The organism is Streptomyces sp. NPDC021212, assembly GCF_044332925.1.
GTDB lineage: Bacteria > Actinomycetota > Actinomycetes > Streptomycetales > Streptomycetaceae > Streptomyces.
Genome location: NZ_JBIRPZ010000003.1, coordinates 633,874 through 691,544, shown reverse-complemented (window position 1 = coordinate 691,544; position 57,671 = coordinate 633,874). Strand labels below are relative to the sequence as shown.

Here is a 57,671-nt window from a genome sequence, read left to right as displayed (position 1 = left end):
GGGAGCCCGACGAGCTGGACATCAGCGACAGCACCCGGTACTTCACGGTCCTGGCCTTCCTCTCCCAGCTGCCGGACACCGCCGACCAGCACGCGGTGCTGCGCCGACGGCTGGAGTTCCTGGAACGGCCCGCGAGCTTCTTCCACGACGGCGACCGCCCGCTGCGCGCCGAGGACACCGACGACCCCTACCGCCGCGGCATGCTCCTCATCGCCCGCGCCACCAGCCAGGCCGAGCGGTCCTGGCTGCGGGAGCAGTTGGGATGACGTGCTGATGAGGTGAGAGGCCCCGTTCCGGGGGAACCCATGCCGGATGGACGGCCGGACGAGCACAGGTGGTGGGCATGACGAGGAACAGACGGAGCGGGGACGGGCCGGGCGGCTGTGGGCATGGGCGCGGCGGGCGGTGGAGGCGCACGAGCCGGAGCGGCACACGCTGCTGCTGATCGGCAAGAGCACGCTCGCGGCCGCCCTCGCCTGGTTCACGGCGGAGGATCTGCTGCGCGCCCAGTCCCCCGCGTTCGCGCCCTTCTCCGCCGTCCTCATCATGAACGTGACGGTGTACCAGTCGATCGCGCAGTCCCTGCGGTACGTCGCCGCGGTGGTGACGGGGGTGGCGGTCCAGGCGGCGCTGGGGTTTCTGGCCGGGCCGGATCTGGTGACGTTCGTGCTGGTCGCGGCGATCGCGTTGGCCATAGGGCAGTGGAAGGCGCTGGGGGCGCAGCGGTCGCAGGTCGCGACGGCGGCGTTCTTCGCGTTCTCCACGTACGCTTCCGCGACGGGCAACGCGGAGCGGGCCACCCAGCTGGGCCAGATCGTTCTGCTCGTCCTCATCGGCTGCTCGATCGGGCTGCTGGTGAACGTCGTACTCGTACCGCCGCTGAGGTACCGCAGCGCGGAGCACGGCATCCGGGCGCTGGCCGGGGCGCTGGAGAGGCTGCTCGCCGACATGGGACCGGCGATGCGCGACGGGGAGTTCGCGGAGGAGCATGCGAAGGGCTGGCGTTCACGGTCCCACCGCGCCCAGGCGCTGGTCACCCAGGCGAGGTCGGGGCTGCAGACCGCGGAGGAGAGCGTTCCGTTCAATCCGCGGCGGTGGCTGCCCCGGCATCGGGAGCGTACGTCGTTCACGAACTACCGCGCCGTCCTGGACGCGCTGGAGCGGGCGGCGTATCAGCTGGCGTCGCTCACCAGGAGCCTGGAGCGGTGGCGCGATGAGGAGCGGGACTACTCCTACCGGCGGTTTCTGCGGTGCTACGGCACGTTTCTCGGCTCGCTGGAGGAGATCGTGCGGGTGCTGGCCCACCTGGACGAGACGCAACTGGCGGACCAGGCCGCGCAGCTGTGCGAGCTGGCCGAGGACATGCAGCAGGAGCGCCGGACCGTCACCGAGCAGGCGGAGAGCGACGGCCTGCCGCTGGGCGACCCCTCGCGGCCGTACGGGGTGCTGGTGGTCGAGGCCACCCGGTTGACGGAGGAGTTCCAGCACACCTGCGACGTCCTGCAGACTCATGTCCAGGGTGAACCGGGGCCGGGGGCATAGCACGGAGGCGCCGGAGAATCACGAATTTCCCTACCAAATCAGTCGCTTGTGCAAATACCGAGCGTGACCCCCACAGCGTTGCGTATGGTCCTGGACCGGGCATGACAAGGGAGACGCCCGTCCCTCTTTCAACCTCTCCCCCTGAGGCAGGAACCATGCTGCACGGCATCGACGTGAGTTCGCACAACTCCAGCTTCGACACGGACGGACTGGCGTTCGTCTTCATCAAGGCCACCGAGGGCCGGTCGTACATCAACCCGAAGCAGTCCTCGCAGGCGGCCCGGGCGCGGAAGGCAGGGTGCGTCGTCGGCTTCTACCACTTCCTGTGGCCGGGGAACATCGCCGCGCAGGCCCGGTACTTCGTCGAGAAGTGCGCCTCGCACAAACACGATCTGCTCGCCGTGGACTGGGAGACCACCGGCTCGGGGACGCACGCCAGCAACGCGGAGAAGGACCGGTTCATCCGGGAGGTCAAGAAGCTGCGGCCCACGCACCGCGTGATGCTGTACTGCAACCGGAACTTCTGGCTCAACCACGACACCACCTCCTACGCCGGGGACGGGCTGTGGATCGCCGACTACGTCTCGGCGGGCAAGCCCCGGATCAAGGCGAAGTGGAAGATCCACCAGTACGCCGAGCGTCCGGTGGACAAGAACGTGGCGGACTTCTCCAGCAAGACCTCGCTGAAGACGTGGGCCACGGTCACCCGGGTGGCGAACGCGATCGAGGACCTGGTGGACGGCGACGAGGAAGAGCCCCAGGAGGGCGAGGCCCAGGAGCAGGAGCAGCCGCAGGAGCAGGCGAAGGGGGCGGCCGAGACGGAAGGGCAGAGCCAGGCGTAAGGGCGGCGGCCGCGCAAAGGGCGGGGCAGGGCGTTGTCGGTGGCGGCGCCTACGCTTCCGGTATGAGCTACGCAGACCTGCGCGAACTCCGCAGCGCGCTCACCACCGCGTCCGACATCGCCTTCTCCCTCGAGGCCGCTCCCTCGGGCCAGGAGACCGAGCAGCTGACCGACGCCCTGCGCCGGGCGCTCGCCGCGGCGGGCGCGCTGACCGCCGAGCACGGGACGACCGGCTGCGCCCAGCATCCGCGCGGGGCCGTCGACCCGCTGTACGGGGACCCGGAGGATCCGCTGCCGCCCGGTTACGGCCGCTGCCTGCTGTGCAACGACCGCCGACGCCGGGCAAGCGCACAGCGGCGCGGCTGGCGCTGACGCGCCGGCGGCGCCGCCGTGCGGGCCGGGTCGGGCCGGGCAGGGCCGGACCCGATGGGTCAGTCCTTGTTCTGGGCGGCCCAGAACTCGTCGAAGTTGAGCTGACCGTCACCGTTGCCGTCATGGGCGTTGATCACGGCCTGGGCGACGGGCTCCGTGACGTACGGGTCCCCCAGCTGCGCCATCACGCTCTTGTACTCGGCCGCCGTGATCAGCCCGTCCCCGTTGAGGTCGTACCGCTGGAACGCCTTGCGCGCCGCCTCGATGTCCGCCACCTGTTCCGCCCCTTTCGTGCGTGAGTCTGACCCGCACAGATTAGCGGCCCCTGGCCGGCGGTCCGGCGGGCATCCGCTCAGCTCTGGTCGACCAGCTCCAGATAGCGGTCCCAGTCCCACAGGGGGCCGGGGTCGGTGTGGTCGGTACCGGGGACCTCGCTGTGGCCGATGACGTGGTTGCGGTCCTTGGGGATGCCGAAGCGGTCGCAGACGGCGGCGGTGAGGGCGGCGGACGAGGCGTACATCTCGTCGGTGAACCAGGCGGGGTCGTCCACCCACCCCTCGTGTTCGATGCCGATGCTGCGGTTGTTGTAGTCCCTGTTGCCCGCGTGCCAGGCGACGTCCTTCTCGCGGACGAACTGCCCGATATAGCCGTCGGCCGAGGCGACCATGTAGTGGACGGAGACCTGCCGGGCCGGGTCCTGGAAGATCTTCATCGCGTCCGGGAAGGTCTCCTGCGTGACGTGGATGACGACGAAGTCGATCGGGTACGTCGTGGGGCGGTTGGAGACGCGGTAGTTGGAGGTCGAGGCCGGGATCCAGTGGGTGGGGGGATAGGCGGCGACGCGGCGCGGGCGTCTGCCACCGGCCGGGGCGGCGGCGGCAGTGGCGGCGGTGGCGGCGAGTCCGAGGGCGGCGGCGCCGAGACCGGCGCCGGAGCGGAGAAGGGTGCGTCGGGTCGGGGCAGGGCCGTGCGCTTCCATGGGGGGCTCCCGAATGCAGTGCCGATACAAGGGATCTGACGGGATGTGACGCGCGTAGCGCGGCTTCCATGGTGAGGCGTCGGCAGGGCCATGCCAAGAACCGACAGGCAAAGAAAGAAGGCGCGTCCCGGTCTGAACCTCTGGCAATTCCTCGCCACTCGGACCGAGAGATGAACAACAAAGGAATGTCACACCTTTACCCGCGATTAACAAGGCAAGTGTCACACCTCACCTTGGATTGGGTTGGTGGTGTTCTATCGGTTCTGCAATAGTCGGGCCTGCGACCCCCATTGACCCGGGCCAGGTCGTTCCCCCGAATGCCGCGGAGCCACACCCCTTCCGCTCCGCGGCGGGGCGGACAGAGGTCCCCGGACCGTCACACGAGGACGGTCGGGGCCTCTGCCCTCGGTCACCTCACGCGCTCTCCGTCACCCGCATTTCGAACCACGTCGTCTTGCCGCACGGCAGCAGGTCCACGCCCCACCGCTGGGAGAGCTGATCCACCAGCATGAGGCCGCGTCCGCTGGTGTCGAGCGCCCCCACCGGCAGCAGACACGGCAGCCCGCGCGACGGATCGCGCACCTCGACCCGGATCCAGCCGCGGCGGCGCAGCATCCGCAGCCCGAAGGTACGGGCGCCGGTATGGCGTACGGCGTTGCCCACCAGCTCCGAGACGAGCAGCACCGCGAATTCGGCGAGCTGACAGGCGAGCCCCCAGTCGCGCAGCACCACGAATTCGGTCAACCGCCGGGCGGTGGCCGCGGATTCGGGCCGGGACGGCAGCCGCACCTCTTCGGCCGCAGGATTCCCGAACAGTTCGAGTGCCCTGAGAGCCGGATCCTCCTCGGCGGACGGCAGCCGCCGGACCGCAGCCGTACCAGTGCGCTGCTGCGGCTGCTCCATTCCCTCCAAGCCCGCCATGCCCCCCATGATGGCCGCCCGAAAGACCCTCCGGGGCGGAACCAGGGGATTCCGAACACCGGAGCCCCAGGCTCCACAAACCGATCCCAGCTGTGCCATTGTCAGCGCAGGGAGTCAAAACACCCCACCTGACCAGCGATGTCACCACGCGTATAGGTGGTCACCCAGCGTACCGGAACCGGCCATCGGGCGGCTGCCCGGCGAGCGAAGAAATTCGCTCGCACGGGGCATACCCGACCGGAGGGGAGAAGCCCCGTCAGGAGAAGCGGGCCTTGCCCGGACCGTCCTCGACGAAGCTCCGCATCCCGATCTCCCGGTCCTCCGTGGCGAACAGCCCCGCGAACCAGTTGCGTTCGATGGCGAGCCCGGTGTCGAGGTCCGTCTCAAGACCCGCGTCCACCGCCTCCTTGGCGGCGCGCAGCGCCATCGCCGGGCCCTTGGCCAGCTTCGCCGCCCAGGCGTGGGCCTGCTCGTACACCTCCTCGGCCGGTACGACCCGGTCGACGAGCCCGATGGCGACCGCCTCGTCGGCCTTCACCTGACGGCCCGTGAAGATGAGGTCCTTGGCCCGGGACGGGCCCACCAGCCGCGCCAGGCGCTGGGTGCCGCCCGCGCCCGGGATCAGCCCGAGCAGGATCTCGGGCTGGCCGAACTTGGCGTTGTCGGCGGCGATCCGGAAGTCGGCGCACAGGGCCAGCTCGCAGCCGCCACCGAGGGCGTAGCCGGTGACGGCCGCGACCACGGGCTTGGGGATGCGGGCGACGGCGGTGAAGGCGTCCTGGAGGTCGCGGGAGCGGGCCACCATCGCGGCGTGGTCCATGTTCCGCATCTCCTTGATGTCCGCGCCCGCCGCGAACACCTTCTCGCCGCCCCAGACGACCACGGCCCGTACGTCGTCACGGCGGGTCACCTCACCGGCGAGTTCCCGCAGCCGGTCCTGGGTGGCGACGTCGAGCGCGTTCATCGGGGGGCGGTCGAGGCGGAAGGTGGCCACGCCGTCGGCGACCTCGAGGTTCACAGTCATAGGCCGCAGATTAGTGCGCACCAGGGCGGGGCGCCCCGGTGCGCTTGATCACAGCGGTCGCCCGGTGGCCCTTAAGCCTTCCACTTCTCCCAGGACATGTTCCAGTCGCTGAGCCCGTTGCCCGGCTGGATCGTTTCGTCGTCCGAGTTCTTCACGATGACCACGTCCCCGATGAGCGACTGGCCGAAGAACCAGGCCGCCGGGGTGGACGGGTCGCCTCCGCCACGCTGGTCGAAGAGGCCGACGCAGCCGTGGCTGACATTGGCCGAACCGAAGGTGGGCCGGCCCGCCCAGTAGTTGCCGTGGAGGAAGGTGCCCGAGTCCGACAGCCGCATCGCGTGCGGCACGTCCTTGATGTCGTACTCGCCCTTGAAGCCGACCGTCGCGCCGTCCATCCGGGTCACGCGGAGCTTCTCGCTGATGACCATGGTGCCGTTGTACGTCTCGTGGCCGGGCGCGCCTGCGGTGATCGGGAGCGTCTTGAGGGTTTTGCCGTCCCGCTTGATCTTCATCGTGTGCGCCTTGGCGTCCACGACGGATATCTGGCTGCGGCCGATCGTGAACTTCACGGTCTTGTGCTGCTCCCCGTAGACCCCCGGCCGGCCCTCGACGCCGTCGAGGTCCATCTTCAGCGTCACCTTGGTGCCGGGCTTCCAGTATGTCGCGGGCCGGAAGTCCAGCCGGTCGTTGCCGAACCAGTGGCTCGCGATCGGCACCGACGGGGAGGCGCTGACCTTGATGCTCTTCTCGACCGCGCCCGGGTGGGTGATGCCCCGGGTGAAGCGGAGCGAGACCGGCATGCCGACGCCGACCGTGGAGCCGTCCTCCGGGCTGTAGACGCCGACGAAGGTCTCCTCGGGTCGCAGCGTGTGGAAGGTGGTGTGCTTGCGCGCCGCGCGGCCGTCCGCGTCCTTGGCGGAGGCGTCCACCGTGTACGTCGTGTCGGCGCGCAGGCTCTCGTCCGGCTTCCAGCTCGCGCCACCCCCGGCCGTCTTACCGGCGACCGCGCGGCCCTTCTCGTCCTCGACCTTGACGGACGTCAGCTTGCCCCTGGCGGAGGTGATCTTGAGCGCGCCGCTGGTCTCCACGCCCTTCGCCCCGTCCCCCGGCTCGACGGTCACCCGGGCCCGGGACGGCCTCGGCTTGGCGGCCTCGGTGTCCTTGCCCTTGTCGCCGGCGGAGCCGCCGCTTCCGCCGCACGCGGCCACCAGCGCCAACAGCGCCCCGAGCACCAGCGCGAGGAGTCCCCTGCGGCCCCGCACGCCCGCCACCCCCGATATCGACTGCACCCTCACAACGGTCTCCCTCCACAGAGCCGCGCCCCCGCGGCAGCTCCCCCGCGCACAGGCGCGTCTGCCGATAGGTAATCACATCGCACCGACAGCGGGATCATGTGCGATGGTCACGGTTCTGTCCCAGGTGGGAGCGGTTCCCGTCACCGATGGCAAGCACGCCCTGCGCGGTGACGTGAGGGCTGCCAGGATTGCGGGCACAACAGGGCTACGGGGCACAGCCGGACGCGGTCGGGACGCCGCGGGGCGGTGCCGCCCGGTCCGTCGGGCTCCGGACGGGAGGTGCGGAGTCCGGTCCCGTGCGAGCCGCCGGAGGCGCATGTGTCGAAAGCAGCCGAGCAGCACACCCTGGAGCCCTGCGACGGCTTACCCGCCCCGCCCGCCGCCGGGCCGGCCGTCCGCCGCGCCGCCGTGCCCGCGCCGCTGCCCACGCCGCGCGGCGGCTCCCCCGCGGCCGGACCCGCCACATGGCCGGGCGGCCCGCAGCCGCTCGGCGCGCGCGTGCACCGGGGGCCCGACGGGGTGCCCGGCACCAACTTCGCCCTGTGGGCGGGCGGCGCGGAGGCCGTCGAGCTGTGCCTGTTCGACGACGACGGCACGGAGACCCGCCACCCGCTGACCGAGCAGACCCACGAGGTCTGGCACGGCTTCGTGCCCGGGGTGCTGCCCGGCCGCCGGTACGGCTACCGCGTGCACGGCCGCTGGGACCCGTGGACCGGCGCCCGCTGGAACCCGGCCAAGCTGCTGCTGGACCCGTACGCGCGCGCGGTGGACGGCGACTTCGGCCCGCCCGGTGGTCCGCTGCCCGCCGAGGTCTACGGCCATGTACGGGACTGGCCGCAGCAGCATGTCGCCGACACCGTACGGGACGAGCGCGACTCGGCCCCGTACGTGCCCAAGGGCGTGGTCGTGGGCGACGACGCCCGGGGCGGGCCGCCTGACGAGTGGACCGAGGACCGCCGTCCCAAGACCCCGTGGGCCGAGTCGGTGATCTACGAACTCCATGTGCGCGGCTTCACCATGCGCCACCCCGGCGTCCCGCCCGAGCTGCGCGGCACGTACGCCGGACTGGCCCACCCCGCCGCGGTCGAGCACCTCACCCGGCTCGGGGTGACGGCCGTGGAGCTGCTGCCGGTGCACCAGTTCGCGCACGAGGACCATCTGCTGCGGCGGAATCTGCGCAACTACTGGGGCTACAACTCCATCGGCTACTTCGCGCCGCACTCCGGCTACGCGGCCACCGGCACCCGGGGCCAGCAGGTCGGCGAGTTCCGGCGGATGGTGCGCGACCTGCACGCCGCCGGGATCGAGGTGATCCTCGACGTCGTCTACAACCACACCGCCGAGGCGGGTGAGCTGGGCCCGACCCTCTCGCTGCGGGGCATCGACAACCGCGGCTACTACCGGCTCCAGCAGGACCCGCGCCGCTACGCCGACTTCACCGGCTGCGGCAACACGCTCCAGACCGTCCGGCCGCATGTGCTCCGGCTGATCACCGACTCGCTGCGCTACTGGGTCACCGAGATGGGCGTGGACGGCTTCCGCTTCGACCTGGCGAGCGCGCTGGCCCGCTCCGCACACGGCGCCGACACGGGCGTCGACATGCTGTCCCCCTTCCTCGCCGTGATCGCCCAGGATCCGGTGCTGCGCCGCGTCAAGCTGATCGCCGAGCCCTGGGACGTGGGCTCCGGCGGCTACCAAGTGGGTGCGTTCCCGCCGCTGTGGGCCGAGTGGAACGACCGCTACCGCGATGCCGTACGGGACTTCTGGCGCGGCGCCCTCCCCGATGCGCGCGACCTCGGCTACCGGCTCTCCGGCTCCAGCGACCTGTACGGACACGGCGGCCGCGGCCCGTGCGCCTCGGTCAACTTCATCACCGCCCACGACGGCTTCACCCTGCGCGACCTGGTGAGTTACGAGCGCAAGCACAACGAGGACAACGGCGAGGGCAACCGCGACGGCACGAACGACAACCGCTCCTGGAACAGCGGCGCCGAGGGCGAGACCGACGACCCCGACGTCCGCGCCCTGCGCCGCCGCAGCCTGCGCGGCCTGCTCGCCACCCTGCTGCTGTCCACCGGCGTCCCGATGCTCGTCGCGGGTGACGAGATGGGCCGCACCCAGGGCGGCAACAACAACGCGTACTGCCAGGACAACGCCACCGGCTGGGTCGACTGGTCGCTGTCGGCCGACCCCGGCTGGCAGGCGCTCACCGATCTCACCGCCCGGCTGATCCGGCTGCGCCGCGCCCACCCGGTGCTGCGGGCACCCGCCTTCTTCTCCGGCCGCGCCCGGCCCCCGGACGGGGTGCGCGACCTCGCCTGGTTCACGCCGCGCGGCGAGGAGATGACCGAATCCGACTGGTACGCGCCCACGACCGCCCTCGGCGTCTACCTCTCCGGCCGCGACCTGCCGCAGCGGGATCCGCGCGGCGCGCCGGTCACCGACGACACCTTCCTGGCGCTGCTCCACGCGGGCCCCGCGCCGCTGCCCTTCACGCTGCCCGGGCCGCCGTGGGCCGCGGGCTACGAACTGCTCCTGGACACCTCGCGCGAGGACCAGGAGGCCCCGCCGGGCGCACGGTACCCGGCGGGCGCGCCGATCGAGCTTCCGGAACGCTCGGTTCTGCTGCTGCGCGCTCTTACCGCCGCGGACCTACGCCAAAAAACCGAGTGAGCACTGTCAGTGGCGGACCGTAGTCTCGCCACTGATGGCTTCGACGACGACACCACCCGGCGCCCAGGAGGGCGGAGCCGCCCCGCGGCACCGCTCCACCACGCGCTCCCTGCTGCGTCTGTGGCCCTACGTGCGCCCGGTGCGGGCCCGGCTGTTCACGGCGGCCGCGGTGGCGGTCGTCGCCTCCTGCCTGGGCCTGGTCATCCCGCTCGTCCTCAAGTGGATGGTGGACGGTCCGGTCGCCGGCCGCGACCCGGGCGGGGTGTGGCTGGGCGGTGCGCTGCTGTTCGCCCTCGGGGTGGCCGAGGCCGGGCTGTTCGGGCTGCGGCGCTGGCTGGTGGCGCGGCCGCTGGCGTCCGTCGAGGCGTCGATGCGGGCCTCTCTCTATCGCCATCTCCAGCGGCTGCCGGTGTCCTTCCACGACCGCTGGGCCTCGGGCCAGTTGCTGTCGCGCGCGACGACCGATCTGATGCTGCTGCGCATGTTCCTGGCCTTCCCGCTGACGTTCCTGGTGGTCAACGGGGTCACGATCCTGGTCGGCTTCGCGATCCTGCTGGCGCAGGCGTGGACGCTGGGGCTGGTGCTCCTGGTGCCGGCCGTGCCGTTGATGATCTTCTGCTCGCTGTTCGAGACGCGTTACTCGTCCGTGGCCCGCACCGTCCAGGACCAGACCGGCGATCTGACGACGGTCGTCGAGGAGGGCGTGCTGGGCATCCGTATCGTCAAGGGCTTCGGCCGCCACCGCAGCCAGGCCCGCGCGTTCCGGGCCCTGTCGGAGCGGGTGCGGGCCACGGAGCTGCGCAAGGCGCGGCTGCTGGCCACCATCTGGGCGCTGATCATGACGCTGCCGGAGCTGGCGATCGGCGCGGCCCTAGTCCTCGGCGCCATCCAGGTCGCCGACGGCGATCTCTCGGCGGGCACGCTCGTCGCCTTCCTGTCCACGGCCCTGGCCCTGCGCTGGCCGGTGGAGTCGCTGGGCTTCCTGCTGGCGATGAGCCAGGATTCGGCGACGGCCACCGACCGGTTCTTCGAGGTCATGGACGCCATCCCGGCGGACGCGACCGACCGGGGACCGGCGGCGGTGCTGCCCCGGCAGCGGGGCGAGGGCGGGATGCGGTTCGAGGGCGTGGAGTTCCGGTACGACGACGCTCCCGCGGACGTGCCGCCCGTGCTGCGCGGGGTGGACCTGCACGTCCGGCCCGGCGAGACCATGGCGCTCGTCGGGGCGACGGGCTCGGGGAAGACCACGCTGACCGCCCTCGTGCCTCGGCTGCACGAGGTGACGGGTGGGCGGATCACCCTCGACGGGCGGGACATCACCGCACTCCCCCGCGACGAGTTGCGCGCCCTGGTCGCCGTCGCCTTCGAGGAGCCCACACTGTTCTCGGCGACGGCCGGTGAGAACGTGCTGATGGGCGCGGACGGCGCGGACCGGGCCGCGCTGGCGCGCGCCCTGAGGGTGGCCCAGGCCGAGTTCGTGCACACCCTGCCGCAGGGCACCGACACCGAGGTGGGCGAGCAGGGGCTGAGCCTGTCCGGCGGGCAGCGGCAGCGGCTCGCGCTGGCCCGCGCCGTCGTCGGCGCACCGCGCTTCCTGGTGCTGGACGACCCGCTGTCCGCGCTGGACGTGCACACCGAGGCGCGGGTGGAGGCCGCGCTGCGGCAGGTCCTCGCGACCACGACCGCGCTGGTCGTGGCGCACCGGCCGTCGACGGTGCTGCTCGCCGACCGGGTGGCGCTGCTGGAGGAGGGCCGTATCACCGCCGTCGGCACCCACCACCAGCTGCTGCGGGACAGCGCCGCGTACCGGGTGCTGATGTCGGGACAGGACGGCGGGGACGACCACCGGGGCGGAAACGGGGAGGACGGTCCATGACGACGGCCGAGGACGCCAGGGAGAGCGAGGACGCCGAGAAGAGCGCCGCCGCGGAAGAGCGCCCGGCCGCGGACGACCCCTTCGACCACGATGTACTGCCCGCCCCCAAGGGCGCCTCCTTCTCCCTGCTGCGCTCGCTGCTCGCCCCGCGCCGCGCCCGCGTCCGGGTCGCGGCCGTCCTGCTGCTGCTGCAACAGGCCGCGGTGCAGGCGGGCCCGCTGTTCGTCGCGTTCGCCATCGACCGCGCCGTGCCCGCCTTCCGGGACGGCGACCACGGCCCGCTCCTCGCCGTCGGCGCCGCCTACCTGGGCTGCGCGCTCGCCTCCGGGGCCCTCCAGTTCGCGTTCATCCGCGCCTCCGCCCGCATCAGCCAGGACGTGCTGCTGGACCTGCGGGGCCGGATCTATCGCCACGCCCAGGCCCTCAGCGTGGACTTTCACGAGCGGTACACCTCGGGGCGGCTGATCTCCCGCGCCACGACGGACGTCGAATCGCTGCGGGAGCTGCTGAACGAGGGGCTGGAGGAGCTGCTCGGCATCGCGCTGTCCGTCGTCTACATCGCCGCGACCCTGCTGTATCTGGACTGGGGGCTCGGCGGCGCGGCCGTGCTCTCCTTCTGGCCGCTGTATCTGCTCATCCGCTCCTTCCGCCGCCGGTCGATGCGCGTCTACCGCAAGCGGTCCACGGCCACCGCCGCGGTCATCGTCGCCTTCACCGAGACCATGAACGGCATCCGCCCGGTGCAGGCCTTCCGCCGCGAGCGCGCCAACGACACCCGGTTCGACGAGCTGAACGGCCGCCATCAGCGGATCAACGGGACCGCGATCCTGGAGATGGCCCGCTATGTCGTCGGCTCCCGGCTGACTGCCAACACGGCGGTCGCCGTCATCGTGCTGTGGGGTGCCTACCGGGTCGCCGCGGGCGATCTGAAGCTGGGTGTGCTGGCCGCGGCCGCGCTCTATCTTCGCAGGCTGTACGACCCGATCGACCGCCTGGGCATGTTCCTCAACTCCTACCAGTCCGCCGCCGCCTCCCTGGAGAAGATCGCGGGACTGCTGGCCCAGCGGCCCTCCGTCCCCGAACCGGCCGACCCGCGGCCCCTGCCGCCGCGCTCCTCCCACATCCCGGGCCGCGAGGTCGTCTTCGACGGGGTGCGCTTCGCCTACCGCACCGGCGGCGAGGTGCTGCCCCGCTTCGACCTCACCCTGCCCGCCGGGCAGACGGTCGCCGTGGTCGGCGCGACCGGCGCGGGCAAGTCCACCCTCGCCAAGCTGCTCGCCCGCTTCTACGACCCCACCGACGGCCGGGTCCTGCTCGACGGCGTCGACCTGCGCGACCTGACCACGCCCGAGCTGCGCCGCGGGGTGGTCATGGTGACCCAGGAGGCGTTCCTGTTCTCCGGCACGGTCGCCGACAACATCTCCATCGGCCGCCCCGACGCCACCCGCGCCGAGGTCGAGCAGGCCGCCAAGGCGATCGGCGCGCACGACTTCATCGCCGCCCTGCCCGACGGCTACGACACCGACGTCCGCAAGCGCGGCGGCCGGATCTCCGCGGGCCAGCGCCAACTGGTCGCCTTCGCCCGCGCCCTGCTCGCCGACCCCGCCGTCCTCATCCTCGACGAGGCCACCTCCTCCCTCGACATCCCGGGCGAACGCGCCGTCCAGCGCGCCATGGACACGGTGCTGCGCGGCCGCACCGCCGTCGTCATCGCCCACCGCCTCTCCACGGTGGAGATCGCCGACCGCGTCCTGGTCATGGCCGACGGCCGCATCGTCGAGGACGGCTCCCCCGCCGCCCTCATAGCGGGCGAGGGCCGCTTCGCCGCACTGCACCGGGCGTGGCGGGACAGCCTCGTATGACGCGGCGCCGGTGTAGGTTCCGCCGAGCAGGGAAGCCTGCTCTACCGCATCACCGACCACGGCCGCCACTTGAGCTCACAGCTCACCACGACCTACGCGACCTCTTTCTCCACCGCGGCCGACATCGTGGTGGGCAAGCTCAGGCGCATGAGCGACGCCCGCCTACGCAAGGAGTCGGCGACGTGGCTCCGCCTGGACAGCACCAGGAACCCTGGCGCGGCGCTGGCACAGATCGTCGGCTCCGCCAGCCAGCCCCTTCACCCCATGACGCCCCTCTGGCTGGAGGTCCAGTGAACGCCACCACCGGAATCCGCATCAGGCGTCTGCGGCTGATCGGGATCGACCGCAACTACGACGTCGACTTCACCAGTGAGGGCGATGTCCGGAGCCTGTCGATCGTCTCCGGCGCCTTCAGCTCTGGCAAGACCGCCGTGCTGGAGTTCATCTCCTACGGCCTCGGGGCCAGGCGGCACCCACGCCACCCGGGAGATCATGCGCAAGGTGAGGGCATCCCTGCTCGAAGTCGAGCTCTCCGGTGCTCCATACGTGATCGAGCGCGCGGTGGGGGAGCCGTCGACGAGTGCCTTCGTACGCCGTGGCCGCCTCGACGAAGCGGTAGTCTCCGCCGCAGAGCGCAGGTCAAGGCGTGCAGCTCAGGGAGGCCCCCACCAGCTCGGAATCGCGAACCGACCCGCTCAGTTTCCGCGACCTGATGTGGCTGACGTTCCTCACCAACGAACGGGTGGCGGACAAGAACTTGAAGGCCGCCGAGCTCGGCGTCGGGGTCAGCACCCTGCGCGGGTGGGCGGCGGCGCTGAAGAAGTCGGGCCCGGCCGGTCTCGTCGTGGACCGGCCCGTGCGCACGGCGGTGGAGCGGGCGGATCCCTGCTGGGTGGACATGGCCGAGTCGGTGCTGCAAGCACACGTCAAGGCGAGCCGCCCGGTGCGGGGGCTGATCCTGACCGAGATCGAGGAGCGGCTGGTCAAGGAGCACGGAGAGGGCACGGTTCCGCTGCCGGCGCGCACGACGGGCTACGAGCTGCTGCGGCAGCTGTCCAAGGGGACCAACGCGTTCGAGGGCAGTACGAAGGGGAAGCGGTCGATCGCGGATGCTCCGCAGGGCACGTACGGAAGGCTGCGTGCCACCCGGCCGGGCGAGTACGTGGTCCTGGACACCAACCGTCTGGACGTCTTCGCGATGGAGCCGGTGACCTGCCGGTGGGTGCAGTGCGAGCTCACCGTCGCCATGGATCTGTACAGCAGGTGCATCGTGGGGCTGCGGCCTACCCCGGTCTCGACGAAGTCGGTTGATGTCGCGGGGGTGCTGTACGAGGCGGTGCGTCCGCGCGAAGTACGTACGGACGGCGGGGAGTCGTTGCCGTACCGCGGGGTGCCGTCGGCCGTGGTGGTCGACGCGGAGAAGCTCGTCGACCGGAACGGGCAGCCGCTGCTGCCGACGGCCGACACCGAGACGATCATCTTCGACCACGGCAAGGTCTATCTGTCGAACCACGTCCGGAGCGTCTGGCGAAGTTGCGGATCTCGCTGCAGCCGGCGCGGCCCAAGACTCCGACGGACAAGCCGGTGGAGCGTTGGTTCGGCACCCTGAACAAGGGCGTGCTGGCCGCGCTGCCTGGGTACAAGGGCGCGGACGTGCACAGCCGGGGCGAGAAGGTCGCGGATCCAGCCCACAGCCGGGTTTTTCTGCGCGTTGACCAGTCGCCCTGTGACGGGCCGATATGCAGTTCGGGAGTCGGTCAGCTCGCATCGACTCCGAGTTCGATCACCGGTCCCACCAGGGCAAGGGCCTGATCGACGACCTCGTCCAGGCTTACGCTGCCGTCGCTGTCCACCCAGCGGCGCAGGGCGGCTTGGAAGGCCGTCAGGGCTACGCCAGCAGCGACGGCAGGACGCAGGTCGACGTCCGGGTCCAGTCCGGCACGCAGGGCGAGGATGCCGGTCATCTCGGCCTGCCACTGGGACTGCCGCTCCAGGAAGCGGGCCAGAAGGGCCGGGGTGTCGAGGATCAGCCTGCTCACACGCAGCATCTTGGCCGGATTGCCGACGCTCATCGAGGTGAACACCGACAGGGCACGACGCAACGCCACCGCGGGCGGCTCGTCGGCGGGCCGGGCGTTCAGCTCCGCGCACAACTTCACGCCGGCTTCCGCCAGCATGTGCACGATCACGTCTTCCTTGGAATCGAAGTAGCGCGAGAACGTACGGCGGGACATTCCCACGGCGGCCACGATCTGGTCGACCGTCGTCTCTTCGAATCCCTGGTCGGCCAGCAGCTTGACCGCGGCCTCCGCCAGTTCGTTGCGCACGAGCAGGCGCTTGCGCTCCGCCATGTCGGCCGCCGGGGCCGTCTTCGCATCTCCCACGACACCGATGCTAGTCCGAGCCAGGTGAGTCCCGCCAGGTCCTGATTGACTCACTGTGTCATTAACGGCAGTCTGGGTCTCATGCCAGACAGCAAATGGACCGCATCCCGCATCCCCGACCTGACGGGCCGGACCTTCGTCGTCACCGGAGCCAACAGCGGCCTCGGCCTGGTCACCACCCGCCACCTGGCGCGGCACGGTGCGCACGTCGTCATGGCCGTACGCAACGAGGCCAAGGGCCGCCGGGCCGTCGCCGACATCCGCGCCGCCGATCCCGACGCAAGCCTTGAGATGCGCCATCTCGACCTCGCCGATCTGGACTCGGTCAAGGCGTTCGCCGCCCGCGCGCACGTCGACGCCCTGCAGGTCGACGTCCTGATCAACAACGCGGGTGTCATGACGCCACCCCGAACACTGAGCCCCCAGGGCCACGAGTCACAGTTCGCCGGTAACCACCTCGGCCACTTCGCCCTCACCGGCCTGCTCATGGACCTGCTGCGGCAGGGTCGTGACCCGCGTGTGGTGACCGTCAGCTCGATCGGGCATCACGGCGGGCAGATCCACTTCGACGACCTCTCCGGCGCCCGGAAGTACCAGCGCGTGAAGTACTACAACCAGTCGAAGTTCGCCAACGTCCTCTTCGGCCTGGAACTCGACCGCAGGCTCCGCGCGGCCGACAGCCCAGTACGCAGCCTGCTCGCCCACCCCGGGATCACAGCCACCAACCTCCAGCACACCGGCCCGACCGGCCTGTTCCGGGTGGGAGGCGCCCTCGTCAACCGGCTGTTCGCCCAGGACGTCGAGATCGGCACGCTTCCGCAACTGCACGCCGCGACGGCACCGGACGTCGAAGGCGGGCAGTTCTTCGGCCCCGACGGATGGAAGGAGTTGCGCGGACATCCCACGGTCGTCCGCCCCGACCCTGCGGCGGAGGACCCTGACACCGCACGCCGCCTGTGGGTGCTGTCCGAGGAGCTGACCGGTGTGACCTACGCACCCGCCCCTTCGGCATGACCCAAGGCCATCTTCGGCCCGCGTACAGCTGCAGCGGTGAGCGAGTGCCCGGAGGAGCGCGTGCTGCCGCGCATCGGCCTCACGGCTCCGAACGGCCCACTACGGGAAGAAGGCGATCCAGGAGGGACTGCTCCAGCTCGACCAGGACGGCTTCGCTGCCGGCCACAGGGCTCGGAAGAGTACGCCACAGGACCAGCTGGCCATGCACGGCGGTCCACACATGCATGGCCAGGATCTCGGCCTCCGCACGCCGGGCAGCGTCCGCCTCGGCCAGATAGCTGTCCACAGCGCGGATCCAGGCGCGGCGCACCGTGCCGAGGGGATGGTCTGCGACGGTACGCCTCTCGGGCTCGTACTCCAGATTGAACATCAGCTCGTAGCGGCGGGGTTTGTCGATGGCGAACCGCCGATACGCGGTGACGGTCGCCCGCATCCGTTCCAGGGGTCCACCGCCGACTTCAGCCGCGGCGTCCGCCCCCTCGTCCATCGCCGCAGCCAGCGCGCGATACGCCTCCGCAAGCACGGCCCAGACCAGCGCGGTCTTGTCCTTGAAGTGCAGATAGATGCTGGGTGCGGCGATCCCGACCTCACGCGCGACCCCCCGCAGGGACAGCGCGTTCTCGCGGCCGGTCTCCTCAAGGATGCGGGTGGCCGCATCGAGGATCTCCTGCCGCAGCCGCTCCCCCTCGCCCCAGGCGTTGTTGACCCGCCGAACCTGTTCCTGTCTCACCACGACCTCTCCCTCGCCTCCGCGCACGGCCATCCACCGCAGGGCGGCCCACCTCACACCATTGTCGGTCGGTGACGCCGAGGCCGAGCCCCGCACTTCTCACATTCACCTAACAGTGTTAGTCTCCACGAGGCAATCACCTAACGGTGTTAGGTGAGTTGAAAGGAGCCCCCATGCCCGCCAAGTCCTCCTCTCTGTCCGTGCCGCCGTATGTACTGGACCGCCCCAACGGCGCGCCCCTCGATCCCCCGCCCGTGTTCTCCCGCCTGCGCATGGAGAGCCCCGTCACCCGGGTCTCCCTGTGGGAGGGGCGCCTCACTCCCTGGCTGGTCACCCGCTGGGAAGATGCTCGCGCCGTCCTGGGCAGCCCCGCGTTCAGCACCGATCCGACCCTCGTGGGGGCGCCCACCTTCAAGGAGGACACGCGGCAGGGTCCGCGCGGCTTCTTCCAGAACTACGACGACCCGATCCACGCGACCATGCGGCGCACCCTGACCCGCGAGTTCATGGTGAAGCGCGTCAACGCCCTGCGGCCCGCCATCTCAAGCCTGACCGACGAACTCCTCACCGACATGGGCAAGTTGAGCGGCCCTGTCGACTTCGTCCAGCACTTCTCGCTGCCGCTGCCGTCGCTGGTGATCTGCGAGCTGCTGGGGGTTCCGTACGAGGACCACACGTTCTTCCAGGCGCAGTCGAACGTCCTCGTCGACTTCACCGCCACCGGAGAGCAGACCGCCGAGGCGTTCGGGAACCTCGCCGAGTACCTGCTGGGCCTCGTGCAAAAGAAGCGCATCTCCCCCGGGGACGACCTGGTCACCCGGCTCGCCGAGCAGGTCGACGCCGGTGACATCACCGATCAGGACGCCGCCGACCTGAGCGCCTTCCTGCTGTTCGCCGGGCACGAGACCACCGCGAACATGATCGCCCTGAGCACCATCACCCTGCTCAACCACCCCGACCAGATCCCGTACCTTCTCGGCGAACAGGACCAGGTCGCGGGCGCCGTGGAGGAACTCCTGCGGTACCTCTCGATCGTGCACGGCGGGCTGCGGCGCACGGCCATCGAGGACTTCATCATCGGCGACGTCACGATCCGCGCGGGCGAAGGCGTCATCATTCCCGTCCACGTCGCCAACCGCGATCCCGAGTACTTCACCGCCCCCGACGACCTGGACCTGGAGCGCACCGAAGCGCGTCGGCACCTGGCCTTCGGCTACGGCATCCACCAGTGCCTGGGCCAGCCGCTGGCCCGCGCCGAACTCCAGATCGTCCTGCCCGAGATCTTCCGTCGGCTTCCCGACCTCAAGATCAACATTCCGATGGAAGAGATCGCTTTCAAGCAGAACACAGCGGTCTACGGGGTCCGCGAGCTGCCCGTCACCTGGTGACCCACACCGCCCGACCCCGCCCCGCTCAACGAAAAGAGGGAAGCGCCATGCGTGTAGAAGTAGACGTCCCCAAGTGTGTCGCCGCAGGCCAGTGTGTGCTGTTGGCTCCTGACGTATTCGACCAGCGAGACGAGGACGGCCTGGTCGTCCTCCTCGACGAGACGCCGCCGGCCGAACTCCTCGACTCCGTCCGCGAATCCGCCACGGTGTGCCCGGCGGCCGCGATCCGCCTGGTCGAGCAGTGAGCACAGCGGCACCCGACCGCGTCGTCATCGTCGGCGCCTCCGCGGCCGGACTCGCCGCCGCGGAGACCCTGCGCCGGTCCGGTCACACCGGCACCATCACCCTGATCGGTGACGAGTCCGCAGCTCCCTACGACCGTCCGCCCCTGTCGAAGGAGATCCTCTCCGGCGCCTGGCCGTCCGACCGGCTGCCGCTGCGCTCCGACGCCGACCTCGACGCTCTCGATCTGGACGCCCGCTACGGCTACGCGGCCACACGGCTGGACGTCGCCACCCGCACGGTGCTCCTGTCAAACGGCACGAAGGTCACGTACGACGGGTTGATCATCGCGACGGGAGTCCGCCCCAAAAACCTTCCCGGTGCACCCGCCCACGTTCTGCGCACCGCGAGTGACGCGCTGGCCCTCAAGGAACGCCTCGGGCCGGGCCGCAGGCTCGTCGTGGTCGGTGCCGGTTTCCTCGGAGCCGAGGCAGCGTCCGTCGCGGCCGGTCTGGGCACACAGGTGACGCTGCTCGAACCGGCTCGGGTCCCCCTGGCCCACGCGGTCGGCGACGAAGTCGGCAGCATCCTCGCGCAGGCTCACCATGATCACGGCGTGGAGCTGCGGACCGGGACCTCGGTGTCCGAAGTGGTCCCTGAAGGAGTGCGCTTGGAGAACGACAGCGTGGTGGAGGCGGATACCGTTCTGGTGGCCATCGGGTCCCGGCCCAACACCGAGTGGCTGGAAGGCAGTGGGCTCTCGGTCGACGACGGTCTCGTGTGCGACGAGTTCTCCGCGGCCGCCTCCGGAATCTATGGAGCGGGCGACGTCGCCCGCTGGCACAACCCGCTCTTCGGCACCTCCATGCGCGTCGAGCACCGCACCAACGCGGCCGAGCAGGGCATGGCCGCGGCCCGGAACGTGCTCGGTGCGCGTCGGCCATTCGCCCCCGTGCCCTACTTCTGGTCCGACCAGTACGACATGAAGGTACGCGCCTACGGTTACCTCCGTGGCCACGACGAGCTGCGCATCGTCGAAGGGTCCCTTCAGGAGCGAACCTTCATCGCCGCCTACCGCACCGACGACCGCCTCACCGGCGTGCTGTCCATGAACATGCCGCCACGGAGACTGCGCCCCTGGCAGCAGGCCGTCTCCACCCGTACCGCATGGGACAGTCTTCCCGCCCCGTCGAGACCGATCGGGTGACCTCGGCGACCGCACCCAGGGAAAGTCGTTGTCCGGACTGCCAGCCGTCTACCAACGCAGGGGAAGGCTCGCCAGATGATCGCCCAGGAGGCGGGCGATGATCTGGTGATCGCGAGAGGAAGGGGACCAGTCGCACCCCAGACGATCGAGACTCGGGTCGTCGCAGTGCCAGTAGCCGATCCGGTTGTCGCCGCGCGCGTTGCGGTCCATGACGATCCGCTGGGCGGTGTCGGCGGAGGCCGTGGTGTTCGACAGGCGGGCGGCGGTGACGACGATGTACGGCGCCCGCCCGTACTGGACGCGCAGCTGGCCGAGGTAGCTGTGGTAGGCGGCCGAGGAGGCGGAGACCGGTTCGGCCTCGGTGGTCCAGCCTCGCCGGGGTTCAAAGGGGTGGAGAAGTCGTTCTGTCCGACGAAAGCAACCACCAATTGCGGATGCCACGTTCCGGGGCGCCGCCACACGTCGCCGCCGCGTTGCTGTTCCGCGCCACTCCCCCATGGTCGAGCAGTCGCGGGTTGTGGAGAGGTTGCCGTAACCGGCCGCCCAAGAAGCGCCGTTGAAATCGACCTGCCGGCGGCGAGGCCGGGAAGCGGCCAGAAGTTCCCCGCCTGCGGCGGCGATGAACGATCGACCTCAACGACACCCTGTTCGACACCACCGGCACCCTCACCACCACCATCGACGGCCACGTCTACCGCCAGCCCGCCAACGGAATGTGACCATCGGCGCAACCGACCCCCCGGACGGGCCGTGAACCGCACCTGCGGCCACGGCCCGTCCGTACACCGTTACGACCCGGAGCACACACCCCCCGTCCCGAGCCGGTCCATCGCGCGCGCCAACTGGCCGGAAGAGAGCGGAGGTTCGGGCAACGGATGCGCCCGCTCGGCGCGGAAGGCGTCGAGCATCAGATACAGGTGCCGACGCCACGCACGAGGAGCGATGCCCTGGGTTGCCTCCGTGATGCGGGCGTGGGACCAGATGACGAAGGCCAGGTCCTCGGGTTCGAGGTCGGCACGCATAGCGCCCTGCTCCTGAGCTCGACGGACGAGGAGGACGCCAAGTTCGTGGATGCGGTTCTGGGTGCCGGCGAGGCAGGCGGCCGCGGGCAGCTGCATCGAGGCCAGATCGTTGAATCCCTGGTCGGCCGCTTGCAGCTCACACATGGTCTCGAGAAAGAGGCGCAGGCCGCCCCAGGCGTCATCCATGGCGGCCGCCTCCTCGGCCGCACTCAGCCAGGCGGCGAGCTTCTCGGCGAACACCGCCTGCACAAGGTCCAGGCGAGTGGGGAAGTGCCGGTACAACGTACCGATTGCGAGTCCGGCCTGCTTCGCCACCTGCTCAAGGGGCGCCTCCAGACCTCGTTCCGCGAAGCACTCGCGGGCAGCGCCGAGCAGCGCGTCGCGATTCCGTCGGGCATCGCGCCGCATGGGGCGCGCGGGGGTGGACTCGGCGGCGGTCGGCTGGTCGGCAGGCATAGAAAACAGGCTATCAACATGAGGGACCCCTCATGTTTGCTGCTACGCTCGAAGGAAAGTGAGGCGCCCCTCCGTTTGGATGGGACCGGCCGTCGAAACGGAGTTCACATGAACGTCTTCCTCTGGGCATTGCAGGGACTACTGGCCGTCGCGTTCGGCGCGGCCGGGGTGATGAAGTCGACCCAGCCCATCGAGAAACTGGCGGGCAGCCTGCCGTACGCGAAGGATCTGCCGGTGAGGGTGGTGCGCCTCATCGGCGTCGTCGAACTGGCGGCCGCGCTGGGGCTGATCCTGCCCGCGGCCACCGGGATCGCGGTGGCGCTGACGCCGCTGGCTGCCGTCGGCCTGGCAGTGGTGATGGTGCTGGCCGGCGCCTTTCACGTGCGCCGCGGTGAGTACAGCGCGATCGGCCTGAACGTGGTGCTGCTGGCACTCGCCGTCGTAGTGGCCTGGGGCCGGTTCGGGCCTTACTCCTTCTGATCGCAGATTGCGAGGGGTGCTCACGCACCCGACCCGCATGAACGTGTGAGGGGTCCAGGATCGGTATCCCGGACCCCTCACGCAGCGGCACCTGCGACCTCGCCCGCCCCCCTTCACCCTCGGGCCGCCTCCGCCTCTGCGCGCTCGCGGTTGGCGCGGATCTCATCATGGTTGTCGGCAGCCCAGGCGATCAGGGACGTGACAATGTCGTAGAGGCCACGACCCAGCGGGGTGAGGGTGTACTCGACGCGCGGAGGCACCTCCGGGTACGCCTTGCGGTCGACGAGGCCGTCCTGCTGGAGCTGGCGCAGGGTGCGGCTGAGCATGCGCTGGGAGATGCCGGGGATCTGCCGCTGCAGATCGGTGTAGCGCAGCGGGCCGGATTCCAGGACCGCGATCAGCAGCAGGCTCCACTTGTCGCCCACCCGGTCCAGGGTCTGCCGGATGAACGCCATGTGCTCGACCGGAATGGCCGCGCAGGGCCCGATCCCCACCATCTCTGTCGCATCCACTGCTCGCATCACTCACACCCATCTCCGGAACGCACACCGATGTGCCTTTTGTATCGCTCTCCATACTGGTCCATCATGGCGTTACGAACAAGTCGTAAGAAATGGAGGTGCGTGAATGAAGGTGGACATTTGGTCCGAGGTGACCTGCCCCTGGTGCAGCCTGGGGAACCACCGGGTGGCCAAGGCCATCGAGCGGTTCGAGCACGCGGACGAGGTGGAACTGGTCCACCACTCGTTCCCGCTCAGCAGCAGCTTCCCCGAGGGGGACACCTTCTCCGTCCGCGAGGCCCTGCTCCGCCAGCACGGTATGGGCGGCACCCAGGCCGAGACCTCGACCCGGCGGATCGAGAAGCTCGCCGCCAGCGAGGGCCTCAGCCCGTACCAGGTGCTGGACAACAAGGTCGGCAACACCGACCTGGCGCACGAGTTCCTCGCCCACGCCAGCGCCCAGGGCAAGAACCGCGAGGCCTGGGACGCGATCTTTGCAACCCACTTCGGCAAGGCCGAGCCGGTCTTCTCCCTGGACGACCTCCTGGGGCTCTCCGACGAACTCGGCCTGGACCGCGAGCAGACCCGCCAGGCCCTCACCGACCGCCGCTACCGCCAGCAGGTCCGCGACGACGCGGCCCGCGCCCAGCGCCTGGGGGCGACCGGCGCGCCGTTCATCGTCGTCGACGACCGCTACGGGATCCCCGGTGCCCAGGACAGCGACAGCCTCCTTGAGGTGCTGCGCAAGGCCTGGGACGACAGCCACCCCCTCACCCTCGCCGACGACGCGGGCGACGCCCCGGCCTGCGGACCGGACGGCTGCGCCGTCCCCGAGCGCACCTGAACCCAGCGGCTCAGCACCACGGCATCCACCATCCGACGCTGGAAAGGCCCAAAACCTCTCATGTCGCACCTGCTCCACGATGCCGTCGGTGTTCAAGGCGTGGCTGGACCAGATCATGGTCGCCGGGCGCACCTTGAGCCACGCGGGCCCCTCGCCGGTGGCCGGTCGCCCCGCCACGGTGATCTCCGCCCGCGGCGGTGGCTACGGCCCGGGCGCCCCGAAGGAGGGCATGGACCACCTGGTGCCCACCCTGGAGCGCCTCCTGGGCGAGGCCACCCTCGGCCTCGACGTCAACATCATTCTGCCGGAGCTGACCATGGCCCCATACGTGCCGATGATGGCTCCGCTGCTGCCGATGCACGAGGCGTCCATGACGAAGGCGCACGACGAGGCCCGCCGCCTGGGCTCTGCCCTGACCGGTCGGCCGGCCGCCTGATCCACCCCTGAACTGCCCGAAAGGCGTTTGATCACCATGAGTAACCTCCTTGTCCTCGGCGGCAGCGGCCGTACCGGCGCCCACGTCCTGGAGCACGCGGCCCAGCGCGGCCACCACGTCCGCGCCCTCGTCCGCAACCCCGACAAGGTGCAGGCACCGGCCGGCGTCGAGCTGATCCAGGGCACCCCCGCGAACATCGACGACATCCGCCGGGCCGCCGAAGGCACCGAGGGGGTGATCAGCGTGCTGAGCAACGCCCGCGCCTCCGACAACCCGTGGGCCAAGCCGGTCAGCCCGCCGATGCTCATGACCGACGCCGCCCGCAACACGCTCACCGTCATGGGCGAACAGGGCATCCGCCGCATCGTGCTGACGTCCTCGCAGGGCGCGGGCGACGACTGGGCCCGGCTCAACCCGCTGGTCAAGGCGTTCATCAAGCTGTCGAACATCAAGGCAGGCTTCGAGGACCACACCGGCGTCGACCAGGTCGTCCGCGCCTCGTCCGGCATCGACTGGACCCTGGCCCGTGCCGTCGCCCTGACCGACAAGCCCCTGAGTGGTCCCGTGCGGGCCGCCGAGGCCGACTCCGAGAAGCCGGGCGCCCGGATCAACCGCGCCGACCTCGCCCAGTTCATCGTCCAGACGATCGAGGACGACGCCTGGATCCGCAGGGCGCCCCTGGTCTGGAACACCCGCGGCTGACGCCCTCGGGCGGTCCGCCATGAACCGGACCCTGTTCCACCCCACCCCACCACCGCACCGCAATCCGAACAGTGAAGAGGAGAACATCCCATGTCCAAGGTGATCGCCATCTTCGGCGCCGGCAAGGGCCTCGGCGCCTCCGTCGCCCGCCGCTTCGCCCGCGAGGGTTTCCGTGTGGCGCTCGTCGCCCGCGGCAAGGAGCGTCTCGACGCCCTCGTCGAGGAGCTGAAGGCCGAAGGCATCGACGCGGCCGGTTTCACCGCCGACCTGTCCAAGCCCGAGCAGGCCGGCGCCACGGTCCAGGCCATCCGTGACCACTTCGGTCGCATCGACGTGGTCGAGTACGGTCCGATCAGTGGCGAGCAAGCCTTCGCTCCCGCCGCGAAGCTGGACGCGGCCACCCTGCGCAAGGACAGCCCGCTGCTCCTGCTCACCCCGGTCGAGGTGGCCCAGGCCGTGCTGCCGGAGTGGAACGAGCGCGGCGACGGCGCCTTCCTGATGACCACCGGCGCCACGGCCGGCTTCCCGCGCCCCTTCGCCAGCGGCGTCGGCCCGCTCATGGCAGCCGCCCGCAACTGGCTCTTCTCGCTCAACGGCGAGCTGGCCGACGCCGGCATCTACGCCGGCACCCTGTCCATCGCCGCGTTCATCGCCCGGAGCGAGATGGGCGAACTCGCCGCGAAGAGCCTGGCCGAGACCGGCTCGACCGGCACGGGCCCGCTCGTCGACCCGGACGCGCTGGCCGACCAGTACTGGGACATGTACACCAAGCGTGACCGCGTCGAGCAGCTCTTCCCCGAGTACGACGCCGCCTGATCACGCCCCTGAACTCCGGCCCCGGCCACGGACCACGCACAGTCCGCGGCCGGGGACAGACCAGTTGCCCGGGGCCCGCTGGTTCAGGCTCGGTTCGTCGCCGAGGGCGTACGATCCGCGCCTGTCACCGCTCGCCCGCCTCGCGAGCCCGTCGGTCCGCCTCCCCCTTCTCCACCCTGGACAGGTACGCGTCGACCAGGGCCCGGACGTCGTCATGTCTCGAAGTTGCCCTGCCGGTAGGAGGCGAGGACGGCGTTGGTGCGCCGCGACGAGATCACCTACGTGCGTCCCGCCTCCGGCACCACCGCGCTGCTGCGCTACAACGCACCGATCGGCTCGTACGAGCTCTGCACCCGCCTGCTGGAGCAGACCGGCGTCATGTTCACCCCCGGCGCCGCATTCGACATCGAACACACCGTACGCATCGGCTTCGCCGACGAGGCCGAGACCCTGCGCACCGGACTGCACCTCGTCGGACAGTTCCTCGACCGCTTGGCGCAGGTGTAGCAGCCCATCGTCGGTGAGCAGCATCGGAAAGTCACCAACCGCATCCGCCGCAGCACGCCCACCGGGACGCGGCCGATGAGCATCGCCACCAGGGCCCCGATCACCGCCGTGTTGGGGGACACGCCGAGCGACGTGATCAGCACGATGCCGATCAGGGCGCCGAGCACCGACATCACGACGGTGAGGACGAGGGTGACGGGTTCGAAGGCGCTGGGGTGCCGCTCCGGTGGAGCGGCCGTGGCCGCTGGGGCGGCGGCCGGGGACTTCGGGTTCACGTGGGGCTCCTGCGGGGACGGGGAGGGCAGGCCCCAGGCGGGTTCACCCCGTGGGGGTGAGGGCCTGGAGGTGGGTCATGGGTCCGTACATCCCGACCAGCCGCGCGAACTCCTCGGGGTCGTGGAAGCGGACGGCGCCGCGGCCGAACTCCTTGGCGGTCTCGACCGCGAACCGGGCGGCGGCCGCGATGTCGGCCTCGTGGCTGGCGCCGGTCGCGCATCCGGCGACGGCGGTCGCGGCGGTGACGGCGAGGCCGACGACGGGGGCGGAGGTGGCGACGGCGGGCTGGAGGATGGAGTTGATGTGGTGCACCCCGTTGCCGTACGGGGTGATGTCCTGGGTGGTGATCGGCAGGATGCGCGCGGGCTCGCCCGTGACGGTCTCCAGGAGGCCCACCAGGTCCTCGCTGACGCGCAGGATCCAGCCTTCGCGGACCGTCGGGGACAGGGCGACACCGCGGTGGTTGAGCAGCCGGTTGCCCTTGGTGGTGTCGATGGAGACGACCGCGTCCATGGCGGACGAGATCTCCTCGCGATTGCACACCAGTGTGTCGACCGGGGAGTCCATGAACGGCACCGGGTCGTGGGGACGGGTGGGGGCGTCCCCGCACACATGAGTGGAGATCATGACGTCGCCGTCCAGGACGTCGCCCCGGGCGTGCATGTCCAGCAGCTTGGCGGCGGCGGACAGGGCGGCCACCGCGCCGTCCGCGTCGGAGACCAGCCCGACCCGCTCGGGGCGGGCGCCCACCCCGCCGAGCCGGCCGAGGACGCCCAGGGTGGGGGCGTCGCCGCCGCCGGTTTTGCCGTGGCGGCCGGGGACGGTCACGGAGACGAAGTCGGTGCTGCCCTGGTCGCCCTCGACGGTGCGCACCTCGATCTCCGGCGCCTGCTGGGGGTCGGCGCCGGCCGCGACCTGGACCTCGCGCAGATGCTCGGCGAGCAGTGCGCCGCTGGTCTGCGGGCGGTCGAGGAGTTCGATGATCTCAAGGACGTGTTTGAGCACGGGGGCCTCTCGGGGGGGGGAGCGGGGGGGCGGCCAGCGTCCGCCCGGTGTGACCCAGGGCGCAATGTTTTCTCTCTATGCGGGAATGTTTACGCTTCCGTCATGTCCGACGAGACCCCCGTAACCGGCGCACCGCCGCTCCAGACGGCGGACCGCGTGCTGAACGTCCTGCTCGCCTTCGACCGGGAGCGCCCGGAGTGGGGCGTGATGGAGGTCGCCGCCGAGTTCGGCCTCGACAAGTCGGTGGCGCAGCGGCTGCTGGCCGCGCTCGCCCACCGGGGCTTCCTGGTCTCCGACCGGCGCACCCGCCGCTACCGGCTGGGCCCGGCCGTCTGGCATCTGTCCCGGGTGTGGGAGCGCGGTGGCGGCATGGCCAGCCTGGTCCGGCCCGCGCTGGCGGTCCTCGCCCGGGAGGCGGGGGTGAACGCGCTGTTCGCGGTCCCGGACGGGGTGCACATGCGCTGTGTGGCCGCGGTGGACGGGGCGACCGGGCCGCTGCGCTACTACGTGCTGGCGGGCGAGCTTTACCCGGCGCACGCGGGGGCCACCTCCCGCGCGTACTTCGGCATGCTCAACGCGGACGACCGGGCCGCGCTGATCTACGGACGCCCGATGGCCCGGTTCAGCGAGCACACGCTGACCGACCCGGTGGCGTTGGAGGAGCGTTTCGCCCAGGTGCGGCGCGAGGGTTTCACGTACTCCGAGGGCGAGTACGATCCGGAGACCGCGGCGCTGGCCGCGCCGGTCCTGGTGGGCAGACGCCCGGTCGGCACCCTGACGCTGGCCGCCACCCAGGAGGTGCTGCGCCCGCGCCGGGACGACCTGGTGGCCCCGCTGCTCCAGGGCGCGGCGGACCTGGGCAGCCTGCTGACCCCGGCCCGGCCGCGGCAGGTCCCGCGCCGTGGCCTGCGCTGACCGCGTCCCTGACGCCCCCTACGTACGTACCGGAAAGGCCCCTCATGCAGTTGCTGCTGCTGTCGAACTCCACCGCGCCCGGCCGCGGTTACCTGGAACACGCCCTGGAGGAGATCGCCTCCGCGCTGGGCCGCGCCCGCGAACGGGTCTTCGTGCCGTACGCGCTGGCGGACCACGACGCCTACACCGCCCAGGTGGCCCGCGCCCTGGAACCGCTGGGCATCACGGTGACCGGCGCCCATACCGCCGCCGACCCGGCCGCGCTGATACGGGAGGCGGAGGCGGTGTTCGTCGGCGGCGGCAACAGCTTCCGGCTGCTCAAGGCTCTGCACGGGCACGGCCTGGTGCGCGCGATCCGCGAGCGGGTCGAACGGGGCGCGGTCTACATGGGGTCGAGCGCCGGCACCAACATGGCCTGCCCGACCCTGCGCACCACCAACGACATGCCCATCGTCCAGCCGCCGAGCTTCGACGCGCTCGGCCTGCTGCCGTTCCAGATCAACCCGCACTACCTGGACGCCCGCCCGGACACCGCCCACATGGGCGAGACCCGCGCCCAGCGCCTGGAACAGTTCCTGGAGGAGAACGACGTGCCGGTGCTCGGCCTGCGCGAGGGCACCTGGCTGCGCCGCGACGGCGACCGGCTCACCCTGGGCGGCATCGAGGCCGGGGCCGTGCTCTTCCGCCGCGGTGGGGAACCGTCGGAGCTGCGGCCGGGCGACGACCTGAGCGCGCTGCTCGACGGGACGCCACGGTTCGACACCACCTGAGCGCGCGTCGGTGCAGATGGCTCGGACTGAACTCCGCTATCCGATATGCGGATAGAGCACATCTGTCAACGGACACTTTCCGGTCACATTGTTGTCGCGCCCCTGACAGGTCGAGTCCAATGATGGCACTCTTCCCTCGACCGAGGTGCAGCACAGCTCATCACCGCCCTCGGGCCACCCCCCACACCCCCGGTCGCACCGTGGCCTCGCCCAGTCCTTCGTCTGCGGCCGGGCGAACCCGGTAACGCCGGAGGCACCCGTACCACGTGCTCCGCCATGTCCTGCCCGGACGGCCGCGCCACCTCGCGCGGCCAGCGCAGAAGGAGTCAGCGTGAGACCCTTCCCCCAACGGCACCTCAGACCTCGCACATCCCACCGACGCGGCGCCGCGACCGGCGCCCTGGTGGCCGCCGCCGCGATGATCGTCGTCGGTGTCCAGACCGGCCCCGCGACCGCGCGCGGGGGCGATGAGGCCGCGGCCCGTGCGGGCGGCACGATGGCCGCCAAGGCCCGCCCCGGCGCGCTGCCCGCGCAGCTCTCCCCCACGGCCCGCACCGCGCTGATCCGCGCCGCCGACACCGCCTCGGCGAAGGCCGCCACCGCGAAGACGCTGCGCCTCGGGGCCCAGGAGAAGCTGGTCGTCAGGGACGTCACCAAGGACGCCGACGGCACCACCCACACCCGCTACGAACGCACCTACGCCGGGCTCCCCGTCCTCGGCGGCGACCTGGTCGTGGACCGCGCCAAGGGCGGCGCGGTGGAGACGGTCGCGAAGGCCACCAAGGCCCGGCTGACGGTCGCGACGACCACCGCCGCCGTCAAGCCCGCCACCGCCGAGCAGGCCGCCGTGAAGGCGGCGAACGCGCAGGGCTCGCGGAAGAGCGACGCGGAGCGGGCGCCGCGCAAGGTGATCTGGGCGGCGGCCGGCACGCCGACGCTCGCGTACGAGACCGTCGTCGGCGGCCTCCAGGAGGACGGCACGCCCAACGAGCTGCACGTCATCAGCGACGCGGCCACGGGCAAGAAGCTGTTCCAGTACCAGGGCGTCAAGAACGGCACCGGCAACAGCCAGTACAGCGGGCAGGTCGCCCTCGGCACCTCCGGCAGCGCGGGCTCGTACAACCTGACCGACACCGGGCGCGGCAGCCACAAGACGTACAACCTCAACCGCGGCACCTCGGGCACCGGCACCCTGTTCACCGACGCCGACGACGTCTGGGGCAGCGGCACCACCTCCGACGCGGCCACCGCCGGGGTCGACGCGCACTACGGCGCCGCCGAGACGTGGGACTACTACAAGAACGTGCACGGCCGCACCGGCATCCGGGGCGACGGCGTGGGCGCGTACTCCCGGGTCCACTACAGCAGCGGCTACGTCAACGCCTTCTGGCAGGACGCCTGCTTCTGCATGACCTACGGCGACGGCTCCGGCAACGCCAAGCCGCTGACCTCGATCGACGTGGCGGCGCACGAGATGAGCCACGGCGTCACCGCGGCCACCGCGAAGCTGGTCTACAGCGGCGAGTCCGGCGGCCTCAACGAGGGCACGTCCGACATCTTCGCCGCGGCGGTCGAGTTCTACGCCGACAACGCGTCCGACGTCGGCGACTACCTCATCGGCGAGAAGATCGACATCAACGGCGACGGCACCCCGCTGCGCTACATGGACAAGCCCAGCAAGGACGGCGCGTCCAAGGACAGCTGGTACTCGGGCGTCGGCAACGTGGACGTGCACTACTCGTCCGGTATCGCCAACCACTTCTTCTACCTGCTCTCCGAGGGCAGCGGCGCCAAGGTCATCAACGGCGTCAGCTACAACAGCCCGACCTCCGACGGGCTGCCGGTCACCGGCATCGGCCGGGCCGCCGCCGAGCAGGTCTGGTTCAAGGCGCTCAGCCAGCGCATGACGTCCAACACCAACTACGCCGCCGCGCGCGAGGCGACGCTGTGGGCGGCGGGCGAGCTGTACGGCCAGGGCAGCGCCCAGTACAACGCCGTGGCGAACGCCTGGGCCGGGGTGAACGTCGGCGCCCGCATCTCCGACGGCGTCACCGTCACCCCACCCGGCGACCAGACCAGCATCGTCGGCCAGGCCACCAGCGTGCAGATCAAGGCCACCAGCTCCAACCCGGGCGCGCTGAGCTACGCGGCCACCGGGCTGCCGGCGGGCCTCGCGCTCGACTCCGCCAGCGGCCTGATCTCCGGCACCCCGACCACCGAGGGCTCCAGCGCGGTGACCGTGACGGTGACCGACTCGGCGGGCAGGACCGGCACCGCGTCGTTCACCTGGACCGTCAACACCACCGGCGGCAACGTCTTCGAGAACACCACGGACTTCGCCATTCCGGACGGTGGCGACGCCATCACCTCGCCGATCACCGTGAGCCGCGCCGGGAACGCCCCGTCCGCCCTCCAGGTGACCGTGGACATCACCCACAGCTACCGCGGTGACCTGGTCATCGACCTGATCGCCCCGGACGGTACGGCCTACCGGCTCAAGAACTCCAGCATCTTCGACTCGGCGGACGACGTGAAGGCCACGTACACCGTGGACGCCTCGTCCGAGACCGCCGTCGGCACCTGGAACCTGAAGGTCCAGGACGTCTACTCGTCGGACTCCGGCACCCTCAACGGCTGGAAGCTGACCTTCTGACGTAACGCAGGAACACCCACACCACCACACCAGAACCAGGCGCCGCCAGGAGTGACCCGACTCCTCCTGGCGGCGTCTCCATGCGCAAGTACATGAACAATTTCTGCCAGACCCGCCAGGAAACCCGTGACATGTCTGCGACTTGTGTGACAGTCTGCCCACGCATTACGCACCAGTACCTCTTGTTCAGTGCCGCGCCGCGCTTCCCGCTGCCCGGCACTGACCCCCCACAGCAACGAGGGAGTTAGCGTGAGCAAGACCTTCAGCATGCCCATATCCGGGGGCGGCAGGCGCCGTTCGGCGATCACCGCCGGTGCCGCTGTCGCCACCGCGGCGCTACTGGCCACCGGACTGACCAGTGGATCGGCCGGTGCCGCACCGGCCGACGCGGACGCCAGGGCGGGCGCCCTGCCCGCCAAGCTCACCGCGTCCGCCCGCGCCGAGCTGCTGCGCGACGCGAACGCCACCAAGGCCGACACGGCGAAGACCCTCGGCCTCGGCGCGAAGGAAAAGCTGGTCGTCAAGGACGTCATCAAGGACGCCGACGGCACCACCCACACCCGCTACGACCGCACCTACGACGGACTCCCCGTCCTCGGCGGCGACCTGGTGGTCCACCAGGCCAGAAGCGGCAAGGTGAACGGCGTCAGCAAGGGCACCGAGGCCACCGTCAAGGTCGCCACCACCCGAGCCGAGGCCGCCCCCGGCAACGCCGCGCGGACCGCGGTGAAGGCCGCCGAGGCGGACGACACCACGCAGGCGAAGGCGCGGACCCCGCACAAGGTGATCTGGGCCGCGACCGGCAAGCCGGTCCTGGCGTACGAGACCGTCGTCGGCGGCGTCCAGAAGGACGGCACCCCGAACGAGCTGCACGTCATCACCGACGCGGCCACCGGCAAGAAGCTCTACGAGCGCCAGGGCGTCGAAACCGGCAGCGGCCAGAGCGAGTACAGCGGCAAGGTGGAGCTGGGCACCTCCAAGGAGGGCAGCGGCTTCACCCTGACCGACGCCGACCGGGGCGGCCACAAGACCCTCAACCTGGACAACAAGGAGGAGGGCGAGGGCAAGGCGTTCACGGACGAGGACGACGCCTGGGGCAACGGCAAGGGCGACGACCCGCAGACCGCCGCCGTGGACGCCCACTACGGCGCCGCCACCACCTGGGACTACTACAAGACCGTCCACAAGCGTGACGGCATCGGCGGCGACGGCAAGGCCGCCACGTCCCGCGTCCACTACGGCGACAACTACGTCAACGCGTTCTGGGAAGACTCCTGCTTCTGCATGACGTACGGCGACGGCGAGGGCAACAAGGCCCCGCTGACCGCCATCGACGTCGCGGCGCACGAGATGACCCACGGCGTCACCTCCAAGACCGCGGGCCTGGAGTACACCGGCGAGTCCGGCGGCCTCAACGAGGCCACCTCCGACATCTTCGGCACCGCCGTCGAGTTCAGCGCCAAGAACACCGAGGACCCCGGCGACTACCTCATCGGCGAGAAGATCGACATCAACGGCGACGGCAGCCCGCTGCGCTACATGGACAAGCCCAGCAAGGACGGCCAGTCCGCGGACGCCTGGTCCGAGAAGGTCGGCGACCTCGATGTCCACTACTCCTCGGGTGTCGCCAACCACTTCTTCTACCTGCTGTCCGAGGGCAGCGGCGCGAAGGAGATCGGCGGCGTCAAGTACGACAGCCCGACCTCCGACGGCAAGAAGGTCGAGGGCATCGGGCGGGACAAGGCCGAGAAGATCTGGTTCAAGGCCCTGACCACGTACATGACCTCCACGACGGACTATCACGCGGCGCGTGAGGCAACCGTGAAGGCCGCGAACGACCTCTATGGGAAGGACAGCGCCGAGTCCAAGGGCGTGGAAGCCGCCTGGGCCGGGGTCAACGTCAAGTAGCAGCAACGGCGTTACCGATGCGTAACGCACGACATGCGGCCGGTGCCCGGGGATTGTCCCCGGGCACCGGTATGTTTTCTTCACAGCAAAGACACATCTTTGCCCGGTTGACCGATACATCGGCCAACCTCCCATGACAACAGGAGATACGCGTGGATTCACGCTCGACGTCTGCCATATCCGGTATATCCCGTCACAGACGCTCGCGTACCGCCCTCGCCGCCGGAGCGGCCACCCTGGCCGCCTCCCTGCTCGCCGCCGGTGCCACCGCGGCCCCCGCGGGCGCGGCCACTCCGAAGTCCGACACCGCCGCGTCCCTCGGGCTCGGCGGCAAGGAGAAGCTGATCGTCCGTGACGTCGTCAAGGACGCCGACGGCTCCGTCCACACCCGCTACGAGCGCACCTACGACGGGCTCCCCGTCCTCGGCGGCGACCTGATCGTCCACCAGGCGCCGAGCGGCGCCAAGGAGGGCGTCACCAAGGCGACCGACGCGGCCATCAAGGTGGCCGACACCCGCGCCTCCTTCGCCGCCTCCGCCGCCCAGCGGACCGCCCTGGCCGCCGCGAAGGCCGCAGACGTCACCGGCGCCACCACCGAGCGCGCCCCGCGCAAGGTGATCTGGGCCGCCACCGGCAAGCCCGTCCTGGCGTACGAGACCGTCATCGGCGGCCTCCAGAAGGACGGCACGCCGAACCGGCTGCACGTCATCACGGACGCCGACAGCGGCAAGAAGCTGTACGAGTACCAGGCCATCGAGACCGGCACCGGCACCGGCCAGCACAACGGCAAGGTCACCGTCGGCTCGGTCAAGAGCGGCAGCCAGTGGCTGCTGAAGGACACCGCGCGCGGCGGCCACCAGACGTACAACCTGAAGCACAAGGAGAGCGGCAAGGGCTCGGCGTTCTACGACGCCGACAACGTGTGGGGCAACGGCAAGCCCACCATCGCCCAGACCGCCGCCGTGGACGCCCACTACGGCGCCGCCATGACCTGGGACTACTACAAGAAGGTCCTCGGCCGCAACGGCATCAAGGGCAACGGCAAGGCGGCCTACTCCCGCGTCCACTACGGCACGGGGTTCGTCAACGCCTTCTGGGACGACGACTGCTTCTGCATGACCTACGGCGACGGCGAGGGCGACAAGAAGCCGCTCACCTCGCTCGACGTGGCCGGCCACGAGATGAGCCACGGCCTCACCTCGGCCACCGCCAACCTGGAGTACAGCGGCGAGTCCGGCGGCCTGAACGAGGCCACGTCCGACATCTTCGGCACCGCCGTCGAGTTCTACGCCAAGAACGCCAAGGACCCCGGCGACTACCTCATCGGCGAGAAGATCGACATCAACGGCGACGGCACCCCGCTGCGCTACATGGACAAGCCCAGCAAGGACGGCCTGTCCTACGACTACTGGAAGAGCGGCGTCGGCGAGGACGACCCGCACTTCACGTCCGGCATCGCCAACCACTTCTTCTACCTGCTGGCCGAGGGCAGTGGCCGCAAGGTGATCGGTGGCGTCACGTACAACAGCCCGACCAAGGACGGCCGGGTCGTCAAGGGCATCGGCCGCGCCAAGGCCGAGAAGATCTGGTACAAGGCCCTGACCACGTACATGACCTCGACCACCAACTATGCCAAGGCGCGCACCGCGACGCTCAACGCCGCGAAGAAGCTGTACGGCGCGAACAGCACCGAGTACAAGACGGTCAACAACGCCTGGGGCGGCGTCAACGTCAAGTGACGCCCTGACCGATGCCCTGAGCTGACGATCGGCCGGGCGGGTCCCGTGACCCGCCCGGCCGGAAGCGGCCGCGGCCCCTCAACCCGCCTGACAGGCCCGCTGGTTCTCCGGGACGGAGCACGGCAGATGACCGTGCTTCTCGATGACGTTCCGTCCGGTGTCCCCCGCGAGATAGTCGAGGAACTTCGAGGTCAGGGAGTTCGCGGGCGGCCGCGTGTAGGTGTACGCGTACTCGGGCTCCCAGAAGGGGTACGTCCGCGTCCGCACCGTCTCGATGGAGGCCACCCGGCCGTCCAGCCGCGGCAGCCGGACGTCGCCCCCGGCGGCGCCTTCCTCGGCGGAGCGCAGTTCGGCGTAGCCGATCGCGCCCGGTGTCCGGGCCACCGTCTTCAGCACCTCCTGGGTGCTGTCGAGTTCGCAGCGCACGGCCGTGTCCTTGGCGAAATTCGGGGTCCGGCAGTTGTCGGAGGTCCGTGAGATCTCATTGCCGCCCAGCACCCGGTCCTCGAACACTCCGCGCGTCCCCGACTTCGCGTCCCGGCTCACCAGTCGCACCGGGATGTCGGGGCCGCCGGGCAGCTGCTTCCAGTTGGTGATCCGGCCCGCGTACAGCTCGCGCAGGTCCCGGAGCGAGAGATCCGGCAGAGGTACGTCCTTGTTCACCACCATGGTGAAGACGGAGAGCGCCACCAGATGCTCCTTGAGCCTCGCGTCCCCCTCCCCGTCCGGGCCGTCGGAGAAGGCGAGGTACGAAGGGAACCCGCTCTTCGCCGCCTCCCCCGCCTCGCGCAGCGTGCCGGTACCGCGCCCGCTGCCCTCGGCCCGCACCTCGACCGTGGCCCCCCGGCAGTCGCTCTCGTACGCCTTGCCGAGATCCCGTGCCACCGGGCTGAACGCGGTCGAGCCGACGACCGTCAACGTCCCCGCGGCGCATCCGCGCGGCGGCGGATCGTCCTGCCACAGCTGCGAACTGAACGACTGGAAGAGCAGCAGGGCCAGCAGGCTCCCGATGAGCCCCAGCACCCGGTTGCTGGGCCGCCGGAACTTCTCGTTGTTCCGGATCCTGCCTTCCTTGATGCGCCCGCCCACATGCGGCGGCTTGTCGGTTCCGGCGCCCGTCAGCAGCACCAGCAGCTTGAAGTGGTCGCCCTTGTTCAACGGCACCCGCGGCAGGGAGATCTCGTTGCCCGCGCAGACGAGCCCGGGGTTCTCCGGGGTGCCGCGCTGTGGCAGATGCCGCAGCAGATCCGGATGGCTGGGCTCGGTGACCGCCACGTCCCGCACGGTGCGATTGGGAAAGGTCGCGGTGAGGCCGCGGTGGTTCGTCGCCGGCGCGGTGATGTAGTCGTCCGCGTCGATGCTGCGGAAGCCGTCGTTCTCGATGCGCAGCAGCACCAGTGAGGCCCCGGCCAGATCCGGGGTGTTCTCCAGCATCCCCAGCCGCTGATGGAGCTGCCCGTCCTCGGCGCTGTCGTCTATCAGCGTGTCCATCTGCACGCGGAACCCGATGCGTTTCCGCCCCGGGATCAGCCGCTCGTACGACAGTCCGCCGAGCGTGACGACGACACCGAGGAGCGCCAGCAGATTCTCCGGAGCCAGCAGCTGTTCCAGCCACTCCATGTCCATATCCCCCGTCGGACGCATGTCTTGGGGGGAGAATGTACGATCCCAAAACGGACATCGGGCGGCCATGGCCAAAACATCCCGTACTGTTCGTCGTCCGTTCAATGACGAGGGCTCAGCGCATCAGGACTCCCGCGGCCTCGGAGGTGGATTCCGACGGGAGGGCCGTGAGGCCGAGTTCGGCGGGGTTGGCCAGGAGGGGGTGGGTGGGGAGGACGCGGACGGTGTAGCCGAAGGGGCCCGTGCGGTCGAGGGCGAGGGGGCCTTCGTAGAGGTGGCGGCCCTCGTCGTCGGGGCCCGCGGTGGGCTTGAGCGGGATGGCGGTGGTGTCGGTCAGGCTGTCGGCCTCGTCCACGCGGCCCGCGACGGCCTGGACCTCGACGTCGGCGGGGTCGAGGCCGCCGAGGCGGACCTGGACGCGGAGGGAGAGGGCGGAGCCGAGTTCGGCGGCGCCGCCCGGGGCGGGCGGGGTGAGCCGGGTTTCCACGTGGTCGACGGCCACCTGGGGCCAGGCCGCGCGGACCCGGGCCTTCCAGGCGGACAGGTCACGGGACGTGGCGGGGTCCAGGGCGCGATGGGCGCGGGCGGCCGGGGCGTAGAGCCGCTCGACGTACTCGCGCACCATGCGCCCCGCGAGCACCTTGGGGGCGAGGGTGGTGAGGGTCTGGCGCACCATGTCGATCCAGTGGCCGGGGAGTCCGTCGGGGCCACGGTCGTAGAACTGCGGCGCGATCCGCTGTTCCAGCAGCTCGTAGAGGGCGGCCGCCTCCAGGTCGTCGCGGCGGTCGTCGTCGACGGCGGAGCCGTCGGCGGTGGGGATCGCCCAGCCGAAGTCGGGTTCGTACCACTCGTCCCACCAGCCGTCGAGGACGGAGAGGTTGAGGCAGCCGTTGAGGGCGGCCTTCATGCCGCTGGTGCCGCACGCCTCCAGCGGGCGCAGGGGGTTGTTGAGCCAGACGTCGCAACCGGGGTAGAGCTTCTGGGCCATGCCCATGCCGTAGTCGGGCAGGAAGACGAGGCGGTGCCGCACCCGGGCGTCGTCGGCGAAGCGGACCAGCTCCTGGACGAGGCGCTTGCCGCCGTCATCGGCCGGGTGCGCCTTGCCCGCGACGACGATCTGGATCGGCCGCTCGGGGTGCAGCAGCAGCTCGGTGAGCCGGTCGCGGTCGCGCAGCATGAGGGTGAGCCGCTTGTACGAGGGGACGCGGCGGGCGAAGCCGATGGTGAGGACGTCGGGGTCGAGGACGGAGTCGATCCAGCCCAGTTCGGCGGTGCCCGCGCCGCGCTGCCGCCAGGACGCGTACAGCCGCTGCCGTACTTCGGCGACGAGCTGCTTGCGCAGGGTGCGGCGCAGCTCCCACAGCTCCCCGGCGGGCAGGTGGCCGAACTGGCGGGCACCGAGCCGGGTGACCTCGGGGGCGCGCCAGGTGGGCGCGTGGACGCCGTTGGTGACGGAGGTGATGGGCACCTCGTCGGCGTCGAACCCGGGCCACAGACCGGCGAACATCTGGCGGCTGACCTGGCCGTGGAGGGTGGAGACCCCGTTGGCGCGCTGGGCCAGCCGCAGCCCCATGACGGCCATGTTGAACAGGCCCGGTTCGCCGCCGGGGTAGGTCTCCCGGCCGAGCGCGAGGATCCGCTCGACGCCGATACCGGGCAGTTCGCCGTCGTCCCCGAAGTGGCGGGCGACCAGCTCGCGGTCGAACCGGTCGATCCCGGCGGGGACCGGGGTGTGGGTGGTGAAGACGGTCCCGGCCCGGACGGTTTCGTGGGCGGCGTCGAAGTCCGTCCCCGTGGTGTCCACGAGTTCGCGGATGCGCTCCAGGCCGAGGAACCCGGCGTGGCCCTCGTTGGTGTGGAACACCTCGGGCTCGGCGTGCCCGGTGATACGGCAGTACGCCCGCACCGCGCGCACGCCGCCGATGCCGAGCAGCATCTCCTGGAGCAGCCGGTGCTCGCTGCCGCCGCCGTAGAGCCGGTCGGTGACGTCGCGCTCGCCGGGGCCGTTGCCTTCCACGTCCGAGTCGAGGAGCAGCAACGGCACCCGCCCGACCTGGGCCTGCCAGATCTGCGCGTGCAGCGGGCGGCCGCCGGGGAGCGCGAGCGTGACCCTGGCGGGGCGGCCGACGCCCGTGCCGGGCTCGTGCAGCAGGGTGAGCGGCAGCTCGTTGGGGTCGAGGATCGGGTACTGCTCCTGCTGCCAGCCCTCGCGGGAGAGGGACTGGCGGAAGTAGCCGTGGCGGTAGAGCAACCCGACGCCGATGAGGGGGACGCCGAGGTCGCTGGCGGCCTTGAGGTGGTCGCCGGCGAGGATGCCGAGCCCGCCGGAGTACTGGGGCAGGGCGGCGGTGATGCCGAATTCCGGCGAGAAGTAGGCGATGGCGGCGGGCAGCCCGGCCGCACGGCCCGGCCGGGCCGTACTGTCCGTGCCCGGCTCGTCCGGGGCCGGCTCGTCCGGGGCCGTCGTGCGGCCCTGGTACCAGCGAGGGGCGGTCATATAGTCGTTCAGATCTTCGGCTGCCGCCTTGAGCCGCCGCAGAAAGGCGCGGTCCGCGGCGAGTTCCGCCAGCCGGGCGACGGGTACGGCGCTCAGCAGCCGCACCGGATCGCCGCCGCACGCCCGCCAGCGCTCGGGGTCAATGGCCTCGAACAGCTCGCGGGTCTCGGGATGCCACGACCAGCGCAGATTGCGCGCCAGCCGGTGGAGCGGTCGTAGGGATTCCGGAAGCACGGGACGCACGCTGAAGCGACGGATGGCCTTCACACCTTCGACGGTAGCGGCCGACGCGCCCCTGTTTCGGCTGTTTCGCCTTAGGGAGTGTCTTGCCGATCATGCCGGGCTCCCGCCTGACCGACAAGACACCCCCTAGCCCCGCGAAGTTCGGTCGGGAGGCGGCAACCTTTCCGGCCAGGGCGACGACTAGGGGGCGTTCACTTCCCCCCATACCTTGGAGGCCCCGTGCGTATCCGGGACAGATCGCAGCCCGCACCCGGTCACCCACCCAGACACGCCGCGCGCGAGCGGCTCGGCCGCCCCCGGACGCTGGTCGCGGCGCTCGCGGTGGGCACGCTGGCCGTCACCGGTCTGGCGAGCGTCTCGGGAGCCGCCGAGACGGAGCCCGAAGCCGAGGGAGCGACGGCGGCGAAGGGCGCGACGGCCAGGGCGGCCGCGGCCGCCCAGCTGGAGAAGCTGGACCGGGGCCTGGTCAGCGTCCGCTCGGGCAACGACAACCTGGTCAGCTGGCGCTGGCTCGCCACCGATCCGTCCAATGTCGCATTCAACGTCTACCGCGGCTCCACCAAGGTCAACGCGTCCCCGATCACGGGCTCGACCAACTACCTGGACAAGGGCGCGGCGGCCACGGAGACGTACACGGTGCGCGCCGTGGTGAACGGCGCCGAGCAGGCCGCCTCCCCGGCCGCCCTCCCGTTCCGCTCGGGCTACCTCGATGTCCCGATCTCGCCCCCGGCCGCCGGTTCCGACTACACGTACGAGGCCAACGACGCCTCCGTGGGCGACCTGGACGGCGACGGCGATCTCGACCTCGTCCTCAAGTGGCAGCCGACGAACGCGAAGGACAACTCGCAGTCCGGCGTCACGGGCAACACGATCGTGGACGGGTACACCCTCCAGGGCAAGCGGCTGTGGCGCATCGACCTGGGCCGTAACATCCGCTCCGGCGCGCACTACACCCAGTTCCAGGTGTACGACTACGACGGCGACGGCAAGGCCGAGGTCGCGATGAAGACCGCGGACGGCACGGTCGACGGCGCGGGCAGGACGATCGGCAGCGCCTCCGCCGACTACCGCAACTCCAGCGGCTACGTGCTGAGCGGCCCCGAGTTCCTGACGATGTTCAACGGGAGCACCGGCGCCGCGATGTCCACCGTGGACTACGTCCCGGCGCGCGGCACGGTCTCCTCGTGGGGCGACTCGTACGGCAACCGGGTGGACCGCTTCCTGGCCGGGACGGCGTACCTGAACGGCTCCACGCCCTCCCTGATCGCGGCGCGTGGCTACTACACCCGCACCGTCATCGCCGCCTGGGACTTCAAGGACGGCAAGCTGACCCGGAAGTGGACGTTCGACACGAACAGCTCCACCAACAGCGGCAAGGGCTACGACGGGCAGGGCAACCACGCGCTGGCCATCGGCGACGTGGACGCCGACGGCAAGGACGAGATCGTCTACGGCTCGATGGCGGTGGACGACAACGGCTACGGCCTGTGGACGACGAAGAACGGCCACGGCGACGCGGCCCACCTCGGAGACCTCGACCCGTCCCGGCCGGGCCTGGAGTACTTCAAGGTGGACGAGGACTCCTCGAAGCCGTCCTCGTACCTGGCCGACGCCAGGACCGGCCAGGTGCTCTGGTCGACCGCGGCCAACGGCGACAACGGGCGCGGCGTGGCCGGCGACATCTGGGCGGGCAACGACGGGGCCGAGATGTGGTCCGCGAAGGACGACCAGATCCGCTCGGCCTCCGGCGCCGCCAAGGGCCGCAAGCCGTCGTCCATGAACTTCCTGTCCTGGTGGGACGGCGACCCGGTGCGCGAGCTGCTGGACGGTACGCACATCGACAAGTACGGCACGTCGGGCGAGACCCGGCAGCTCACGGCCTCCGGGGTGCACTCCAACAACGGCACCAAGGCCACTCCGTCGCTGTCCGGCGACATCCTCGGCGACTGGCGCGAGGAGGTGATCTGGCCGACCAGCGACAACAAGGCGCTGCGGATCTACTCCACGCCCATCGAGACCGACCGGCGGATCACCACGCTGCTGCACGACCGGCAGTACCGCGAGGCCCTGGCCTGGCAGAACACCGCCTACAACCAGCCGCCGCATCCCAGCTTCTTCATCGGCAACAAGATGGCGACCCCTCCGCGGCCGACCATCACCACCCCCTGAACCTCATTCCCCCCGGAGAACCCCCCTTCCGCACAAGGAGCTGTGACATGGAATTACGCATGAGACGGCGGGCGATCGGCGGCGCCCTCGGCGCCATCGCCCTCACCGCGGGTGCGATCACCACCGGGCTGTCCCTGTCGGCCGCGTCGGCGGCCACCTGGCCCTCGCCCAGCGGCACCCCGCAGGCGGTCACCAAGACGATCCCCGTCAGCGGGACCACCGACGGCGGCATGAAGCGCTACTACGGCGACGGCGACCTCGGCTCGGACAACCAGGGCGAGGACCAGCCCCCGCTGTTCGAACTGGCCGACGGCGCCACGCTCAAGAACGTCATCCTCGGCGCCCCGGCCGCCGACGGCATCCACTGCAAGGGCAGCTGTACGCTCCAGAACGTCTGGTGGGAGGACGTCGGCGAGGACGCCGCCACCTTCCGCGGCACCGGCAAGACGTACAACGTCATCGGGGGCGGCGCTCGCAAGGCGTCGGACAAGGTCTTCCAGTTCAACGGCGGCGGCACGCTCAACATCTCCAACTTCGCCGTGCAGGACTTCGGCAAGCTCGTCCGCTCGTGCGGCAACTGCTCCAAGCAGTACAAGCGGACGATCAACGTGAGCAACACCGAGGTCACCGCCCCGGGCAAGGCCATCGGCGGGATCAACACCAACTACGGCGACTCGCTGACCCTGCGCAACATCACGGTGCTCAAGGACAGCAGCAAGAAGATCGTCCCGTGCCAGAAGTACATCGGGAACAACACGGGCAAGGAGCCGACCGAGAACGGCAAGGGCCCGGACGGCACGTACTGCAAGTACAGCGCCTCGGACATCACCTACAAGTAGCCGTGAGGCGCGGGTGAGGTCCGCCGCCCGGTCCGGACGCCGCCAGGCTCCACCGCTCATGCGGCAACTGCTCCGAGCAGCAGAAGCGCTCGGTGGTGGTGGACGGCGTGGAGGCGACCGCTCCGGGCAAGTCGCCGCGCGCCGCGCCCGCCCCCCTCCCCGGGGGTGGGCGCGGCGCGCCGGTTCCGCCCCCTGATGCGCACTTGTCGGGGCCCCCTGCCCACGAGACCCTGGCGCCGTTCGCACCGGGGAGGGTCGGGGAGGGATCGTCCATGGCGCACAGAAGGAGCAGAGGCCGCCGCCGCCGGACGGCCGGGGCGCTGGCCGCCGCCGCGGTGGTGCTGACGGGCGGGGCGCTGCCCGCGCGGGCCGCGGGCGCGGCGGCGGACCACACCTACATCGTGACCCTGCAACGGGGGGCGGGGGCGCCATCGGCGTCGTCCGGGCGGGGCAGGGGCATCGTCGAGAGGTACGGGGCGACGGTGCGCCGTACGTACAGCAGGGCCCTGAACGGCTTCGCCGTGCGGGCGGACGAGGCGCAGGCGAGGCGGCTCGCGGCGGACCCGGGCATCGCCTCGGTGACCCGGGACGCCGAGGTGTCGCTGCGCGGCGCCCCCGCCACCCAGGCGTACCCGCCGTCGTGGGGTCTGGACCGGGTCGATCAGCCCGCCGACGTGCTGGACGGTTCGTATACGGCACCGGCCGGCGGCGGGCGCGGGACGACGATCTACGTCATCGACTCCGGAGTGCGCACCACTCACCGGGACTTCGGCGGCCGGGCCCGCTCCGGCTGGGACTTCGTGGACGACGACCCGGTGGCGCAGGACGGCAACGGCCACGGCACGCATGTGGCCGCGACCGCCGCGGGCGCGCAGTACGGGGTGGCGAAGCGGGCGGAGGTCGTCGCCGTACGGGTGCTGGACGACCGGGGCGAGGGCACCAGCGCGGAGGTGCTGGCCGGTCTGGACTGGGTGCTGCGGCACGCCCGGAAGCCGTCGGTGGTCAATCTGAGCCTGGGGTCGCCGGTCGCGGGGCCGGTCCCGGAGTGGGACGCGGCCATACGGGCGGGAGTGCGCGCCGGGCTCACCTTCACGGTCGCGGCGGGCAACGCGGGCCGGCCCGCGGACGCGTACTCGCCGGGCCGGGTGCCGCAGGCGATCACGGTGGGCTCGACGGACCGGGCGGACCGGCGCTCGCCGTTCTCCAACTACGGGCCGGCGGTCGACCTGTTCGCGCCGGGCGACCGGATCGTCTCGGCGTCCAACGCGAGCGATACGGCGGCGGCGACGTTGTCGGGTACGTCCATGGCGGCGCCCCATGCCGCGGGCGCGGCGGCGCTCTACCTCGCCGCCCACCGCTCGGCGACCCCGGCCCGGGTGAGCGCGGCGCTCACCGCCGAGTCGGCCAAGGGCGCGGTACGGGGCGCGGGGCGCGGTTCGCCGAACCGCCTGCTGCGCGTCGGCGACTGACACCTCGGCCGGCACCGCGACTGGCTGACACGGCGTCTGACACAACTCAACATTGCAGTCATATCATCGGCCCCGCACGGATACGCGCGGGGCCGAGACATGCACCCCGCGTTACGAACGGGTAGTTAACGGGAACCCGGATTGTCTCCCGGTGTCCGGTGGGAAGGCTTCCCGAACGCGCCCCCCATGGCCGACCCCATCCGCCCACCAGAGTGAACGCGGACAGGAGCTGTCATGCCCGCAACCCATCGCCCGGCGGTAAAGCCTATACAAAGGACGGAAGCCGCCGCCGACCATCAAGCGCCCTCCGCACATCAGCCCGCAACGCCGTCAGGTGATCCTATGATCGGTCGTATTCCCATCCTGGATATCCGTCCGCTGATCGACTGCGGCCGCCGACCCGCCAAGGCGGTGGTGGGCGAGACCTTCGAGGTCAGTGCCACCGTGTTCCGGGAGGGCCACGACGCGGTCAGCGCCAATGTCGTCCTCCGCGATCCGGCCGGACGGTCGGGGCCGTGGACCCCGTTACGCGAACTCGCCCCCGGCACCGACCGCTGGGGCGCCGAGGTGACCCCCACCGCGCCGGGCCGCTGGTCGTACACGGTCGAGGCGTGGAGCGACCCCGTCGCCACCTGGCGCCATCACGCCCGTATCAAGATCCCGGCCGGGATCGACACCGATCTGGTGCTGGAGGAAGGCGCTGGGCTGCACGAGAGAGCCGCGGCCGGAGTACCCAAGAACGACGGCCGGGAGGCGGTGCTGGCCGCCGTCGACGGGCTGCGCGACGAGCGCCGCCCGGTCGCCGACCGGCTCGCCGCGGCCCTCGCCCCCGACGTCACCGCCGCCCTCGACCGCCATCCGCTGCGCGAACTGGTCACCTCCTCGCGCCCGATGCCGCTCCAGGTCGAGCGGGAGCGCGCGCTGTTCGGCTCCTGGTACGAGCTGTTCCCGCGCTCCGAGGGCGCCAAGGTGGAAGAGGGCCGGCGGCCGGTCAGCGGCACGCTGCGCACCGCCGCCGAGCGGCTGCCCGCCGTCGCCGCCGCCGGGTTCGACGTCGTCTATCTGCCGCCCGTCCACCCCATCGGCACCGCCTTCCGCAAGGGCCCCAACAACACGCTCTCCGCAGGCCCCTTCGATGTCGGCTCCCCCTGGGCGATCGGCTCCCCGGACGGCGGCCACGACGCGATCAACCCCGACCTCGGCACCCTGGACGACTTCGACCACTTCGTGGCCAGGGCGCGCGAGCTGCGCATGGAGGTGGCCCTCGACTTCGCGCTCCAGTGCTCGCCCGACCACCCCTGGGTCGCCAAGCACCCCGAGTGGTTCCACCGGCGCGCGGACGGGACGGTCGCGTACGCCGAGAACCCGCCCAAGAAGTACCAGGACATCTACCCCATCGCCTTCGACGCCGACTTCCCCGGCCTCGTCCGCGAGACCGAGCGGCTGCTGCGGTTCTGGATGTCCCACGGCGTACGGATCTTCCGGGTCGACAATCCGCACACCAAGCCCGTGGCCTTCTGGGAGAAGGTGATCGGGGACATCAACCGCACCGACCCCGATGTCATCTTCCTCGCCGAGGCGTTCACCCGGCCCGCGATGATGAACACACTCGGCATGATCGGCTTCCAGCAGTCGTACACGTACTTCACCTGGCGCAACGGCAAGCAGGAGCTGACCGACTACCTCACCGAGCTGTCCGGGGACGCGGCCGCCTGGATGCGGCCCAACTTCTTCGTCAACACCCCCGACATCCTCCACGCCTACCTTCAGGACGGCGGCCGCCCGGCCTTCGCGGTACGGGCCGTCCTCGCCGCCACCCTCTCCCCCACCTGGGGTGTCTACGCGGGCTACGAGCTGTGCGAGAACACCCCGCTGCGCGCCGGCAGCGAGGAGTACCTGAACTCGGAGAAGTACCAGCTGCGCCCGCGCGACTGGGCGGGCGCGGAGCGTACGGGAACGACCCTCACCCCGCTCCTCACCCGGCTCAACCGGCTGCGCCGGCGGCACCCCGCCCTGCGCCGGTTGCGCAACCTCCGATTCCACCACGCCGACAACGACTCCGTCATCGTCTACTCCAAGCGCACGGGCGACTCGTGCGTGCTCACCGTCGTCAACCTGGACCCCCACCACACCCAGGAGGCGACGGTCTCGTTGAACATGCCGGAACTCGGCCTCGACTGGCACGAGTCCGTCCCGGTGCGCGACGAGCTCACCGGCGAGACCTACCACTGGGGCAGGGACAACTACGTGCGCCTGGAGCCGGGGCGTGACATGGCTCCCGCGCACGTGCTCTCCCTGCGACCGTCCTCACCGATCGGAGGGTCACCCACAACATGATCGTCAACGAGCCCGTACCGGACAAGTTCGAAGACACTCCGGCCAAGGACCGTGATCCCGACTGGTTCAAACGCGCCGTCTTCTACGAGGTCCTGGTGCGCTCCTTCCAGGACAGCAACGGCGACGGCGTCGGCGACCTCAAGGGGCTCACGGCCAAACTCGACTACCTCCAGTGGCTCGGCGTCGACTGCCTCTGGCTGCCGCCCTTCTTCGCCTCCCCGCTGCGCGACGGCGGCTACGACGTCTCGGACTACACGGCCGTGCTGCCGGAGTTCGGGGATCTCGCCGACTTCGTCGAGTTCGTGGACGCCGCGCATCAGCGCGGCATGCGCGTCATCATCGATTTTGTCATGAACCACACCAGCGATCAGCATCCGTGGTTCCAGGAGTCCCGCACCGATCCGGACGGACCGTACGGCGACTACTACGTCTGGGCCGACGACGACAAGCAGTACCAGGACGCCCGCATCATCTTCGTCGACACCGAGACGTCCAACTGGACCTTTGATCCGGTACGCAAGCAGTACTACTGGCACCGCTTCTTCTCGCACCAGCCGGACCTCAACTTCGAGAACCCGGCCGTCCAGGAAGAGGTACTGGCCGCCCTGCGCTTCTGGCTGGACCTCGGCATCGACGGGTTCCGGCTCGACGCCGTGCCGTATCTGTACGCGGAGGAGGGCACCAACTGCGAGAACCTCCCCCGCACCCATGAACTCCTCAAGCGCGTCCGCGCCGAGATCGACGCCCACTACCCCGACACCGTGCTGCTGGCCGAGGCCAACCAGTGGCCGGAGGACGTCGTCGACTACTTCGGCGACTACGAGGCGGGCGGCGACGAATGCCACATGGCCTTCCACTTCCCGGTCATGCCGCGCATCTTCATGGCCGTGCGGCGCGAATCGCGCTATCCGGTCTCGGAGATCCTCTCCAAGACCCCGGCGATTCCGTCCGGCTGTCAGTGGGGCATCTTCCTGCGCAACCACGACGAGCTGACGCTGGAAATGGTCACCGACGAAGAGCGCGACTACATGTACGCGGAGTACGCCAAGGATCCGCGGATGCGCGCCAACATCGGCATCCGGCGCCGGCTGGCCCCGCTGCTGGACAACGACCGCAACCAGATCGAGCTGTTCACGGCGCTGCTGCTGTCCCTGCCCGGGTCGCCGATCCTGTACTACGGCGACGAGATCGGCATGGGCGACAACATCTGGCTCGGCGACCGCGACGCGGTCCGCACCCCCATGCAGTGGACGCCCGACCGCAACGCGGGCTTCTCCTCCTGCGATCCCGGGCGGCTCTTCCTGCCCACGATCATGGACCCGGTCTACGGCTATCAGGTCACCAACGTCGAGGCCGCCATGTCCTCGCCGTCCTCCCTGCTCCACTGGACCCGCCGGATGATCGAGATCCGCAAGCAGAACCCGGCCTTCGGGCTGGGCTCCTTCACGGAGCTGCCCTCCTCCAACCCCGCCGTCCTCGCGTTCCTCCGTGAGGCCCCGCGGACCCGGGACGGGGAGGACGACCTGGTGCTGTGCGTGCACAACTTCTCGCGCTTCGCCCAGCCGACGGAGCTGGACCTCCAGTCCTTCGCGGGCCGCCACCCGGTCGAGCTGATCGGCGGCGTCCGCTTCCCCGCCATCGGCGAACTCCCCTACCTGCTCACCCTGGCGGGCCACGGCTTCTACTGGTTCCGCCTGCGCCGAGCCGAACCGGCCCCACACCGCCCCCCGCTGTAACCCGGGGCGGGGGTGCAGTCCCCCACCCCCCTCCCCGACCCCGGGGGCAAGCCGCTGGCCCCCGGCCCGGTCCGGCCCCGTCCGGTGGGGGCCGGAGGTGAATCCCCGCCGGGCCAGGGCGAAGCCCCGGGGCAGCACGGCCCCAGGCGGGGCACCGCTCCGGTGGGGCCGGGGGCAGAACCCCGAGGCGGCGGCCGGGGAGCAGAGCCTGGCCCAGGGCCAGGGCGAAGCCCCGGGCGGGCACGGTCCCAGGCCGGGACAAGGCACAACCCCACACCAACGGCCGCTGGGACCAGACGCGCAGCACCGGTGGGGTCCGAGGGGCCTGCCCCGGCCGAGCCAAGGGCGCACCCACGAGCAAAACCGGAGCCCAACCCCAGCACGGGGACCGGGAGCGCAACCCCTGGGACGGGGCCCACGGCGCCAGCCCCGGGTAGGCCAAGGCCAGAGCCTCGGCCGAGCCAAGGCCGCAGCCCCCACACGGGACCCGCGGCGCAGCCACGGCGGGGACCTGAAGCGCAACCCCACCACGGGAACCGAGAGCCCAACCCCAACACGGGGGCCCAGAGCGCAAGCCCCGAGTAGGCCAAGGCCAGAGCCCCGGCCGACCCAAGGGCACAACCCCACACCGGGGACCTGGAGCGGAGAGCCGAGACGGGGACCGGGGCGCAGCTCCAACGTGAGCCCGGGGCCCGGGGCCCGGGGCGTAGCCGCGGTGGGGGGGGGGGCTGGGGGCTTGCCCCCAGGTTCGGGTAGGGGCGGGGTGGGGAAAAGCAGACCCCTCCGCGCTCCTTCGGCGTTTTCGTCATGGCTTCATGGGCACTCTGACTACGTACAGCCACCGGCGGAGCCGATCGCGTACTCCGTGCTCGCCGTACGGACGATCCTCGCCCGACACGTCCCGCACCGTCGCACAGTCAACGCCGCAATCCGGGACACTTTGCCCTGATCTGTCGTGTGCCCGGGGAAAGGACGCGACGCCATGCCGGAAGCTTCATTCTCCCGGGGGGCACACCACCCGCCGACCGCCGCACCGCCAGCCGATCCCCCGTCCAGCACGACAACCGGGCCGGACGGGCTGCTCGGCTCGCTCGCGCCGTTACTCGCCGAGTGGCTCCCCCGGCAGCGCTGGTTCGCGGGCAAGGGCCGTCCCGTCACGGGCTTCGCCCTCGTCTCCGCGACCGAGTTACTGCCCTGCCCGCCGGGCGGCGCGGCCCCCGGGTTGCTCCATCTGCTCATCCGCGCCCAGCAGCCGGAACCGCCCGGCCACCGCCACGGCTTCGGCTGCGGCCACCGCCGTGGCGCGGCCGCCAGCGACTGCTACCAGATGCTGCTCGGCGTCCGCTCGACCCTGCCGCCCTCGCTCGCGCCCGCGCTCATCGGGCACCCCAGCGGCGGGCCGCTGGACGGCCGCACCGTGTACGAGGCGCTGGCCGACCCCCGCCTCGCCTCGCTCCTCCTGGAGCGGCTCCGCGTCCCCGGCCGCCTGGGCCCGCTGCGCTTCGTACGCGAGCCCTCCAGCGCGATCCCGTCCACCCTGCCGCCCCGGCTGATGACGGCCGAGCAGTCCAACTCCTCGGTGGTGTACGGCGATACGTTCATCCTCAAGCTCTTCCGCCGGGTCAGCCCCGGCACCAACCCCGACCTCGAACTCCCCCTCGCCCTCGCCCGCACCGGCTGCACCCGGGTGCCCGCCCCGGCCGCCTGGTTCGAGGCGGCGCCGCCGCCGGAGGGGCCAGGGCCGCGCCCGGAACCGTTCACCCTCGGCGTCCTCCAGCCCTACCTCGCCGGGTCCACCGACGGCTGGCAGCTCGCCCTCGACGCGCTCGCCGTACGCGCCGACTTCACCGGCGCCGCGCACGCCCTCGGCCGCGCCACCGCCGAGGTGCACCTCGCGATGGCCGACGCGCTCCCCGTCTCCGTGCTGCGCCGCCCGCAGATCGAACACCTCGCGGCCGCCATGAGCGAACGCCTCGACTCGGCCGCCGCCGCGGTGCCCGCGCTCCAGCCGTACCGGGCCGCGCTGCACGCCGCGTACGAGGACGTCGCCGGCCTCGGCCGCGCCGGGCGCACCTGGGCGGCCCAGCGCATCCACGGCGATCTGCACCTGGGGCAGGCCCTGCTGACGGCGGAACGCCAGTGGTCGCTGATCGACTTCGAGGGCGAGCCGTCCCGTCCGCTCGCCGAGCGCCGCCGCACGCAGCCGCCGGTGCGCGACATCGCGGGGATGCTCCGCTCCTTCGACTACGCGGCGGCCGTGGGCGGCCACGACACCCCGCAGGACTGGGCCGTGCGCATGCGCGCCGCCTACTGCGCGGGGTACGCGGAAGCATCGGGTACGGATCCGCGCGACGAGCCGGAGCTGCTGCGCGCCCATGAGACCGACAAGGCGGTGTACGAGGTCCTCTACGAGGCCCGCCACCGCCCCGACTGGCTGCCGGTCCCGATGACCGCGATCCGCCGGCTGGCCGCCGCCGTCCGCTGACCCGACCCGAGAGCCCCGCCCCGACACCCCCGGGAGGACCACCCCGTGACCGCACGACCGCCGTCCAGCCGGCACCCGTCCGACGAGGGCCCGGGCCCCGACCCGACCGCCACCGGCGCCAAGTCGGCCCCGGTGGTCCCGCCCACCTTCCTCCCCGGCCGCCCGACCCGGGAACACCGCCCCGGTCCCACGACGCGCCCGGCCGCCGCCCCGGATGTCGAGGCCGGGCTCCGGGACGACGCGTCCCCCCGCCAGGACCCCCACTCGCCGGAGTCGGCGGGGATCAAGCCCACCTCGCGGCCGTCGTACGGGGCGCCGCCCGAGCCCCGCGCGCCGCGGGCGGCGTCGGTGGCGGATGCCCTGGAGGACGCCCCCGCCGTGCGGCGGCCGCCCGACCCCGCGCCGTACGAGGACCACGGGGTGCGGGCCGCGCCCGCGCTCGGGGGTGAGGAGCGGCAGCGGCTGCTCACCGGGGCGCATCACGATCCGCACGCGCTGCTCGGCGCGCACCCGGTGCGCGGCGGGGTGCTGTTCCGGGCGCTGCGCCCGTACGCGCGGGCCGTCACCGTCGTCGCCGCCGGGCTGCGGGCGCGGCTGCGGCCCGAGGGGGACGGGCTGTTCTCGGGCGTGCTGCCGCTGACGTCCGTACCCGACTACCAGCTGCTCGTGGCGTACGACGACAACGAGGTGCGGGTCCATGACCCGTACCGGTTCCTGCCCGCGCTCGGCGAACTCGATCTGCACCTCATCGGCGAGGGCCGCCACGAGGAGCTGTGGCGGGCGCTCGGCGCTCAGCCGATGACGCACCACGGCGTGGTGGGGACGCGGTTCACCGTGTGGGCGCCGAACGCGCGCGGCGTGCGGGTCACCGGGGACTTCTGCTCCTGGGACGGCACCGGCTTCCCCCTGCGTTCGCTCGGCTCCAGCGGCGTGTGGGAGCTGTTCGTGCCCGGTGTCGGCGAGGGCACGCTGTACAAGTTCGAGATCACCCGGCCCGACGGCAGCCGCACCCTCCGCGCGGACCCGATGGCGCGGCACACCGAGTGCCCGCCCGCGACGGCCTCGGTCGTGCACGCCTCGCACCACCACTGGCGCGACGGCGACTGGATGGCGCGGCGGGACGGCGGGCGCGTGCACGAGCTGCCGTTCTCGGTGTACGAGGTGCACCTGCCGTCGTGGCGGCCGGGGCTGACCTACCGGCAGCTCGCCGAGCAGCTGCCCGCGTACGTCAAGGACCTCGGGTTCACCCATGTCGAGCTGATGCCGGTGGCCGAGCACCCCTTCGGCGGCTCCTGGGGCTACCAGGTGACCGGCTTCTACGCGCCCACGGCCCGCCTCGGCACGCCCGACGACTTCAAGTACCTGGTCGACGCGCTGCACCGGGCGGGGATCGGGGTGCTGGTGGACTGGGTGCCCGCGCACTTCCCCCGGGACGAGTGGGCGCTGGCGGAGTTCGACGGCCGGCCGCTGTACGAACCGGCCGACCCGCTGCGGGCCGCGCACCCGGACTGGGGGACGCTGGAATTCGACTACGGCCGCACGGAGGTGCGGAACTTCCTGGTCGCGAACGCGGTCTACTGGTGCGAGGAGTTCCACATCGACGGACTGCGCGTCGACGCCGTGGCGTCCATGCTGTACCTCGACTACTCCCGGGAGCCCGGCCAGTGGACGCCCAACGCGCACGGCGGCCGGGAGAACCTGGACGCGGTGGCGTTCCTCCAGGAGATGAACGCGACGGTCTACCGCCGCTGCCCGGGCGTGGTGACCATCGCCGAGGAGTCCACCGCCTGGGACGGCGTCACCCGGGCCACCCATCACGTGGGGGCGAGCGGCTTCGGCGGGCTCGGCTTCGGGCTGAAGTGGAACATGGGGTGGATGCACGATTCGCTGGGCTACATGGCGCACGAGCCGGTGCACCGGAAGTACCACCACCACGAGATGACGTTTTCGATGGTGTACGCGTACAGCGAGAACTACGTCCTGCCCATCTCGCACGACGAGGTGGTGCACGGCAAGCGGGCGCTGGTGAGCAAGCTGCCGGGCGACTGGTGGCAGCAGCGCGCCGACCACCGGGCGTACCTCGGCTTCATGTGGGCGCATCCGGGCAAGCAACTCCTCTTCATGGGGCAGGAGTTCGCGCAGGGCGCGGAGTGGTCGGAGCGCCACGGCCCCGACTGGTGGCTGCTGGACCCCTCGTACTCCGCCGAACCCGACCACCGCGGGGTGCGCGATCTGGTCCGCGACCTCAACCGGGTGTACGTGGCGACGCCGCCGCTGTGGCAGCGGGACACGGTGCCGGAGGGGTTCGCGTGGGTGGAGGGAGACGCGAGCGAGGACAACGTGTTCGCCTTCCTCCGCTTCGACGCCGACGGCTCCCCGCTGCTGGCGGTCAGCAACTTCTCGCCGGTGGTGCGGCATGAGTACCGGATCGGCGTACCGGACACGGTCCCGCTGTGGCGGGAGGTGCTGAACACCGACGACGAGCGCTACGGCGGCAGCGGCGTCCGCAATCCGGAACCGCTGAAGGCCGAACCGACGGCCGCCCACGGCCGACCGGCCAGCCTGCTGCCGACGCTGCCGCCGCTGGCCACGATCTGGCTGCGCCCGGCCTGAGCTTGCGTTCAAAAGGTTGACGCCAAGAGGTTGACGAGTGACGTGGACACGCCTAAAGAGAGGGGTGAGGGCGTCGTGAGAGCGCTCTCACCCCCCTTCAGGAGGTACGCCCATGCGCCCCCGCAGACACAGATCCGCCCTCAGATCGGCCTTAGCCGCACTCGCCGCCACCGCCGTCGCCCTCCTCGGCGCCACGTCCTCCCAAGCCGACGTGCCGCCCACGCCCACCGGCTGGAACCTCCAGTGGAGCGATGACTTCACGGGCGCGGCGGGCACCCTCCCCTCCGCCGCCAACTGGCAGATCGACACCGGCCACAACTACCCCGGCGGCCCCGGCAACTGGGGCACCGGCGAGATCCAGAGCTACACCGGCTCCACCAGCAACCTCAGCCTCGACGGCACCGGCAACCTCCGCATCACCCCGCTCCGCGACGGCGCGGGCAACTGGACCTCGGCCCGCATCGAGACCAAGCGGGCCGACTTCAAGGCCCCGGCAGGCGGTGTGCTGCGCATGGAGGGCCGGATACAGATGCCGAACGTCACCGGCGACGCCGCCCTCGGCTACTGGCCCGCCTTCTGGGCGCTCGGCAGCCCGTACCGGGGCAACTACCAGAACTGGCCCGGCATCGGCGAGTTCGACATCATGGAGAACGTCAACGGGCTCAACTCCGTGTGGGGGACCCTGCACTGCGGCGTCAGCCCGAACGGTCCCTGCCGGGAGACCTCCGGCCTCGGCGCCAACCGCGCGTGCCCCGGGTCCACCTGCCAGTCCGCGTTCCACACGTACCGCTTCGAATGGGACCGCTCGACCACGCCCAACCAGCTCCGCTGGTACGTCGACGGCACCCAGTTCCACAGCGTCGCCCAGGACCAGGTCGACGCCGCCACCTGGTCGAACATGACCGACCACGCGGGCTACTTCATCCTCCTCAACGTGGCGATCGGCGGCGGCTTCCCCGACGGGGTCAAGGGCTCGCCGACGCCCACCGCGGCCACCGTCCCCGGGCACCCCATGCTCGTCGACTACGTGGCGGTCTGGACCCGGGGCGGAGGCGGCGGGACCGACCCCGGCGGTTCCGCCACGCTCTACCCGGGCCAGGGCGGCGCCCTCGGCGCGGCCTCCTCGTCCGCGAGCGCCACGACCCTGGCCTCGGCGGGCGGCACCAACCACGACGGGACGCCGTACCAGCCGCAGACCTTCACCTCGTCCGGCATCACCCGGACGTACAACGGCGGCTCGACGGCCTTCGACCTGTTCGTGGACGCGGGCACGACCGTGGCCAACGGGCAGCAGGCGCGGATCTCCTACGACCTCACGGGCGACGGCAGCTGGGACCGCACCGAGACCTACCAGTACTTCGCCACCGATCCGGTCCCCGGCTACGAGCACTACACCCAGGCCCGCGGCCTGAAATCCGCCACCGGATCGCTCGGCGACATGAGAGGCGGCAAGGTCCGGGTCGAGGTGTGGAACGCCATCGGCAACGGCACCAGCACCCTCGGCACCGGCAACCAGTCCACCGTCCGCATCCCCTTCGACTAACCGGTGCCGTCGGGCCCGGGCTCGCCCAGGCGGGCGAGTTCGGCCCGTACCCGGTCCGCGTCCGGGTGGCCGAGGGCATCGAAGCGGCTCAGCGCCGCGCACCAGCTGCTCCGCGCCCCGGCCAGGTCCCCGGCGGTCCGCTGGGCGTCGCCCAGCCGGTGCAGCGACTCGGCCTCCCGCACCCGCTCGTCCAGGCCGCGCCGCAAGGCGACGGCGTGCCGGTAGCAGGTGATGGCCTGCCGGTGGTCGCCGAGGTGGTGGTGGGCGTACCCGAGGCTGTCCCAGGCGGCCGACTCCCCGCGCCCGTCGCCCGCCTCCTTGAGGAGGGCGAGCGCCTTGGCGCAGTGCACGAGGGTCTGCTGGAAGTCGCCCAGCCTGGCGTACGCCCAGCCCAGGTTGTTGAGGGCGTACGCCTCGCCCTTGCGGTGCCCGGCCTCCTGGTACAGCTCCAGCGAGCGCCGGGCGTGGTACAGCAGCTCGTCGTCGCGGCCCTGGCGCTCGGCCGTCATGTTGAGCGCGACGTGGAGGCGGGCCTGGCCGATGTGGTTGGCGGTCTCGGCGTGCAGGTTGAGCGAGCGCAGCAGATGGCCGCGGGCCCGTTCGTACAGCCCCATCCGCAGATCGGCGAGGCCCAGCCCGTGGCAGGCGTGGGCCTGGCCTGCCTGATCGGCGACGCGGTGGGCGGCGCCCAGGGCGATGCGGTGGACGGTGCGCTGGTCGTGCCAGTGGCCGAGCTGGTCCAGGAACTCCATCAGCGACCAGGCCAGTTGCCAGGCGTGGGTCTCGAATCCGGCGTCCGCGGCCCGCTGGAGGGCCGCGATCAGCACCGCGTGTTCCAGGGTGAACCAGGTGAGCGCCTGGGCGTGTTCGGTGAACGTCTCGACGGCCACCCCGGACCGCGCCGGGGTGATGGCGATCGGCACCCGGTGCGGGGTGAAGGCGCGCCCGGCGGCGACCGCGGAGTGCAGATAGTGGTCGAGCACCCGGTGCAGCGCGGCCTGGCGGTCCTCCTCCGAGTCGTCCTCCTGGGTCAGCTCCGTGGCGTACGCGCGTAGCAGATCGTGGAACGCGTACCGGCCCGGACTGCGCTCGGTGATCAGATGCGCCCGGGTGAGGCTGCTCAGCAGCCTGCGGGCCCGGGCCACGTCCACCCCGGCGAGGGAGGCCGCGGCGGGCGCCGCGATGTACGGGCCGGGGTGGACACCGAGCAGCCGGAACAGCCGGGCGGCGTCGTCGCCGAGGGTGTGGTACGACCACGAGAACACGGCCCGGACATCGGTGGTGGCGTCCCCGCCCTCGAACGCGTCGAGGCTGCCGCGGGCGTCGTGCAGCTCACCGGCGAGCGCCGCGATGGGGAAGCGGGGGTGGGTGGCGGCGCGGGCGGCCACGATGGCGAGCGCGAGGGGCAGCCCCGCGCACACCGTGACGACGTCCTCGACGGCCTGCGGTTCGGCGGCGGCGCGCTCGGCGCCGATGCGGCCGACGAGCAGGTCGCGCGCCTCGGCGCGGCCGAGCAGATCCAGCGGCAGCGGCCGGGCCTGTTCCGCGACGACCAGGCCGGTGAGTTCGTTACGGCTGGTCAGCAGCACGAGGCAGGTGGGCGAGCCGGGCAGCAACGGGCGCACCTGCTCGGCGTCGCGGGCGTTGTCGAGCAGGATCAGCACCCGGCGGTCGGCCAGCAGGCTGCGGTAGAGGGCGGTCTGCGCCTCCACGGTGGCGGGGATGCGGTGCGCCGGCACCTGGAAGGCGTCGAGGAAGCCCCGGACCGCCTCGGCCACGGTCATCGCCGAGCCGGTGGGGCCGAAGCCGCGCAGGTTGACGTACAGCTGCCCGTCGGGAAAGCGGTCGCGCACCCGATGCGCCCAGTGCACCGCGAGCGTGGTCTTGCCCAGCCCGCCACTACCCGCGATCACCCCGATCGCGGCCGCGGTGGGCGCCCGGCCGGTGTGCAGCAGCGCGTCAAGCCCGCCGAGTTCGCGCTCACGCCCGGTGAAGCGGGCGACGTCGGGCGGCAGTTGCCGGGGAACGGCGGCGGGACCGCCCTCGGCGACGGAACCGGTACGCGTCGCCACCGCGGCGGCCGCGGGCACAGCACCGGGCTCGGGCGCCCCGGGTGCGGCACCGGGCCCGCGCGCGTGCCCGGCAGCTCCGGCGGCCCCCGCCGCCCCGGGGGCGTGCCCGGCTCCGGACGCGGTGCGGTCCTCAGCGGCGTGTCCGGCTCCGGGCTGGTACCCGGCGCGGTCCCCGGGCCCAGGGACAGAACTGGCGGCCCCGGGCGCCCCGTGTACGGCACCGGGCTCGGGGGCGTACCCGGCAGCTCCGGCGGCCCCCGCCACCCCGGACTCAGCCGCGTATCCGGCACCGGACGCGGCGCGGTCCTCAGGAGCCTGCCCGGCTCCGGGCTGGTACCCGGCGCGGTCCCCGGGCTCGTACGGGGCACCGGACCCGGCGCGATCCCCGGCGGCGTGCCCGGCACCGGCCCCGGCGCGGCCCCCGGGCGGCTGCCCGGCCCCGGACACGTTCCCGCCCTCGGGCCCGCCACGGTCCCCGGGCGGCTGCCCGGCCCCGGACTCGTACCCGCCTCCGGGGACGGCGCGGTCTCCGGGCTCGGTGCCGGGCCCGGGGGCGCGCCCGCCAGCCCCGGCGGCTCCGGGCGCAGTACCGGGCTCGGCCGCGTACCCGGCACCGCCCCCGGCGCGGCCCCCAGGGGCGTACCCGACCCCGGGCTCGTACCCGGCTCCGGCAGCGACGCGGTCCC

45 protein-coding genes and 2 pseudogenes (1 of these 47 running past the window's edge) are annotated in these 57,671 nt (G+C 71.4%); 33 read left to right on the top strand and 14 right to left on the bottom strand.

What is annotated here, in order from left to right:
* From ACH4SI_RS11400 to ACH4SI_RS11385, 4 genes and pseudogenes are all read left to right on the top strand, one after another.
* Positions 1–266: the 3' portion of a PadR family transcriptional regulator gene (locus ACH4SI_RS11400; protein WP_398295171.1), read on the top strand. The gene continues 247 nt to the left of window position 1, outside the view; 266 of the gene's 513 nt are visible here — the last part of the coding sequence; its start codon lies off the left edge, out of view; its stop codon occupies positions 264–266.
* Positions 267–312: 46 nt separating this feature from the next.
* Positions 313–1,542: an aromatic acid exporter family protein gene (locus ACH4SI_RS11395; RefSeq protein WP_398295169.1), complete on the top strand. Its 1,230-nt coding sequence runs from the start codon at positions 313–315 to the stop codon at positions 1,540–1,542.
* Between the two features lie 155 nt (positions 1,543–1,697).
* Positions 1,698–2,240, top strand: a pseudogene (locus ACH4SI_RS11390) (glycoside hydrolase family 25 protein); the annotation flags it as partial.
* A 206-nt stretch (positions 2,241–2,446) separates the two neighbouring features.
* On the top strand, positions 2,447–2,755 hold the full coding sequence (locus tag ACH4SI_RS11385) for a hypothetical protein (RefSeq protein ID WP_398295167.1): 309 nt from the start codon (positions 2,447–2,449) through the stop codon (positions 2,753–2,755).
* Between the two features lie 59 nt (positions 2,756–2,814).
* Here ACH4SI_RS11385 and ACH4SI_RS11380 read toward each other — a convergent pair whose 3' ends face one another.
* The 5 genes from ACH4SI_RS11380 to ACH4SI_RS11360 form a co-directional block, all read right to left on the bottom strand.
* Positions 2,815–3,030 carry an EF-hand domain-containing protein gene (locus ACH4SI_RS11380; RefSeq protein ID WP_398295165.1) on the bottom strand — a complete coding sequence of 72 codons (216 nt, stop codon included), beginning with the start codon at positions 3,028–3,030 and terminating at the stop codon, positions 2,815–2,817.
* A gap of 77 nt (positions 3,031–3,107) precedes the next feature.
* A complete protein-coding gene (locus ACH4SI_RS11375) occupies positions 3,108–3,734 on the bottom strand; it encodes an N-acetylmuramoyl-L-alanine amidase (protein ID WP_398295163.1) in 627 nt (208 codons plus the stop codon).
* 414 nt (positions 3,735–4,148) lie between these two features.
* A complete protein-coding gene (locus ACH4SI_RS11370) occupies positions 4,149–4,655 on the bottom strand; it encodes an ATP-binding protein (RefSeq protein WP_398295161.1) in 507 nt (168 codons plus the stop codon).
* Between the two features lie 256 nt (positions 4,656–4,911).
* Positions 4,912–5,679, bottom strand: coding sequence for an enoyl-CoA hydratase/isomerase family protein (locus ACH4SI_RS11365; protein ID WP_398295159.1), 768 nt, complete (start codon positions 5,677–5,679; stop codon positions 4,912–4,914).
* Positions 5,680–5,750: 71 nt separating this feature from the next.
* Complete coding sequence (locus tag ACH4SI_RS11360; RefSeq protein WP_398295157.1) at positions 5,751–6,974, bottom strand: Ig-like domain-containing protein; 1,224 nt, start codon at positions 6,972–6,974, stop codon at positions 5,751–5,753.
* A 318-nt stretch (positions 6,975–7,292) separates the two neighbouring features.
* Here ACH4SI_RS11360 and glgX point away from each other — a divergent pair, with 318 nt between their 5' ends.
* The 5 genes from glgX to ACH4SI_RS11335 all read left to right on the top strand — a co-directional run bounded on the left by glgX (position 7,293) and on the right by ACH4SI_RS11335 (position 14,994).
* A complete protein-coding gene (gene glgX, locus ACH4SI_RS11355; protein ID WP_398295155.1) occupies positions 7,293–9,647 on the top strand; it encodes a glycogen debranching protein GlgX in 2,355 nt (784 codons plus the stop codon).
* A 34-nt stretch (positions 9,648–9,681) separates the two neighbouring features.
* On the top strand, positions 9,682–11,523 hold the full coding sequence (locus tag ACH4SI_RS11350) for an ABC transporter ATP-binding protein (protein ID WP_398295152.1): 1,842 nt from the start codon (positions 9,682–9,684) through the stop codon (positions 11,521–11,523).
* On the top strand, positions 11,520–13,385 hold the full coding sequence (locus ACH4SI_RS11345) for an ABC transporter ATP-binding protein (RefSeq protein ID WP_398295150.1): 1,866 nt from the start codon (positions 11,520–11,522) through the stop codon (positions 13,383–13,385). The genes ACH4SI_RS11350 and ACH4SI_RS11345 overlap by 4 nt, the downstream gene beginning before the upstream one ends.
* A gap of 69 nt (positions 13,386–13,454) precedes the next feature.
* Positions 13,455–13,679 (top strand): hypothetical protein, encoded by a 225-nt coding sequence (locus ACH4SI_RS11340; RefSeq protein WP_398295148.1) that lies wholly within the window; start codon positions 13,455–13,457, stop codon positions 13,677–13,679.
* Between the two features lie 352 nt (positions 13,680–14,031).
* Complete coding sequence (locus tag ACH4SI_RS11335) at positions 14,032–14,994, top strand: hypothetical protein (protein ID WP_398295146.1); 963 nt, start codon at positions 14,032–14,034, stop codon at positions 14,992–14,994.
* Positions 14,995–15,142: 148 nt separating this feature from the next.
* Here ACH4SI_RS11335 and ACH4SI_RS11330 read toward each other — a convergent pair whose 3' ends face one another.
* The gene (locus tag ACH4SI_RS11330; RefSeq protein WP_398295144.1) at positions 15,143–15,736 is read right to left on the bottom strand and encodes a TetR family transcriptional regulator; all 594 of its coding nucleotides are present in this window, start codon (positions 15,734–15,736) and stop codon (positions 15,143–15,145) included.
* A gap of 114 nt (positions 15,737–15,850) precedes the next feature.
* Here ACH4SI_RS11330 and ACH4SI_RS11325 point away from each other — a divergent pair, with 114 nt between their 5' ends.
* Positions 15,851–16,783 carry an oxidoreductase gene (locus tag ACH4SI_RS11325; protein WP_398295142.1) on the top strand — a complete coding sequence of 311 codons (933 nt, stop codon included), beginning with the start codon at positions 15,851–15,853 and terminating at the stop codon, positions 16,781–16,783.
* 79 nt (positions 16,784–16,862) lie between these two features.
* On the opposite strand, the gene ACH4SI_RS11320 is transcribed toward ACH4SI_RS11325, so the two are convergent.
* Positions 16,863–17,516: a TetR/AcrR family transcriptional regulator gene (locus ACH4SI_RS11320; protein ID WP_398295140.1), complete on the bottom strand. Its 654-nt coding sequence runs from the start codon at positions 17,514–17,516 to the stop codon at positions 16,863–16,865.
* 170 nt (positions 17,517–17,686) lie between these two features.
* Between ACH4SI_RS11320 and ACH4SI_RS11315 the strand changes: the two genes are divergently transcribed.
* Genes ACH4SI_RS11315 through ACH4SI_RS11305 form a run of 3 tightly spaced genes read left to right on the top strand, consistent with a single transcriptional unit; the run spans position 17,687 to position 20,330 of the window.
* Positions 17,687–18,901, top strand: a complete 1,215-nt coding sequence (locus ACH4SI_RS11315; RefSeq protein ID WP_398295137.1) for a cytochrome P450 — start codon at positions 17,687–17,689, stop codon at positions 18,899–18,901.
* Positions 18,902–18,948: 47 nt separating this feature from the next.
* A complete protein-coding gene (locus ACH4SI_RS11310) occupies positions 18,949–19,146 on the top strand; it encodes a ferredoxin (RefSeq protein WP_398295135.1) in 198 nt (65 codons plus the stop codon).
* Positions 19,143–20,330: an NAD(P)/FAD-dependent oxidoreductase gene (locus tag ACH4SI_RS11305; protein ID WP_398295133.1), complete on the top strand. Its 1,188-nt coding sequence runs from the start codon at positions 19,143–19,145 to the stop codon at positions 20,328–20,330. The genes ACH4SI_RS11310 and ACH4SI_RS11305 overlap by 4 nt, the downstream gene beginning before the upstream one ends.
* A 48-nt stretch (positions 20,331–20,378) precedes the next feature.
* Here ACH4SI_RS11305 and ACH4SI_RS11300 read toward each other — a convergent pair whose 3' ends face one another.
* A complete protein-coding gene (locus ACH4SI_RS11300) occupies positions 20,379–20,771 on the bottom strand; it encodes a hypothetical protein (protein WP_398295131.1) in 393 nt (130 codons plus the stop codon).
* Positions 20,772–21,118: 347 nt separating this feature from the next.
* Positions 21,119–21,808, bottom strand: coding sequence for a TetR/AcrR family transcriptional regulator (locus ACH4SI_RS11295; protein ID WP_398295129.1), 690 nt, complete (start codon positions 21,806–21,808; stop codon positions 21,119–21,121).
* 108 nt (positions 21,809–21,916) lie between these two features.
* Here ACH4SI_RS11295 and ACH4SI_RS11290 point away from each other — a divergent pair, with 108 nt between their 5' ends.
* The gene (locus tag ACH4SI_RS11290; RefSeq protein WP_398295127.1) at positions 21,917–22,288 is read left to right on the top strand and encodes a DoxX family protein; all 372 of its coding nucleotides are present in this window, start codon (positions 21,917–21,919) and stop codon (positions 22,286–22,288) included.
* Between the two features lie 113 nt (positions 22,289–22,401).
* On the opposite strand, the gene ACH4SI_RS11285 is transcribed toward ACH4SI_RS11290, so the two are convergent.
* Positions 22,402–22,809, bottom strand: a complete 408-nt coding sequence (locus ACH4SI_RS11285; RefSeq protein WP_398295125.1) for a winged helix-turn-helix transcriptional regulator — start codon at positions 22,807–22,809, stop codon at positions 22,402–22,404.
* A gap of 106 nt (positions 22,810–22,915) precedes the next feature.
* On the opposite strand from ACH4SI_RS11285, the gene ACH4SI_RS11280 reads away from it, so the two are divergent.
* The 5 genes from ACH4SI_RS11280 to ACH4SI_RS11260 all read left to right on the top strand — a co-directional run bounded on the left by ACH4SI_RS11280 (position 22,916) and on the right by ACH4SI_RS11260 (position 26,093).
* Positions 22,916–23,632, top strand: coding sequence for a DsbA family protein (locus ACH4SI_RS11280; protein ID WP_398295123.1), 717 nt, complete (start codon positions 22,916–22,918; stop codon positions 23,630–23,632).
* 88 nt (positions 23,633–23,720) lie between these two features.
* Positions 23,721–24,068, top strand: a complete 348-nt coding sequence (locus ACH4SI_RS11275) for an NAD(P)H-dependent oxidoreductase (protein WP_398295121.1) — start codon at positions 23,721–23,723, stop codon at positions 24,066–24,068.
* A gap of 36 nt (positions 24,069–24,104) precedes the next feature.
* On the top strand, positions 24,105–24,770 hold the full coding sequence (locus tag ACH4SI_RS11270) for an NAD(P)-dependent oxidoreductase (RefSeq protein ID WP_398295119.1): 666 nt from the start codon (positions 24,105–24,107) through the stop codon (positions 24,768–24,770).
* 90 nt (positions 24,771–24,860) lie between these two features.
* The gene (locus ACH4SI_RS11265) at positions 24,861–25,586 is read left to right on the top strand and encodes an SDR family NAD(P)-dependent oxidoreductase (RefSeq protein WP_398295117.1); all 726 of its coding nucleotides are present in this window, start codon (positions 24,861–24,863) and stop codon (positions 25,584–25,586) included.
* Between the two features lie 258 nt (positions 25,587–25,844).
* The gene (locus ACH4SI_RS11260) at positions 25,845–26,093 is read left to right on the top strand and encodes a hypothetical protein (protein ID WP_398295115.1); all 249 of its coding nucleotides are present in this window, start codon (positions 25,845–25,847) and stop codon (positions 26,091–26,093) included.
* 318 nt (positions 26,094–26,411) lie between these two features.
* Here ACH4SI_RS11260 and ACH4SI_RS11255 read toward each other — a convergent pair whose 3' ends face one another.
* Positions 26,412–27,374, bottom strand: a complete 963-nt coding sequence (locus tag ACH4SI_RS11255; RefSeq protein ID WP_398295113.1) for a DUF1177 domain-containing protein — start codon at positions 27,372–27,374, stop codon at positions 26,412–26,414.
* A gap of 102 nt (positions 27,375–27,476) precedes the next feature.
* On the opposite strand from ACH4SI_RS11255, the gene ACH4SI_RS11250 reads away from it, so the two are divergent.
* The 5 genes from ACH4SI_RS11250 to ACH4SI_RS11230 all read left to right on the top strand — a co-directional run bounded on the left by ACH4SI_RS11250 (position 27,477) and on the right by ACH4SI_RS11230 (position 35,359).
* Positions 27,477–28,289 (top strand): IclR family transcriptional regulator, encoded by an 813-nt coding sequence (locus ACH4SI_RS11250; protein ID WP_398295111.1) that lies wholly within the window; start codon positions 27,477–27,479, stop codon positions 28,287–28,289.
* A 44-nt stretch (positions 28,290–28,333) separates the two neighbouring features.
* Positions 28,334–29,059 (top strand): dipeptidase PepE, encoded by a 726-nt coding sequence (gene pepE, locus ACH4SI_RS11245; protein ID WP_398295109.1) that lies wholly within the window; start codon positions 28,334–28,336, stop codon positions 29,057–29,059.
* A 418-nt stretch (positions 29,060–29,477) separates the two neighbouring features.
* Positions 29,478–31,712, top strand: coding sequence for a M4 family metallopeptidase (locus ACH4SI_RS11240; RefSeq protein ID WP_398295253.1), 2,235 nt, complete (start codon positions 29,478–29,480; stop codon positions 31,710–31,712).
* Positions 31,713–31,979: 267 nt separating this feature from the next.
* A complete protein-coding gene (locus ACH4SI_RS11235; RefSeq protein WP_398295251.1) occupies positions 31,980–33,620 on the top strand; it encodes a M4 family metallopeptidase in 1,641 nt (546 codons plus the stop codon).
* Between the two features lie 152 nt (positions 33,621–33,772).
* Positions 33,773–35,359, top strand: coding sequence for a M4 family metallopeptidase (locus ACH4SI_RS11230; protein WP_398295107.1), 1,587 nt, complete (start codon positions 33,773–33,775; stop codon positions 35,357–35,359).
* 78 nt (positions 35,360–35,437) lie between these two features.
* On the opposite strand, the gene ACH4SI_RS11225 is transcribed toward ACH4SI_RS11230, so the two are convergent.
* Together ACH4SI_RS11225 and glgP are read right to left on the bottom strand one after the other, a co-directional pair.
* The gene (locus ACH4SI_RS11225; protein ID WP_398295105.1) at positions 35,438–36,979 is read right to left on the bottom strand and encodes a phosphate ABC transporter substrate-binding protein; all 1,542 of its coding nucleotides are present in this window, start codon (positions 36,977–36,979) and stop codon (positions 35,438–35,440) included.
* Between the two features lie 118 nt (positions 36,980–37,097).
* A complete protein-coding gene (glgP, locus tag ACH4SI_RS11220) occupies positions 37,098–39,746 on the bottom strand; it encodes an alpha-glucan family phosphorylase (RefSeq protein ID WP_398295102.1) in 2,649 nt (882 codons plus the stop codon).
* A 195-nt stretch (positions 39,747–39,941) separates the two neighbouring features.
* Between glgP and ACH4SI_RS11215 the strand changes: the two genes are divergently transcribed.
* The 8 genes from ACH4SI_RS11215 to ACH4SI_RS11180 all read left to right on the top strand — a co-directional run bounded on the left by ACH4SI_RS11215 (position 39,942) and on the right by ACH4SI_RS11180 (position 54,913).
* On the top strand, positions 39,942–41,891 hold the full coding sequence (locus ACH4SI_RS11215; RefSeq protein ID WP_398295100.1) for a rhamnogalacturonan lyase: 1,950 nt from the start codon (positions 39,942–39,944) through the stop codon (positions 41,889–41,891).
* Positions 41,892–41,938: 47 nt separating this feature from the next.
* On the top strand, positions 41,939–42,730 hold the full coding sequence (locus ACH4SI_RS11210) for a pectate lyase (RefSeq protein ID WP_398295098.1): 792 nt from the start codon (positions 41,939–41,941) through the stop codon (positions 42,728–42,730).
* A gap of 272 nt (positions 42,731–43,002) precedes the next feature.
* A complete protein-coding gene (locus ACH4SI_RS11205; protein ID WP_398295096.1) occupies positions 43,003–44,199 on the top strand; it encodes a S8 family peptidase in 1,197 nt (398 codons plus the stop codon).
* Between the two features lie 342 nt (positions 44,200–44,541).
* Positions 44,542–46,536 (top strand): alpha-1,4-glucan--maltose-1-phosphate maltosyltransferase, encoded by a 1,995-nt coding sequence (locus ACH4SI_RS11200; protein ID WP_398295094.1) that lies wholly within the window; start codon positions 44,542–44,544, stop codon positions 46,534–46,536.
* Positions 46,533–48,272: a maltose alpha-D-glucosyltransferase gene (gene treS / locus ACH4SI_RS11195; RefSeq protein WP_398295092.1), complete on the top strand. Its 1,740-nt coding sequence runs from the start codon at positions 46,533–46,535 to the stop codon at positions 48,270–48,272. Before ACH4SI_RS11200 ends, treS begins: the two co-directional genes overlap by 4 nt.
* A gap of 982 nt (positions 48,273–49,254) precedes the next feature.
* The gene (locus tag ACH4SI_RS11190; RefSeq protein WP_398295090.1) at positions 49,255–50,757 is read left to right on the top strand and encodes a maltokinase; all 1,503 of its coding nucleotides are present in this window, start codon (positions 49,255–49,257) and stop codon (positions 50,755–50,757) included.
* A 420-nt stretch (positions 50,758–51,177) separates the two neighbouring features.
* Positions 51,178–53,370: a 1,4-alpha-glucan branching enzyme gene (gene glgB / locus ACH4SI_RS11185; RefSeq protein ID WP_398295249.1), complete on the top strand. Its 2,193-nt coding sequence runs from the start codon at positions 51,178–51,180 to the stop codon at positions 53,368–53,370.
* A 112-nt stretch (positions 53,371–53,482) separates the two neighbouring features.
* Positions 53,483–54,913: a glycoside hydrolase family 16 protein gene (locus ACH4SI_RS11180; protein ID WP_398295088.1), complete on the top strand. Its 1,431-nt coding sequence runs from the start codon at positions 53,483–53,485 to the stop codon at positions 54,911–54,913.
* On the opposite strand, the gene ACH4SI_RS11175 is transcribed toward ACH4SI_RS11180, so the two are convergent.
* On the bottom strand, positions 54,910–57,003 hold the full coding sequence (locus ACH4SI_RS11175) for an ATP-binding protein (RefSeq protein ID WP_398295086.1): 2,094 nt from the start codon (positions 57,001–57,003) through the stop codon (positions 54,910–54,912). The genes ACH4SI_RS11180 and ACH4SI_RS11175 overlap by 4 nt on opposite strands.
* Before the next feature lie 192 nt (positions 57,004–57,195).
* Here ACH4SI_RS11175 and ACH4SI_RS11170 point away from each other — a divergent pair.
* Positions 57,196–57,671 (top strand): annotated as a pseudogene (locus ACH4SI_RS11170) (hypothetical protein); the annotation flags it as partial.

Excerpts from the sequence above, each read along its gene's own strand:
- ACH4SI_RS11395 (WP_398295169.1), top strand. The coding sequence starts at position 313 with ATGGACGGCCGGACGAGCACAGGTGGTGGGCATGACGAGGAACAGACG.
- ACH4SI_RS11385 (WP_398295167.1), top strand. The coding sequence starts at position 2,447 with ATGAGCTACGCAGACCTGCGCGAACTCCGCAGCGCGCTCACCACCGCG.
- ACH4SI_RS11375 (WP_398295163.1), bottom strand. The coding sequence starts at position 3,734 with ATGGAAGCGCACGGCCCTGCCCCGACCCGACGCACCCTTCTCCGCTCC.
- ACH4SI_RS11370 (WP_398295161.1), bottom strand. The coding sequence starts at position 4,655 with ATGGCGGGCTTGGAGGGAATGGAGCAGCCGCAGCAGCGCACTGGTACG.
- ACH4SI_RS11365 (WP_398295159.1), bottom strand. The coding sequence starts at position 5,679 with ATGACTGTGAACCTCGAGGTCGCCGACGGCGTGGCCACCTTCCGCCTC.
- ACH4SI_RS11350 (WP_398295152.1), top strand. The coding sequence starts at position 9,682 with ATGGCTTCGACGACGACACCACCCGGCGCCCAGGAGGGCGGAGCCGCC.
- ACH4SI_RS11345 (WP_398295150.1), top strand. The coding sequence starts at position 11,520 with ATGACGACGGCCGAGGACGCCAGGGAGAGCGAGGACGCCGAGAAGAGC.
- ACH4SI_RS11330 (WP_398295144.1), bottom strand. The coding sequence starts at position 15,736 with ATGGCGGAGCGCAAGCGCCTGCTCGTGCGCAACGAACTGGCGGAGGCC.
- ACH4SI_RS11325 (WP_398295142.1), top strand. The coding sequence starts at position 15,851 with ATGCCAGACAGCAAATGGACCGCATCCCGCATCCCCGACCTGACGGGC.
- ACH4SI_RS11315 (WP_398295137.1), top strand. The coding sequence starts at position 17,687 with ATGCCCGCCAAGTCCTCCTCTCTGTCCGTGCCGCCGTATGTACTGGAC.
- ACH4SI_RS11310 (WP_398295135.1), top strand. The coding sequence starts at position 18,949 with ATGCGTGTAGAAGTAGACGTCCCCAAGTGTGTCGCCGCAGGCCAGTGT.
- ACH4SI_RS11295 (WP_398295129.1), bottom strand. The coding sequence starts at position 21,808 with ATGCCTGCCGACCAGCCGACCGCCGCCGAGTCCACCCCCGCGCGCCCC.
- ACH4SI_RS11290 (WP_398295127.1), top strand. The coding sequence starts at position 21,917 with ATGAACGTCTTCCTCTGGGCATTGCAGGGACTACTGGCCGTCGCGTTC.
- ACH4SI_RS11285 (WP_398295125.1), bottom strand. The coding sequence starts at position 22,809 with ATGCGAGCAGTGGATGCGACAGAGATGGTGGGGATCGGGCCCTGCGCG.
- ACH4SI_RS11280 (WP_398295123.1), top strand. The coding sequence starts at position 22,916 with ATGAAGGTGGACATTTGGTCCGAGGTGACCTGCCCCTGGTGCAGCCTG.
- ACH4SI_RS11270 (WP_398295119.1), top strand. The coding sequence starts at position 24,105 with ATGAGTAACCTCCTTGTCCTCGGCGGCAGCGGCCGTACCGGCGCCCAC.
- ACH4SI_RS11265 (WP_398295117.1), top strand. The coding sequence starts at position 24,861 with ATGTCCAAGGTGATCGCCATCTTCGGCGCCGGCAAGGGCCTCGGCGCC.
- ACH4SI_RS11250 (WP_398295111.1), top strand. The coding sequence starts at position 27,477 with ATGTCCGACGAGACCCCCGTAACCGGCGCACCGCCGCTCCAGACGGCG.
- pepE (WP_398295109.1), top strand. The coding sequence starts at position 28,334 with ATGCAGTTGCTGCTGCTGTCGAACTCCACCGCGCCCGGCCGCGGTTAC.
- ACH4SI_RS11240 (WP_398295253.1), top strand. The coding sequence starts at position 29,478 with ATGATCGTCGTCGGTGTCCAGACCGGCCCCGCGACCGCGCGCGGGGGC.
- ACH4SI_RS11235 (WP_398295251.1), top strand. The coding sequence starts at position 31,980 with ATGCCCATATCCGGGGGCGGCAGGCGCCGTTCGGCGATCACCGCCGGT.
- ACH4SI_RS11225 (WP_398295105.1), bottom strand. The coding sequence starts at position 36,979 with ATGGAGTGGCTGGAACAGCTGCTGGCTCCGGAGAATCTGCTGGCGCTC.
- ACH4SI_RS11210 (WP_398295098.1), top strand. The coding sequence starts at position 41,939 with ATGGAATTACGCATGAGACGGCGGGCGATCGGCGGCGCCCTCGGCGCC.
- ACH4SI_RS11205 (WP_398295096.1), top strand. The coding sequence starts at position 43,003 with ATGGCGCACAGAAGGAGCAGAGGCCGCCGCCGCCGGACGGCCGGGGCG.
- ACH4SI_RS11200 (WP_398295094.1), top strand. The coding sequence starts at position 44,542 with ATGATCGGTCGTATTCCCATCCTGGATATCCGTCCGCTGATCGACTGC.
- treS (WP_398295092.1), top strand. The coding sequence starts at position 46,533 with ATGATCGTCAACGAGCCCGTACCGGACAAGTTCGAAGACACTCCGGCC.
- ACH4SI_RS11190 (WP_398295090.1), top strand. The coding sequence starts at position 49,255 with ATGCCGGAAGCTTCATTCTCCCGGGGGGCACACCACCCGCCGACCGCC.
- ACH4SI_RS11180 (WP_398295088.1), top strand. The coding sequence starts at position 53,483 with ATGCGCCCCCGCAGACACAGATCCGCCCTCAGATCGGCCTTAGCCGCA.